At 58.1% G+C, this 57671-nt stretch carries 48 protein-coding genes (2 of these 48 cut by a window edge); 8 read left to right on the top strand and 40 right to left on the bottom strand.

The genetic code is table 11. The features are described from left to right. The 9 genes from recC to rppH all read right to left on the bottom strand — a co-directional run. A protein-coding gene (gene recC, locus ACXKZG_RS04765) for an exodeoxyribonuclease V subunit gamma (RefSeq protein ID WP_488875783.1) crosses the window boundary here: on the bottom strand, positions 1 to 1094 show its 5' portion. 2275 nt of this gene lie to the left of the window's left edge; the window shows 1094 of its 3369 coding nt (coding positions 1-1094); it begins with the start codon at positions 1092 to 1094; the stop codon falls past the left edge of the window. A gap of 77 nt (positions 1095 to 1171) precedes the next feature. Continuing rightward, the gene (locus ACXKZG_RS04760; RefSeq protein ID WP_479995235.1) at positions 1172 to 1480 is read right to left on the bottom strand and encodes a prepilin-type N-terminal cleavage/methylation domain-containing protein; all 309 of its coding nucleotides are present in this window, start codon (positions 1478 to 1480) and stop codon (positions 1172 to 1174) included. Next, on the bottom strand, positions 1458 to 1901 hold the full coding sequence (locus ACXKZG_RS04755) for a DUF2509 family protein (protein WP_488875782.1): 444 nt from the start codon (positions 1899 to 1901) through the stop codon (positions 1458 to 1460). The genes ACXKZG_RS04760 and ACXKZG_RS04755 overlap by 23 nt, the downstream gene beginning before the upstream one ends. After that, on the bottom strand, positions 1898 to 2446 hold the full coding sequence (locus tag ACXKZG_RS04750; RefSeq protein ID WP_488876226.1) for a prepilin peptidase-dependent protein: 549 nt from the start codon (positions 2444 to 2446) through the stop codon (positions 1898 to 1900). Before ACXKZG_RS04750 ends, ACXKZG_RS04755 begins: the two co-directional genes overlap by 4 nt. Continuing rightward, on the bottom strand, positions 2437 to 2877 hold the full coding sequence (locus ACXKZG_RS04745) for a prepilin-type N-terminal cleavage/methylation domain-containing protein (protein ID WP_331426426.1): 441 nt from the start codon (positions 2875 to 2877) through the stop codon (positions 2437 to 2439). The genes ACXKZG_RS04750 and ACXKZG_RS04745 overlap by 10 nt, the downstream gene beginning before the upstream one ends. 288 nt (positions 2878 to 3165) lie before the next feature. Continuing rightward, positions 3166 to 3960 carry a thymidylate synthase gene (gene thyA, locus ACXKZG_RS04740; RefSeq protein ID WP_013203598.1) on the bottom strand — a complete coding sequence of 265 codons (795 nt, stop codon included), beginning with the start codon at positions 3958 to 3960 and terminating at the stop codon, positions 3166 to 3168. Further along, entirely contained in the window at positions 3957 to 4838 is an 882-nt protein-coding gene (gene lgt / locus ACXKZG_RS04735; protein ID WP_013203599.1) for a prolipoprotein diacylglyceryl transferase, read from the bottom strand. The genes thyA and lgt overlap by 4 nt, the downstream gene beginning before the upstream one ends. Before the next feature lie 143 nt (positions 4839 to 4981). Beyond that, entirely contained in the window at positions 4982 to 7228 is a 2247-nt protein-coding gene (gene ptsP, locus ACXKZG_RS04730; RefSeq protein WP_488875781.1) for a phosphoenolpyruvate--protein phosphotransferase, read from the bottom strand. A 12-nt stretch (positions 7229 to 7240) separates the two neighbouring features. Continuing rightward, positions 7241 to 7768, bottom strand: a complete 528-nt coding sequence (rppH, locus tag ACXKZG_RS04725) for an RNA pyrophosphohydrolase (RefSeq protein WP_013203601.1) — start codon at positions 7766 to 7768, stop codon at positions 7241 to 7243. A 687-nt stretch (positions 7769 to 8455) separates the two neighbouring features. On the opposite strand from rppH, the gene mutH reads away from it, so the two are divergent. The 4 genes from mutH (at position 8456) to ACXKZG_RS04705 (ending at position 11586) form a co-directional block, all read left to right on the top strand. Continuing rightward, on the top strand, positions 8456 to 9142 hold the full coding sequence (mutH, locus tag ACXKZG_RS04720) for a DNA mismatch repair endonuclease MutH (RefSeq protein WP_013203602.1): 687 nt from the start codon (positions 8456 to 8458) through the stop codon (positions 9140 to 9142). Between the two features lie 103 nt (positions 9143 to 9245). Then, positions 9246 to 9956, top strand: a complete 711-nt coding sequence (locus tag ACXKZG_RS04715; protein ID WP_013203603.1) for a TerC family protein — start codon at positions 9246 to 9248, stop codon at positions 9954 to 9956. 178 nt (positions 9957 to 10134) lie between these two features. Then, entirely contained in the window at positions 10135 to 10350 is a 216-nt protein-coding gene (locus tag ACXKZG_RS04710; protein ID WP_013203604.1) for a YgdI/YgdR family lipoprotein, read from the top strand. Positions 10351 to 10545: 195 nt separating this feature from the next. Beyond that, positions 10546 to 11586 (top strand): NADP(H)-dependent aldo-keto reductase, encoded by a 1041-nt coding sequence (locus ACXKZG_RS04705; RefSeq protein WP_013203605.1) that lies wholly within the window; start codon positions 10546 to 10548, stop codon positions 11584 to 11586. Positions 11587 to 11660: 74 nt separating this feature from the next. On the opposite strand, the gene lplT is transcribed toward ACXKZG_RS04705, so the two are convergent. The 11 genes from lplT to ACXKZG_RS04650 form a co-directional block, all read right to left on the bottom strand. After that, the gene (lplT, locus tag ACXKZG_RS04700) at positions 11661 to 12872 is read right to left on the bottom strand and encodes a lysophospholipid transporter LplT (RefSeq protein WP_041692111.1); all 1212 of its coding nucleotides are present in this window, start codon (positions 12870 to 12872) and stop codon (positions 11661 to 11663) included. Beyond that, positions 12865 to 15033 (bottom strand): bifunctional acyl-ACP--phospholipid O-acyltransferase/long-chain-fatty-acid--ACP ligase, encoded by a 2169-nt coding sequence (gene aas, locus ACXKZG_RS04695; RefSeq protein ID WP_346595718.1) that lies wholly within the window; start codon positions 15031 to 15033, stop codon positions 12865 to 12867. The genes lplT and aas overlap by 8 nt, the downstream gene beginning before the upstream one ends. A 146-nt stretch (positions 15034 to 15179) precedes the next feature. After that, positions 15180 to 16580, bottom strand: coding sequence for an efflux transporter outer membrane subunit (locus tag ACXKZG_RS04690; RefSeq protein WP_488875780.1), 1401 nt, complete (start codon positions 16578 to 16580; stop codon positions 15180 to 15182). A gap of 5 nt (positions 16581 to 16585) precedes the next feature. Beyond that, entirely contained in the window at positions 16586 to 19684 is a 3099-nt protein-coding gene (locus tag ACXKZG_RS04685) for a multidrug efflux RND transporter permease subunit (RefSeq protein WP_134822654.1), read from the bottom strand. Next, entirely contained in the window at positions 19681 to 22863 is a 3183-nt protein-coding gene (locus ACXKZG_RS04680) for an efflux RND transporter permease subunit (RefSeq protein WP_013203610.1), read from the bottom strand. The genes ACXKZG_RS04685 and ACXKZG_RS04680 overlap by 4 nt, the downstream gene beginning before the upstream one ends. Further along, on the bottom strand, positions 22860 to 24101 hold the full coding sequence (locus ACXKZG_RS04675; protein WP_488875779.1) for an MdtA/MuxA family multidrug efflux RND transporter periplasmic adaptor subunit: 1242 nt from the start codon (positions 24099 to 24101) through the stop codon (positions 22860 to 22862). Before ACXKZG_RS04675 ends, ACXKZG_RS04680 begins: the two co-directional genes overlap by 4 nt. 161 nt (positions 24102 to 24262) lie before the next feature. Then, positions 24263 to 25675, bottom strand: a complete 1413-nt coding sequence (locus ACXKZG_RS04670) for an efflux transporter outer membrane subunit (RefSeq protein ID WP_134822656.1) — start codon at positions 25673 to 25675, stop codon at positions 24263 to 24265. Continuing rightward, positions 25675 to 28794 (bottom strand): efflux RND transporter permease subunit, encoded by a 3120-nt coding sequence (locus ACXKZG_RS04665; RefSeq protein ID WP_206403628.1) that lies wholly within the window; start codon positions 28792 to 28794, stop codon positions 25675 to 25677. The genes ACXKZG_RS04670 and ACXKZG_RS04665 overlap by 1 nt, the downstream gene beginning before the upstream one ends. Before the next feature lie 9 nt (positions 28795 to 28803). Continuing rightward, the gene (locus ACXKZG_RS04660) at positions 28804 to 29934 is read right to left on the bottom strand and encodes an efflux RND transporter periplasmic adaptor subunit (protein ID WP_346567074.1); all 1131 of its coding nucleotides are present in this window, start codon (positions 29932 to 29934) and stop codon (positions 28804 to 28806) included. Between the two features lie 540 nt (positions 29935 to 30474). Then, positions 30475 to 32196, bottom strand: a complete 1722-nt coding sequence (locus tag ACXKZG_RS04655; protein ID WP_013203616.1) for a penicillin-binding transpeptidase domain-containing protein — start codon at positions 32194 to 32196, stop codon at positions 30475 to 30477. Between the two features lie 328 nt (positions 32197 to 32524). Beyond that, the gene (locus ACXKZG_RS04650) at positions 32525 to 34804 is read right to left on the bottom strand and encodes a molybdopterin guanine dinucleotide-containing S/N-oxide reductase (RefSeq protein ID WP_488875778.1); all 2280 of its coding nucleotides are present in this window, start codon (positions 34802 to 34804) and stop codon (positions 32525 to 32527) included. 209 nt (positions 34805 to 35013) lie between these two features. On the opposite strand from ACXKZG_RS04650, the gene galR reads away from it, so the two are divergent. Continuing rightward, positions 35014 to 36015, top strand: coding sequence for an HTH-type transcriptional regulator GalR (gene galR, locus ACXKZG_RS04645; protein WP_013203619.1), 1002 nt, complete (start codon positions 35014 to 35016; stop codon positions 36013 to 36015). On the opposite strand, the gene ACXKZG_RS04640 is transcribed toward galR, so the two are convergent. From ACXKZG_RS04640 to ACXKZG_RS04620, 5 genes are all read right to left on the bottom strand, one after another. After that, entirely contained in the window at positions 36016 to 36480 is a 465-nt protein-coding gene (locus ACXKZG_RS04640; RefSeq protein WP_488875777.1) for a GNAT family N-acetyltransferase, read from the bottom strand. Next, positions 36477 to 37250, bottom strand: a complete 774-nt coding sequence (locus tag ACXKZG_RS04635; RefSeq protein ID WP_013203621.1) for an FCD domain-containing protein — start codon at positions 37248 to 37250, stop codon at positions 36477 to 36479. Before ACXKZG_RS04635 ends, ACXKZG_RS04640 begins: the two co-directional genes overlap by 4 nt. Positions 37251 to 37337: 87 nt before the next feature. Continuing rightward, positions 37338 to 37655 (bottom strand): PTS sugar transporter subunit IIB, encoded by a 318-nt coding sequence (locus ACXKZG_RS04630; RefSeq protein WP_013203622.1) that lies wholly within the window; start codon positions 37653 to 37655, stop codon positions 37338 to 37340. A 9-nt stretch (positions 37656 to 37664) separates the two neighbouring features. Continuing rightward, positions 37665 to 39092: a glycoside hydrolase family 1 protein gene (locus ACXKZG_RS04625; protein ID WP_488875776.1), complete on the bottom strand. Its 1428-nt coding sequence runs from the start codon at positions 39090 to 39092 to the stop codon at positions 37665 to 37667. A gap of 9 nt (positions 39093 to 39101) precedes the next feature. Further along, positions 39102 to 40436 (bottom strand): PTS sugar transporter subunit IIC, encoded by a 1335-nt coding sequence (locus ACXKZG_RS04620; RefSeq protein WP_346595732.1) that lies wholly within the window; start codon positions 40434 to 40436, stop codon positions 39102 to 39104. A 188-nt stretch (positions 40437 to 40624) separates the two neighbouring features. Here ACXKZG_RS04620 and ACXKZG_RS04615 point away from each other — a divergent pair, with 188 nt between their 5' ends. Then, positions 40625 to 40954 (top strand): PTS lactose/cellobiose transporter subunit IIA, encoded by a 330-nt coding sequence (locus ACXKZG_RS04615; RefSeq protein WP_013203625.1) that lies wholly within the window; start codon positions 40625 to 40627, stop codon positions 40952 to 40954. Between the two features lie 62 nt (positions 40955 to 41016). Here the strand turns inward: ACXKZG_RS04615 and lysA are convergent, their stop codons facing one another. After that, positions 41017 to 42270: a diaminopimelate decarboxylase gene (gene lysA, locus ACXKZG_RS04610; RefSeq protein WP_053143741.1), complete on the bottom strand. Its 1254-nt coding sequence runs from the start codon at positions 42268 to 42270 to the stop codon at positions 41017 to 41019. Between the two features lie 119 nt (positions 42271 to 42389). On the opposite strand from lysA, the gene ACXKZG_RS04605 reads away from it, so the two are divergent. Continuing rightward, the gene (locus tag ACXKZG_RS04605; RefSeq protein ID WP_346599159.1) at positions 42390 to 43310 is read left to right on the top strand and encodes a LysR family transcriptional regulator; all 921 of its coding nucleotides are present in this window, start codon (positions 42390 to 42392) and stop codon (positions 43308 to 43310) included. Here ACXKZG_RS04605 and ACXKZG_RS04600 read toward each other — a convergent pair. After that, on the bottom strand, positions 43307 to 44470 hold the full coding sequence (locus tag ACXKZG_RS04600; protein WP_265908575.1) for an MFS transporter: 1164 nt from the start codon (positions 44468 to 44470) through the stop codon (positions 43307 to 43309). The genes ACXKZG_RS04605 and ACXKZG_RS04600 overlap by 4 nt on opposite strands. Positions 44471 to 44953: 483 nt before the next feature. Here ACXKZG_RS04600 and ACXKZG_RS04595 point away from each other — a divergent pair, with 483 nt between their 5' ends. Further along, on the top strand, positions 44954 to 45577 hold the full coding sequence (locus tag ACXKZG_RS04595) for a hypothetical protein (RefSeq protein ID WP_013203629.1): 624 nt from the start codon (positions 44954 to 44956) through the stop codon (positions 45575 to 45577). Positions 45578 to 45588: 11 nt separating this feature from the next. Here the strand turns inward: ACXKZG_RS04595 and ACXKZG_RS04590 are convergent, their stop codons facing one another. The 13 genes from ACXKZG_RS04590 to xerD all read right to left on the bottom strand — a co-directional run. After that, a complete protein-coding gene (locus ACXKZG_RS04590; protein ID WP_488876225.1) occupies positions 45589 to 46287 on the bottom strand; it encodes an amino acid racemase in 699 nt (232 codons plus the stop codon). A gap of 70 nt (positions 46288 to 46357) precedes the next feature. Beyond that, positions 46358 to 47029, bottom strand: a complete 672-nt coding sequence (locus ACXKZG_RS04585) for a DUF1989 domain-containing protein (RefSeq protein WP_013203631.1) — start codon at positions 47027 to 47029, stop codon at positions 46358 to 46360. A 13-nt stretch (positions 47030 to 47042) separates the two neighbouring features. Further along, a complete protein-coding gene (locus tag ACXKZG_RS04580; protein ID WP_013203632.1) occupies positions 47043 to 47708 on the bottom strand; it encodes an amino acid ABC transporter permease in 666 nt (221 codons plus the stop codon). Next, positions 47708 to 48358, bottom strand: a complete 651-nt coding sequence (locus tag ACXKZG_RS04575; RefSeq protein WP_013203633.1) for an amino acid ABC transporter permease — start codon at positions 48356 to 48358, stop codon at positions 47708 to 47710. The genes ACXKZG_RS04580 and ACXKZG_RS04575 overlap by 1 nt, the downstream gene beginning before the upstream one ends. A 4-nt stretch (positions 48359 to 48362) precedes the next feature. Next, positions 48363 to 49013, bottom strand: coding sequence for an urea carboxylase-associated family protein (locus tag ACXKZG_RS04570; RefSeq protein WP_013203634.1), 651 nt, complete (start codon positions 49011 to 49013; stop codon positions 48363 to 48365). A 1-nt stretch (position 49014) separates the two neighbouring features. Next, entirely contained in the window at positions 49015 to 49629 is a 615-nt protein-coding gene (locus ACXKZG_RS04565; RefSeq protein WP_134822665.1) for a DUF1989 domain-containing protein, read from the bottom strand. A 4-nt stretch (positions 49630 to 49633) separates the two neighbouring features. Next, on the bottom strand, positions 49634 to 50470 hold the full coding sequence (locus tag ACXKZG_RS04560) for a transporter substrate-binding domain-containing protein (RefSeq protein ID WP_488875775.1): 837 nt from the start codon (positions 50468 to 50470) through the stop codon (positions 49634 to 49636). 252 nt (positions 50471 to 50722) lie between these two features. Then, positions 50723 to 51574, bottom strand: a complete 852-nt coding sequence (locus tag ACXKZG_RS04555) for a MurR/RpiR family transcriptional regulator (RefSeq protein WP_013203638.1) — start codon at positions 51572 to 51574, stop codon at positions 50723 to 50725. 109 nt (positions 51575 to 51683) lie between these two features. Then, positions 51684 to 53204, bottom strand: coding sequence for a lysine--tRNA ligase (lysS, locus tag ACXKZG_RS04550; protein WP_105760107.1), 1521 nt, complete (start codon positions 53202 to 53204; stop codon positions 51684 to 51686). A 9-nt stretch (positions 53205 to 53213) separates the two neighbouring features. After that, positions 53214 to 54312, bottom strand: a protein-coding gene (gene prfB / locus ACXKZG_RS04545) for a peptide chain release factor 2 (protein WP_105760302.1) whose coding sequence is annotated in 2 segments (ribosomal slippage) — positions 53214 to 54236 and positions 54238 to 54312 — 1098 coding nt in all. Because the reading frame shifts where the segments join, the coding sequence is not laid out codon by codon here. Between the two features lie 129 nt (positions 54313 to 54441). Then, the gene (gene recJ, locus ACXKZG_RS04540; protein WP_013203641.1) at positions 54442 to 56160 is read right to left on the bottom strand and encodes a single-stranded-DNA-specific exonuclease RecJ; all 1719 of its coding nucleotides are present in this window, start codon (positions 56158 to 56160) and stop codon (positions 54442 to 54444) included. A 5-nt stretch (positions 56161 to 56165) separates the two neighbouring features. Then, positions 56166 to 56870 carry a bifunctional protein-disulfide isomerase/oxidoreductase DsbC gene (gene dsbC, locus ACXKZG_RS04535; protein ID WP_488875774.1) on the bottom strand — a complete coding sequence of 235 codons (705 nt, stop codon included), beginning with the start codon at positions 56868 to 56870 and terminating at the stop codon, positions 56166 to 56168. A gap of 51 nt (positions 56871 to 56921) precedes the next feature. After that, positions 56922 to 57671: the 3' portion of a site-specific tyrosine recombinase XerD gene (xerD, locus tag ACXKZG_RS04530; protein ID WP_151036640.1), read on the bottom strand. The gene runs 144 nt beyond the window's last position; the window shows 750 of its 894 coding nt (coding positions 145-894); its start codon lies beyond the right edge, outside the window; it ends in the stop codon at positions 56922 to 56924.

Genomic DNA, 57671 nt, shown 5'->3' with positions numbered 1-57671 from the left:
AGCAGCCGTTTCGCCGTGCTGGTTTCCCACTCATTTTGTTGCAGGCCAATCACCGCGTTGTCTTCCAGCTCTAACAGGTCGCGCTGTACCGTTTGCAGCAAGGTAGTGGGCTCAATATCGACAAAGGCGTCTATTTCCTGGCACTCCATCTGGGCCAGCAGAAAGAGGTTATCCCTGCCCAACTTGCCCCAGGAGGCCAGCAATGGATTGCTGAGCTGCTGTTCTCCCGCGTCATTAAACAGCGCGGAGGCATCGGCCTGGCGGAACAGCGGGCTTTCACTCTGCCGCTGAAAATGCTGACGGCGGCGGCTCTGGAGTTTGGCGAGGAAAGCATAATCCTGAATGTCGCCCCAATAATGGCGGCAGGGATTGGTAAACAGCAGATGGATATCAATGTGCCTGCCCAGCGCTTGCAGCGCCTGCAGATAGACCGGTGGCAGGGCAGAAATACCGCAGATAAACACCCTGTCAGGCAGATTGGGCGGCCGCTCATTGCTGCTCTCAAGCTTACTGATAAAGCGTGCATAGAGATTGGCGCGGTGCCATTCGGGTTGGCCCAGTTCGGCGGTGTATTCCACCAGCGCGGCCCATAACGGTGCCTGCCACTGCTGCGCCTCACCCAGCCCGTCAATGATCTGACCTTTCTCCCAGCTGTTGAGCCATTCCGGGCGATAGACCAGATACTGGTCAAATAAATCCGCCACGCGGGAAGCCAGCTGGAAGAGTTTGCGCTTGTCCTGGTCTTCGGTCAGATAGTGCTGTAACAGCGTGAATTCAGGGCGTGTCAGCATCGCTGGCAGAATCGCCATCAGCTTCCAGCTCATGCTGGCTTTATTAAAGGCACTCTCTTTAGGAATGCCCGGTAAAACGCCAACAAACATGTCCCAGATAAAGGTCGCCGGTAACGGGAAGGCGATGTTGGCCGCAATACCAAACTGCTCAGCCAGCGACATTTGTAGCCACTGCGCCATGCCAGGGCTTTGTACCAGCACCACTTCAGACTGAAAGGGATCGCGCAGGGGCTGGTTTTCAATCTGAAAAGCCGCCAGCGATTTCAGCAAGTCCAGCTGATTTGAGTGGTAAACGGTAAACATGTCTGCTCCTTTTCCGGGATGTTGCTTTGCGCCAACACTGTAACCTGTCAGGGGCAGGTTGCAAATCGCCAGTCCCGTCACTCGGTGATATCGGGGCAACGCAGCAAGGTTAACTGCGCCTGACGTCCGAGCGGGCTGACCACCGTCGCAGTCAATAGCGGACAGTTTGCTGGCCCCACCTGCTGTACCACCGCGCTCTGCCAGTTGGCTGGCTGATAGCCCTCGAAACGCTGTAAGGCATAGCGCCAGGCCTCACGTTGTTGTGCCTGCTGCTGGAACCCTTTGGCCAGCGCCAGCTGATACTGCAGTAAGGCCGTTAAGCTGCAGGCAAACAGCAGCAGTGCAACCAGGGTTTCCGGCAGGCTAAAGCCCAGCTGATTTTTCATCGGGATAGCATCCTTCTTCCTCTGCCAGCGGGCAGTAATCAAGCCAGCCGTGGGGCAGCGTTTTGAGGCTCATCGCCTCCGGTCGTGCCACCCACTGATACTGGGCAATAGTGCCTGGCCCGCTGTCGCCCATTAACAGCTCGCGCGGGTCATTAATAGTCAGCAGGCAACTTCGCCAGCCGCTGGCGTTTTCCCGCTGACATTGCCATTCCGGCGCGACCGGCCACCGTTGTCGGGTTCCCCAACTCAACGCCGAGCTGGCCTGCACCCTTTGTTGCAGGAACTGCCGCTCATCATTGACCCGGCTTAGCCCGTCATCCAACTGCTTGCGCGTGGCATTGAGCAAGGCCGCCGATAACGCCAGTAGGATAATCACCATAATCAACGCGCCACCGCCCTGCTGCTTTGGTAAATCAGTCATAGATTGGCCGCGGTTAACCAGCGCTCCACCGTCAACCGAACGGAGGGAAAGGCTTTGGCGAAGGCGGTGATCGCCAGACGGATCTGGCGATCGACCTGGGTTGCCCGGAACGACTCGATGGTCACGGTGCGGGGATCGTTTAGCCTTTCCCAACCGCCACCGTCACACCGCTCGACGCCCCGCTGCGTTTCCAGACTGCCGTCACGCCAACGGTAGCCATAGAAATCGCTGTCGCTGCTTTCCACGCCTTCCCATTTGCCGTTACTGTTTTCATCCCAACGCACCAACAGGCAGTGGCCATCAGCGCCGAGAGTCAGCCCCTGTCCGCGACATTCTCCCCGGCAATATCCAGCCCGGAGCACCGATTTTTCCAGGGTGAACATCATCAACTGCAATTCTTCCTGCAATTGAAAGCGCATCAGGGTTTGCAGATTGTTGCGTTGCAGCACCGGAAGCAGCCTGGCGGCGCTAAGCAACAGCACGCTACTGATGGCCAGCGCAACCAGCATTTCTGCCAGGCTGAATCCCGTCTGCTTCACAGGCAGTTATCCTCACATATCCGCACCCGTCCTCGTGACGACACCACCACATGCCGTTCACCGGCTTCCCCGGCGAGGACAATGCGGCCGGGACGGGCAACATTATTGCGGCCATAAAAGCCCATTTCCTCGGTCAGTGAACGCAAGCCGACCTCCGGCCAGGGTGCGGGAAACAGGCTGCGTGAGGCTTTGCCGCAGGGTTGCAGCGGGCCGCTGCCCACGCACCAGGCTGCCCCAGTGCGTCGCCAAAGTATCCGTGCGGCGTTGTGCTCATTCGCCTCGCTGCGCAACCGCAACAGGAAATGCTGGAGCTGGCGCGCGCTGTCATTCAGCCGTTGCAATTGCTGCCAGCTTTGCCAGCTGCTCATGGCACCGAGCGTCAGGATACTGGCAATCACCATGACGATTAACAGCTCGGCTAAGGTAAATCCGCTCATCGTTTTCATCGCTGTATTGTGCTTTTTACCCCACATCAATCCAGCGGCAATCCGGCAAAGCGTGCGGCGTTTTCCAACAAGAATTTAGCGTTGCAGCATAAGGACAAAGTATTTGCGGGGGCTCCCGTAAAATGATTTGCTGGACGGCGAAGCGAATACAACAGGGATTGCCTGGCTCCAACGGCTATCCTCTGCTCGAAGACCGTTTTGCCTGTTTTCCTGTGGCTTAAACCTGAGGAGAGAGAATAAAAGGAAGGACAGGAGCGGAGGGTTCCGCTCCTGCTTAACTCAGATAGCGACCGGCGCCTTGATAGGCGGATGCGGATCGTAGCCTTCAATCTCGAAATCTTCAAAACGGTAATCAAACAGCGAAGCAGGCTTGCGCTTAATCACCAGTTTTGGCAACGGACGAGGTTCACGCGTCAGCTGCAGATGGGTCTGCTCGAGGTGGTTGCTGTAAAGGTGCGTGTCGCCGCCGGTCCAGACAAAATCACCGACCTCTAAGTCACACTGCTGCGCAACCATATGCACCAGCAACGCATAGCTGGCGATATTGAACGGCAGGCCAAGGAAGATATCGCAGGAGCGTTGATACAGCTGGCAGGAGAGCTTGCCATTCGCCACATAGAACTGGAAGAACGCATGGCAAGGTGCCAGCGCCATCTTATCCAGCTCGCCGACGTTCCAGGCTGACACGATGATGCGGCGGGAATCCGGGTCGCTTTTTAACTGTTGCAACACGTTGGTCAGCTGATCGATCTCACGACCGTCGGCTGCGCCCCAGCTACGCCACTGTTTGCCATACACCGGGCCCAGGTCGCCGTTTTCATCGGCCCATTCGTCCCAGATGGTGACTTTGTTCTCTTGCAGATAAGCGGTGTTGGTATCCCCATTGAGGAACCACAGCAGCTCATGCACGATTGAACGCAAATGACATTTCTTGGTGGTGACCAGCGGGAAACCATCCTGCAGATTGAAGCGCATCTGATGGCCAAAAATCGACAGCGTGCCGGTTCCGGTACGGTCATCCTTCGGCGTGCCCTCTTCCAGCACTTTTCGCATTAAATCCAGATACTGTTTCATTTTGCCCCACGTACTTGCTGCGCGCCCTGACGGCGGTAGGCCCAGACCATCATGATCACGCCGGCCAGAATCATCGGAATAGACAGGATCTGCCCCATGCTGATGGCGTTATCGAACAGGCCCAGCTGCGCATCCGGCTGGCGGAAGAACTCAACGATGATCCGGAACGCGCCGTAACCGATCAGGAACAGGCCTGACACCGCGCCCATCGGACGGTTTTTACGGATAAAGACGTTAAGAATGATAAACAGCACCACACCTTCCAGCAGCAGTTCGTAAACCTGCGATGGGTGACGCGGCAGCACGCCGTACGTCGCCAGCAGTGACTGCCATTCCGGGTGGGTGGCCGCCAGCGCAACGTCTTCGCTGCGCGAGCCTGGGAACAGCATTGCCCACGGCAAGTCCGGTGCCACACGGCCCCACAGCTCACCGTTGATAAAGTTGCCTAAGCGTCCGGCACCCAGACCAAACGGGATCAGAGGTGCAATAAAATCAGCCACCTGGAAGAAGTTACGTTTGGTGCGACGCGCGAACCACAGCATCACGCAGATCACGCCGATCAGGCCGCCGTGGAATGACATGCCGCCATCCCAGACTTTGAACAGGTACAGCGGATTGTCGAGGAACAACGGCATGTTGTAGAACAACACGTAGCCGATACGCCCACCGAGGAACACGCCGAGGAAGCCTGCATACAGCAGGTTTTCAACTTCTTCTTTTTTCCAGCCACTGCCAGGCTTGTTGGCGCGACGCACGGCCAGCCACATGGCAAATACAAAGCCAACAAGGTACATCAAACCGTACCAGTGCAGGGAAATTGGCCCGATGGAGAATATTATCGGGTCAAATTGAGGGAAAGCCAGATAGCCGTTATTCATCTTTCACCATTGTTAAAGTCTGTCCTGACCTGCAGGCGACGGAATAAGTAAACCAGTGCGCGCGGGGCGCTGCATTAAGGCGCGCATAATAGCACAGCCCGAATTGTTGCGATCTCGCGGAACTGTAAACTTTGTTAAGAGATTCAGCGCCCGCCGCGGATCAGCCCGCCAAGGCCACGTCGCTCCATAAAGACGGCAACCAGGTGGCGGACGTCGCTGGCCAGCATCGCGTCAAGCGCGCGGTTGGCCAGCGCGTGGGCTTCTTCGTAATCAATGTGTTGCAGCAGGTATTTTACCCTCGCCACGTTACGGCCGTTCATGCTCAGGTGGTGATAACCCAGGCCAATCAGCACCGCCACGCAGATCGGATCACCCGCCATCTCGCCGCACAGGCAGAGCTCAACGCCCGCCTTTTCGGCTTCCAGCGCAATGGTCTTCAGACCGCGCAGCACCGCCGGATGCAGGCTGTCGTAAAGATTGGCGACCCGCGTATTGTTGCGGTCGACCGCCAGCAAGTACTGGGTAAGATCGTTGGTGCCGACCGAGACAAAATCGACGCGGCCGGTCAGATGCCCGATCATAAAGATCATCGATGGCACTTCGATCATCACCCCGATGCGCGGTTTCGGGATGGTGTAACCCAGCATCTCTTCGACTTCGCGCCCGGCACGATCGATCAGCCGTTTGGCTTCATCAATTTCATCGATGCTGGTGATCATCGGCAGCAGAATGCTGAGGTTATCGCTGGCGACGTTGGCGCGCAGCATGGCGCGAACCTGCACGAGGAAAATTTCCGGCTGATCCAGCGTCAGGCGAATGCCGCGCCAGCCAAGGCACGGGTTTTCCTCACTGATCGGCATATACGGCAGCTGTTTATCTGCGCCGATATCCAGGGTGCGCAGCGTCACCGGCTTGTCGAGGAACAGCTGCAGCATGCCCTGATACTGCGCGACCTGCTCCTCTTCTGAAGGGAAGCCGTTTTGCAGCATAAAGGGAATTTCAGTGCGGTACAGACCGACGCCATCCACCCAGCTTCCCAGCGCTTTTTCATGTTCAGCGCTCAGACCGGCATTCAGCATCACCTTCACCGGCTGACCGCTTTTCAGCGTGGCGGGCTGTTCAACGACATTTTCGGCCAGCTTGCTGAGTTCATTTTCTTCGCTGATCAGCTTCTGGTATTCCTGTACCAGTACCGGTTCAGGATCCACCAGCAGCTCACCGCGATAGCCGTCAACGATCAGCAGCCTGCCATTCATCAACTCGGGCTGAATATCCGCGCCCATCACCGTTGGAATGCCCATCGCGCGCACCATAATGGCGGCGTGTGAGTTGGCGGCACCGTCCCTGACCACCACACCCGCTAAACGGTCGTGCGGCAGCTCGGCCAGCGTGGTGGCGGTGAGTTCATCGGCCACCAGCACAAACTTTTCTGGCCAGGTACTGGTGCTCTGCACGCTGTCATCGAGGTGGAACAGCAAGCGCTGTCCCAGCACCCGCAGATCGCCCGAACGCTCACGCAGATAGCTGTCCTGCAGGCTGGCAAACTGTGCGGCAAACTTCTCAATGACTTTTTTAACGGCCCACTCAGCCACTGAACCGGCGTCAATCTCCGCATAGAGATCTTTCTTCAGCCGGTTGTCGCTGAGTAAGTGGGAATAGAGATCGAAGATTGCCGCGCTTTCTTTGTGCACGCTGGCGGTAAAGCGTTTGCTGTAGCGACGGAATTCGCTGGAGGCTTCATCCATCGCCAGAGAGAGGCGCTCACGCTCGCGGTGCGTATCCAGCGTGGACGCGGCAAACACCAGGTCCAGCGAAGGCTGCGTGGTGTCCACCCACCCTTCCGCCACCGCCACGCCTGGGGATGCGGCCAGCGCACGAATGCGGGTCTGGCGGTACTGACCAAACAGGGCGTTGAGCTGAGACTGCGACAGAATGGTCGCCATCTGCGTGGCCAGCGTGACGAGGAAAGACTCTTCGCTCTCGTCAAACTGACGGTGTTCGCGCTGCTGAACCACCAAAACGCCTAACAGCTGGCGTCGGCTGATGATCGGCACGCCGAGGAACGAGCGGAAACGCTCTTCTTTTACGGAAGGAACATATTTGAAGCTGGGATGACTTTGCGCGTCAGCCAGGTTGATTGGCTCAGCCAGCCGGCCCACCAGCCCGACGATCCCTTCGTCAAAGGCCAGTGCGACGGTACGACCACGCGGCTTTTTTAAGCCACGGGTCGCCATCAGGTAATAGCAGCGGCGGTCGTGATCGGCCAGATACACCGAACAGACTTCGGTATCCATTGCCAGGCAGATCTCATTGACCAGGATATCTAGCGCCTCGGTTAACCGGGGCGCACCTGCCACTTTTTCAACTATTTCGCGCAGCTGTGTGAGCATAATCTACGTGGCTTAACCTCTCTTCCGTCGATAAGCGGGCATATTTCGCTGTACGGTCGTCTCCTGCAGTGGCATGACCACGCTGGCGAACTCTTTCATCACGCGGCGATAGACGTCGCGTTTAAACGAGACCACCTGACGAACCGGATACCAGAAACTGACCCAACGCCAGCCGTCAAATTCCGGCGTGCTGCTGGTCTGCATATTGATATCTGCGTCATTGCACATTAACTGCAAAAGAAACCATTTTTGTTTCTGGCCGATACAAACCGGCTTTGTGTCCCAACGCACCAAACGTTTTGGCAACTTGTAGCGTAACCAGTTTCGGGTAGAGGCAAGGATGCGCACATCTTTGCGGTGCAAACCGACTTCCTCGAACAGTTCCCGGTACATCGCCTGCTCAGCAGTTTCACCCGCATTGATCCCACCCTGGGGAAACTGCCAGGAGTGCTGGCCAAAACGTCTGGCCCACAACACTTGTCCCTGCCTGTTACAAATTACGATACCAACATTCGGGCGGTAGCCATCATCATCGATCACTGGACTACCTCAAACTAAAACTCGGATGTTCTGATTGTTTCATACTCCTTACAGGTGGTAAACCACTGCTTTACGCCCTCAGCACGTGGCTGACGCGGGATAACTCACAGTTTTGCACCAAGTTATAAACAGAGACGGGGCAGAAAGCGCGATCTTATTCACGTTTTCTGTGGATAGCTTTGTGCAGAACTCCCTTAACGGTTGGGGAAAACTTTTTGACGCCTAATTTGCCCCCGATTTTCTCGGTTGATTAACTGACTCTAAAACCTCGGAATTATCCTGATTTTCACCCAAAAATGCCTCCCGTCATCCTGCTGTCACAGAGGGATATTCAGTGACTGGTGAAAGATCGAACACCCGCGTTTTTATCCACAGGATATGCCGCTCACTTAAGCATAAATCGTGCAAAAAGTGGCAAAACAGCCACAGTCAAGGCTGTAAATCGAAACAGTGTTCGCGTAAAAGACGAGTTATCCCATTTTTCTGTGGATAACAGGGGGGGTGATCCTGTTCATTGTCGGTGACAAGTCGGGCATAACCTTTTGCCCTTCCCTTTTTTACCGGGGATGGCGGGGTAAAAAATCATGATTTATCATGCTATTATTCCTGTTTTGCACAATCCGCTTTGCCTTAATTTTCCCTGTGCAAAAGAGTGGTGATTTTTTGAACGGCAACAGAGAGTTATCCATGAGTTCTGAATTTATTCCGCTAACGCCGCCAGAAAACGAAACCGTGCTGCTGGATCGTGCCCAACAGCTGGCAGGCTTTACGCTGGGTGAACTGGCGGCAAGAGCCGGTCTGAAGATCCCGCAGGATCTGCGTCGGGATAAAGGCTGGGTCGGCATGTTACTGGAACGCTACCTGGGAGCCAGTGCCGGCAGCAAGCCCGAGCAGGATTTTGCCGAGATTGGTGTGGAGTTGAAAACCATCCCGATAGACGCGCTGGGTCGCCCACTGGAAACCACCTTCGTCTGCGTCGCGCCACTGACCGGCAACAGCGGCGTCACCTGGCAGACCAGCCATGTGCGGCACAAACTGGCCAGGGTGTTATGGGTTCCCGTTGAGGGTGACCGGGCGATCCCGCTGGCTGAGCGTCGGGTGGGTGCGCCGCTGTTGTGGAGTGCCAGTGAGGAAGAGGAAGCGCTGTTGCAGCGCGACTGGGAAGAGCTGATGGATATGATTGTGTTAGGGCAGGTCGAAAAGATCACCGCCCGCCACGGTGAAGTGCTGCAAATCCGGCCAAAAGCTGCCAACAGCAAAGCGCTGACCGAAGGGATTGGCACTAACGGCCAGCCGATTATGACCTTACCGCGCGGTTTCTATCTGAAGAAAAGCTTTACCGGTCCCCTGCTGGCCCGCCATTTTTTATTGTAATCCGACGGGCTGACCGCCCCAGATAAAAGGAAAGCAGGATAGCGGCGCGACCACGGGTTGCGTATACTCCTCGTTTACTTTTCGTTTAGGAAGCAAAGTTAGCATGTTTGATTGGATTGCAGATCCCAATGCCTGGCTGGCCCTGGGCACGCTGACGATTCTGGAGATCGTCCTCGGCATCGATAATATTATTTTCCTCTCCCTGGTAGTCGCCAAACTCCCTAAACATCAACAGAATACCGCTCGCCGTGTTGGTTTAGCCGGTGCGATGTTAATGCGTCTGGGTCTGTTAGCGTCAATTGCCTGGGTGATCCGCCTGACCACGCCGCTGTTTACCCTGATGGATCACAGCTTCTCCGCCCGCGATTTGATCCTGCTGTTCGGTGGTCTGTTCCTGCTGTGGAAATCCAGCGCGGAGATCCACGAAACCATTGAAGGCGGCGATGCCGAGCATAAAACCAACGTGCACTCGTTTGTCGGTGCCATCGTGCAGATTATGCTGCTGGATATTATTTTCAGCCTCGACTCGGTGATCACCGCCGTCGGCCTGTCGGATCATCTGATTATTATGATGGCCGCCGTGGTGATTGCGGTGGGTGTAATGATGTTCGCCGCTAAAACCATTGGCGACTTCGTTGACCGTCATCCTTCGGTGAAAATGTTGGCGCTGGCTTTCCTGATTTTAGTCGGCTTTACGCTGATACTGGAAAGCTTCAATGTGCATGTTCCTAAAGGCTATATCTATTTCGCCATGTTCTTCTCAATGGCCGTGGAATGCCTGAACCTGATGCGCTCTAAAAAGAACCTCGCCTGATCCTTTACTGGCCGGTCACGCCGGCCAGTACCTCGCTCTGTAGTATCATCTTACGATTAATGTCAATGGCCCGACGTGCTCGCAGCACATTTTCGGACATCTACTACTGCGTCTGTCGCCAAAATGCGTTATTAATGGACGTACCAGTATTCAGTAGCGGGCCTTAAGGGAGCGAAGTATGAAGTATATGTTTGGCGCAGCAGCGCTTATGTTGGCCGTGCTGGTCAGCGGGTGTAGCAGCGATTACGTGATGGCGACTAAGGAAGGCAACATGATCATGACCCAGGGCAAACCTGAGATTGATAAAGAGACCGGCCTGGTGAAATATACCGACCGCTCTGGCCATGAGTTACAAATCAACGGTGATGATGTTTCCTCCATCGTTGAGCGCTAAGTCAAATTAAGCCACCTTTGGCAATCCGTTGGTGGCTCTGTCCGCATTTCCCGATAAATCCCCTCTTCCCCCTGCAGCGAACGGCGGTTATAGTCAAATGCCGGACCTGAGCACGTACCGCGGGGCTATGCACCTCATTGCAGGCCGTTCTTCAGGTTCCAGAACCTTTTAATAATGTAAAAAGGAAGCCGGCACATGCACTATCACCGTATCCCCCACAGCACCCTGGAAGTCAGTAGCCTGGGGTTGGGAACCATGACGTTTGGTGAGCAGAACAGCGAAGCCGACGCCCATGCGCAGTTAGATTTAGCTCTCCGTTCCGGTATTAACCTTATTGATACCGCAGAAATGTATCCGGTGCCTCCGCGTCCGGAAACCCAGGGTTTAACCGAAAAATACATTGGCAGCTGGCTTCAGGCCCGCGGCAATCGTGACAAAATCATCCTTGCGTCCAAAGTGGCCGGCCCGGTGCGTGGCGCCGATGCGTCAATTCGCCCGAATCAGGCGCTGGATCGCAAAAACATTCGTGAAGCGCTGGATGCCAGCCTGAAGCGTCTGAAGACCGATTATCTGGATTTGTATCAGCTGCACTGGCCACAGCGTCAGACCAACTATTTCGGCAAGCTGAGCTACGAGTACAACGACACCACGGCCACCGTCACCCTGCTGGAAACGCTGGAAGCGCTGAACGAACAGGTGCGTGCCGGTAAGATCCGCTATATCGGCGTTTCCAACGAAACCCCTTATGGCGTGATGCGTTACCTGCAGCTGGCGGAAAAGCACGAGCTGCCGCGCATTGTCAGCATCCAAAACCCGTACAGCCTGCTGAACCGCAGCTTTGAAGTCGGTTTGTCGGAAATCAGCCACCTTGAAGGCGTTGAGCTGCTGGCCTATTCGAGCCTGGCGTTTGGGACCTTAAGTGGTAAATACCTGAACGGTGCCAAACCGGAAGGTGCGCGTAATACGCTGTTCAGCCGCTTCACCCGTTACAGCGGTGAGCAGGCTCAGCTGGCTATCGCCGAGTACGTGGCGCTGGCGAAAAAACACGGTCTGGATCCGTCGCAGATGGCGCTGGCCTTTGTCCGTCAGCAGCCGTTTGTTGCCAGTACCCTGTTGGGTGCCACCACGCTTGAGCAGCTGCAGATTAATATCGACAGCTACAATCTGACGCTGACCGAAGACGTGTTGCAGGAACTGGAAGCGATTCATCGTCGTTATACTTTCCCTTCACCATAAAAAAACCGAGGCGGGATCGCTCCCGCCTCGGTTATTCACGCCTTAAAAGCCGCGACGACACTGCCTTCCTTAAACTATACGCTGCGCTTATGACGTTTCTGCGCCAGCTGCCATCCCCACAGCACGGCAATCGCCAGCGCAAACAGCGCCCCAAATCCCACCCCTGTCGCCACTGGCGGCGCGCCAAGTTTGATCGCCAGCGAGTAAAGCCCCAGCATCAGCAGCATCGCGCTGTTCTCACCGAGGTTCTGCACGGCGATCGCATTGCCTGCGCCAACGCTCTCTCTACCGCGCATTTGCAGCAGCGCGTTCAGCGGCACCACAAAGAATCCGCCCAACATACCCAGCACGATCAGCAGGCCGTAAGCGCCGGTGGTGGTGTGTTGCAGCGAGAAAAAGACCACCGCCACACCAATCAGCACGCCAGCCGGCATACAGCGGCCGACGTTTTTCAGCGTCACCAGTTTCGCTGCGGCACCCGCGCCAAAGACGATACCGATGGCGACCATGGCATTCAGCAAGGTCGGGGTTTTGTTATCGGTAATCCCCAGCGCCACCGGCACCCACAGCACCAGCAGGAAGCGCAGCGTGACGCCTGCGCCCCAGAACAGGCTGGTGCCGACCAGCGAGAAGCGGGTTTCGCCATCGCGCCACAAAATGCGGCAGGCGCTGAAGAAGCTGGCCGACATTTTTGCCGGATGCCACGACTGGCCCGGTCTGGCCGCCGTCAGCGTTGGGATCAGGGTATTGGCGGCAACCGCCAGACCATAGGCCGCGACGCAGGCCACCAGTGCGCCGGTCAGGTTCCAGTCAGCCAGCACGCCACCGGCAATCGATCCCAGCAGAATGGCGGCAATGGTCGACGACTCCATCAGGCCGTTGGCTTTCACCAGCGTATCGCCCCCGGAAATCTCACCGAGAATGCCATATTTTGCCGGTGAATACGCCGCCGCGCCGACGCCGACCAGGCTGTAGCCGAGAAACGGATTAAAGCCGAAGCAGATGGTCAGCGCGCCCAGCAGCTTGAGGCCGTTAGAGAACATCATCACCCGACCTTTGGCGAAGCTGTCCGCCATCTGGCCGACAAACGGCGCCAGAATGATGTAGGTGGCAACAAACACCATCTGCAACACCGGCTGGCTCCAGTCGGGATAGACCTGCTGCTTCAGCACCGCGAGGGTAGCAAACAGCAGCGCATTATCACCAAACGCGGAGAGGAACTGGGCGGCAATCACCGCCATCATCCCTTTCGACATCAGCCCCTGAGGGTTGGCGGGGTTAGTCATTGGCGTTCTCCGCGTTCTCTGGATTTTCGGCCATGCTGCGCAGGGTGACGAAATCAGGTTTACCGCTGCCCAGTAACGGCAGCTGCTTGAGGAAGCGGATGTCTCGCGGCACCGCCAGCTCCGGGCTGCCCAACTCACGCGCGGCTTTCTGCAGCCCATCGCGGCTCAGTTCGCTGTCGGTGGTGAACAGCACCAGGGCTTCGCCACGGTTGCCGTCCGGCTTCATTGAGGCGGCATGCTGCTTCTCTGGCGAGGCTTTCAGCGCCAGTTGCTCAACCGTTTCCAGCGAGACCATTTCACCGGCGATTTTGGCAAAGCGCTTCACGCGGCCCTGGATCTGGCAGAAGCCGTGATCGTCAAAGCTGACGATATCACCGGTGTCGTACCAGCCGGCTTCCATCTGCCCTTCACCGTTATCGGCCTGTGGGGCTTCCAGCACGCCAGGATTTTCCACCCGCAGATAGCCTTTCATAATGTTCGGGCCGCGCAGCTGCAGCAAACCACCCTGCTCAATGCCCGGCACCGAAATCAGACGTGAATCCATGCCCGGCAGAATGCGGCCAACGGTATGGTTTTTCGCCGCCATCGGCACGTTAATTGCCACCACCGGCGCGCACTCGGTCACGCCATAGCCTTCCAGAATACGGATACCAAATTTGTCCATCCAGGTCTGGCGCGTGCCTTCCTGTAATTTTTCCGCACCCGCGACGACGTAGCGCAGCCGGCCAAAATCGTACGGGTTGGCGAAGCGCGCATAGTTGCCGAGGAAGGTGGAGGTGCCGAACAGCACGGTGCAGTTACGGTCATAGACCAGTTCCGGCACGATGCGATAATGCAGCGGGCTGGGATAGAGGAACACCTGCGCGCCGGTCATCAGCGGGGTAAAGAGTCCTACCGTCAGGCCGAAAGCATGGAACAGCGGCAGTGCGGACATAAAGCGGTCGCGCGGCGTGAAGTCCGCCACGGTTCTGATCTGCTCAACGTTGGCCAGCAGGCTTTTATGGGAGTGCACCACGCCTTTCGGGTTGCCTTCCGATCCGGAGGTAAACAGCACCATCGCGGCATCTTCCGGCTGTTGCTTCACTTCGGCCTGGCGCGGCATCAGCAGATGGCGGAGGATCCACAGCTTGTCCTGAGTGGTGACGGTGTCTTTCAGATCTTCGAGGAAGATCCATTTCACCTGGGTAATCTCTTCCGGCAGATGCCACAGCTTGCCTTTGTCGAGGAACTGGCGGGAGGTGAAGACCGTTTTCACTTCCGCAGCTTTCAGCGCGCTGCTGACGCCCTTTACGCCGGCGGTGTAGTTCAGCATCGCCGGGATGCGTCCGCGCATCGACGCACCGAGGATCGCCGCCGCGGTAACCGTCGCATTAGGCAACAGCAGACCGATATATTCACCAGGCGCGGTATAACGCTCCAGAATACGGCCGACGCCGAGGGATTTTTTCAGCAGGCCGGTGTAGCTGTCAGGCGTGAAGTTAACGTCTTCAATCGCCGGTTTGAAGTAGCCATACCGGGTACGCGCAGACAGAAAGGCCTGATACAGGGTTTCGCGTGGACGCACCGCCATGCGGGCTTCCATCATGATGTGATGCAGATGCTCGCCCGCCAGCTTGCGACGATCGCGCGCTTTTGGCGCGTCCGGCATCGGGATAATGGTGGACGGCAATACGGTCAGGCTGATGCGCGGGAAAAGACGGCGCTTGAACACGCCGGCCAGGCGACCAAAAGGGGTATATTCCGCCCCTTCAATACGCAGCGGCACCACGGTAGCCTGGGATTTAGCGGCCACGAAACCGGCACCGTCGTAGATTTTCATCAGCGAGCCGGTCACGGTGATACGGCCTTCCGGGAAGATCACTACCGGGCGGCCCTGGCCTATCATCTTCACCAGATGCTTGATCGACATCGGTTTGGTCGGATCCATCGGCACGAAATCGACCACTTTGCTGGCCAGGCGCATCGTCCAGTGCTGACTGACCGACGAGTAAACGGCAAAAACCGGTTTTACCGGCAGAAAAACGGCCAGCAACACACCGTCGAGAAACGACATGTGGTTGGGCACAATCAGTACTTTTTCTTTATATAATCCAGACAGATCGCCCTGCAGGCGGGTGCCGAAGCACAGGCGAAACAGCAGGCGGAGAGTTTTAAATAGCATGCCAACTCCTTAGCATAAAAAAGTTGGCTCTAACGATGCAGTATCCAGCGCCACAACTCAATGCTCTGCAGGCAAAATAGTCCTCAAACAGGTCAGGATGGAACCGGCTTCACATCGGGTTTAAAGGCCTTCCGCACTCACTGCCATCACCGGTCCTGCCAGCCGCCGCCCAGCGCGGCAATCAGCTGGACGCTGGCAACCCACTGCGTGCTTTGCAGCGACAACAGGCTCTGCTGTGAGCTGAGGCTGGTGTTCTCGGTAGTCGCCACATCCAGATAATCAATCATCCCGGCCTGATACTGGTTATAGGTGACGCGCGCAGACTCTTTCGCCGCGTCGGTCGCCCGCTGCTGCGCGAGCATCTCGTCCTGCAGGGTGTTCAGCTCAACCAGATAGTTTTCCACTTCCTGGAAGCCGGTCAGCACCGCCTGGCGATAGCTTGCCACGTCCGCATCATAGGCGGCGCGGGCCTGATCGACTTTCGCCGAGGTGCCACCAAAGTCCAGCAGCGTGCCGCTCAGCTCCGGCCCTAATGACCAGACGCGGTTGGGCAGCGAGAGCAAATTGCTGAAGGTGGAGCTGGAGAAGCCGCCGGTGGCGCCAAGCGTCAGGTCTGGATAGTACCCGGCAATCGCCACGCCCACCGCAGCATTGGCCGAAGCCACGGTACGTTCGGCATAGGCGATATCCGGGCGGCGCTGCAACAGCTCGGACGGCAGCGCGTCAGGGATAACCGGCAGCGTGGCGGTAAGCGGTGCGGCAGGCAGGCTGAATTCAGCGGGGGTTTTGCCGATCAGCATGGCGATGGCATGTTCGGTCTGCGCCCGTTGCCAGGTCAGATCCAGCGCGGACGCCCGGGCGCTTTCCAGCTGGGCCTGCGCCTGCGCCAGCGTGGCGCGGGATTCGCTGCCGGACTGGTATTTGTTGTCGATTACCTTCAGATAGCGCTGATAGGCGTCGACACTTTGCTGATACAGGGCGATCTGCTGATCCATAATCCGCAGCTGGAAATAATCCTGCGCCAGTTCGGACTGCGCACTCAGCGTGATGTTGGCTAACTCGGCGGCGCTGGCCTGCGCGCTGGCCTTGTTCTCTTCCAGCGTGCGACGCAGTTTGCCCCAGATATCCAGCTCCCAGCTGGCGCTGGCTTCCAGCGAGTGGCTGTCGCTGACCGTGCGGCCCGAGCCGGTGGTGGTGTTACTGGCGCTGCCGCTGCGGGTGGAAGCGCCGGTTCCGGTCACGCTGGGAAACAGATCCGAGCGGGATCCCGACACCAGTGCCTGCGCCTGACGATATTGCGCTTCGTATTGCGCGACGTTTTGGTTGGAAATCGACACCTGCTGCAACAGCCCGGCCAGCGTTTCATCGTGGTAAACCGCCCACCACGCGCCTTTACTATCCGCATCCTGCGGTTTGGCCTGTTGCCAGCCCTTGGCTTCTTTGTACTGGCTGGGCACGCTGGCGGTTGGACGATGGTAATCAGGGCCAACGGCACAGCCGCTCAGGATCAGCGCCAGCAAAACAGGGGTCAGTTTAGTCATTTTCATTATCATTATTCAGCATGACGCAGGCGGGCCCACTGGCGTTTCGTGGCCCGGCTGGCGCGATCAAGATAGAGGTACACCACCGGAGTGGTGAATAAAGTGAGCAGCTGGCTCAAGGCCAGGCCGCCGGCAATCGCCAGCCCCAGCGGACTGCGTAAATCGGCATCGCCGCCGCTGCCCAACGCCAGCGGCAGCGCGCCAAAGAAGGCGGCCAGCGTGGTCATCATAATCGGACGGAAACGCATCAGGCAGGCCTGGGTGATCGCCTGCTGCGGTGACAGTCCCTGCTTACGCTCGGCCGCCAGCGCAAAGTCGATCATCATAATGGCGTTCTTTTTCACAATGCCGATCAACAGCAGAATGCCGATCAGCGCGATCACCGTCAGCTGGGTGCCGGTCAGCAGCATCAGCAGCAGCGCGCCAACGCCCGCCGACGGCAAGGTCGACAGGATGGTCAGCGGATGGATATAGCTTTCATACAGCATCCCCAGCACGATATAGACCGCCGCCAGCGCGGCGAGGATCAGCCACGGCATCGAGGCGGACAGGTCGGCAAAGGCTTTCGCCGTGCCCTGGAAGCCCGCCTGAATGCTGTCCGGTAGCGCGATCTGCGCCATCGCCGTTTTGATCAGCGCCGAGGCCTGTTCCAGCGAGACGCCATCGGCGAGGTTAAAGGCAATGGTGCTGGTCGCTGACTGGCCCTGATGCGCCACCGACAGTGGCGCATTCGCCCCGCTGAAGCTGGCAAAGGCCGAGATCGGCACCTGCGCGCCCTCGTCGTTGACCACAAACATGTTCTCCAGCATCTGCGGATCGCGGGTGTAGGCATCCTGCACCGACATCACCACATGATACTGGTTAAGCGTTTTATACAGCGTGGCCACCTGCCGCTGCGAAAAGGCGTTGTTCAGCAGCGTATCCAGCATATTCACATCCACGCCAAGCCGTTTTGCCCGGTCGCGATCGATATTGATCATCACCTCCTGGCCGCCGGTCTGGGCATCAGAGTCGACGCTGGTCAGCTGCGGGATGGCTTCCAGCGCGGCTTTGACCCTGGGCGTCCAGATGCGCAAGGTATCGAGATCGTCAGCCTGCAGGCTGTACTGATAAGAGGCGTTGGCGCTGCGTCCACCGATATGAATATCCTGCGCCGCCATCAGGAACAGCTGCACGCCGGGGATATTGGCCGATTTGCCGCTCAGCCGGTTGGCGACTTCGGTGGCGGTGGCATCGCGCTTGTCGAAGTCCTTCAGATGCACAAAGAAGTTGGCGGTGTTGCGCGAGCCAAATGCGCCGCTGCCCATCGACGCCATCACGCCATCCACCGCCGGATCCTGCTCAATCATTTTGGCGAACTGCTGCAGCTTGGGCTTCATCGCCTGATAAGAGACGTTCTGGTCGGCCCGCAACATGCCCATCAACAGGCCGGTATCCTGATTGGGGAAGAAGCCTTTCTGCACCACCGAATAGAGGAACAGATTCAGCAGCACCGTCAGGATCAGGCTGAAGAGCGTCAACCGCTGGTGACGCATCACCCAGTCCAGCGCCGAGGAATACGCCGCCAGCAGCCGGTTCAGGCCGTTCTCAATCCACTGATAAACCGGGTGCGGACGCCTGGTGACCGCCGGTCGGCGTTTTAGCAGCCGTGAACAGAGCATCGGCGTCAGGCTCAGCGAAACCAGCATCGAGATAATCAGCGACACCGTCAGCGTCACCGCAAATTCGCGGAACAGCCGCCCGACAATGCTGCCCATCAACAGGATGGGGATAAACACCGCCACCAGCGACAGCGTCATCGACAGCACGGTGAAGCTCACCTCGTGCGCGCCTTTTAGCGAGGCGCGCACCGGGCTCATCCCTTCTTCGATATAACGGGTGATGTTTTCCAGCACCACGATCGCATCGTCGACCACAAAGCCGGTGGCGATAATCAGCGCCATCAACGACAGGTTATCAAGGCTGTAGCCGAGCATATACATCACGGCACAGGTGCCAATCAGCGACACCGGCAACGCCAGCGCCGGGATCAACACCGCCTGCACGTTGCGCAGGAAAACGAACACCACGCCGATCACCAGCAGCACGGCAATCAGCAGCGTCTCTTCGGTGTCATACAGCGAGGCGCGAACGTTGGGCGAGCGGTCGACGACAATTTTCAGCGCCACGTCCGCCGGCAGATCCTTCTCCAGCGCCGGCAGCTGCGCTTTGATCGCATCAATGGTTTCCAGCATATTGGCGCCCGCCTGACGGGTCACGCCGATCATCACCGATGGCGTCTGGTTGTAGTAACCGACGTTGTATTTGTCTTCGACCGAGTCATACACCGTGGCGACATCGCTGAGGTGGATCGCCCTGCCGTCCTGATAACTGACCACCAGCTTGCGGTATTCGCTGGCCTTATCGAGCTGGCCGTTGCTGTCAACCACCCACGACTGATGTTCGCCCTGCAACATTCCCTTCGGCAGATTGCTGGTGCTGTTGGCTATCGCCTCGCGCACCGTATCCATCGACACGCCGAAGTGCGTCAGCATCTGCGGTTGCAGATCGATTCTCACCGCCGGCAGCGCACTGCCCATCAGCGACACATCGCCGACACCCTGCACCTGGGCAATCTTCTGGTCGATTTTACTGTCGGCAATATCGTACAGCTCGCCGTTGGTGCGGGTGGTGGAGGTCAGCGCCAGCATCACAATTGGCGCGTCGGACGGGTTGGCTTTACGGTAGGTCGGCAGCGACGCCATGCTGCTCGGCAGCAGGCTGCGGGCGGCATTGATCGCCGCCTGCACGTCACGCGCGGCACCGTTGATGTCCCGGCTCAAATCGAATTGCAAAATGATATTGCTCGATCCCGCCGAACTGCTGGAGGTCATCTCGGTGATGCCGGCAATCTGCCCGAGCGATCGCTCCAGCGGCGTGGCCACCGTGGCAGCCATGGTTTCCGGGCTGGCACCCGCCAGCTTCGCCGTCACCATAATGGTCGGGAAATCCACCTGCGGCAGCGGGGCCACCGGCAGCAGGCGGTAACCGAGCGCGCCCAACAGCAGCAGCGCCATGGTCAGCAGCAGCGTGGCGACCGGCCGGAAGATAAACAGCCGTGTGATATTCATCCGCGAACCTTACGCATTCTGCGGCGGGTACGCTCTGCCATGCGGTCGAACCACAGGTAGATCACCGGCGTGGAGAACAGCGTCAGCACCTGGCTGAAGATCAATCCGCCGACGATCACCAGTCCCAGCGGCTGGCGAAGCTCCGCGCCAGAGCCGGATGCCAGCATCAGCGGCAGCGCACCCAGCAGCGCCGCCATGGTGGTCATCAGGATCGGGCGGAAACGCAGCAGGCAGGCCTGATGGATCGCCTCACGCGGGCTGAGATGCTGATGCTTCTCCGCGTCCAGCGCGAAGTCGATCATCATAATGGCGTTCTTTTTCACAATGCCGATCAGCAGGATCACCCCGATTAGCGCAATCAGGCTGAATTCGGTTCCCGACAGCAGCAGCGTCAGCAGTGCGCCGACCGCCGCGGACGGCAGCGTCGAGAGAATGGTCACCGGATGGATAAAGCTTTCATACAGAATGCCCAGCACCACATACATGGTCAGCAGCGCGGCGAGGATCAGCCACAGCGTATTGCTGGTGGCGCTCTGGAATGCCGCCGTTTCCCCCTGATAACGCAGGGTGATGCTCGACGGCTGCGCCAGACTTTGCTGGGTTTCCGCTATCGCTTGCTGCGCATCTTCCAGCGAATAACCGTCCGTCAGGTTAAAGGAGACGGTCACCGCCGGGAACTGATTGAGGCGCATATGGGTCAGCGAGCCGATACGCTGATGGATGGTGGCAATCGACGTCAGCTTAACCATGCCGGTGGTGCTGGCGGTAGTGCTTGTGCTGCTGTCGCTGGTTGACGTGGTGCTGGTGGTGCTGGTCGAATCCGTATCCGAACTGCTGGTCGTTGTGCTGCTGGCCGGCGCCAGATAGATATCATCAAACGAGGCCGGAGACTGCTGATATTTCGGCGCCACTTCCAGCACCACGCGGTACTGATTCGACTGGGTAAAGATGGTCGACACCAGGCGTTGGCCGAAGGCGTTATACAACGCGGTATCGACGTCCGCCGCGGTGATGCCATAGCGGGCAGCCGCATCGCGGTTAAGCTCGACGTAGGCCACCTGCCCCTGATCCTGCAGATTGCTGACCACCGAACTGAACTCCGGCCGCTTTTTCAGCGCGGCCACCAGTTTTGGCGACCAGCTCACCAGATTTTCACTGTCAGCATCATCCAGCGAGAACTGATACTGATCCGGCGTGACCTGATCGTTTACCGTCAGATCCTGCGACGCCTGCATATACAGCTGGATGCCCGGCACGCTCTCCGTGGCCTGCTTCAGTTCGGCAATCACCTGGTCGGCGCGCTCATCGCGCTGGTCAAACGACTTAAGGTTAATTTGCAGCCGTCCGCTGTTCAGGCTGGTGTTGGTGCCGTCGATGCCGATGGTGGATGAGAGGCTCTCCACCGCCGGGTTTTTCAGCACGATAGCCGCCAGCGCCTGCTGACGTTTGGCCATTTCACTGAACGAGATATCCTGCGAGGCCACGGTGACGCCCTGGATCAGCCCGGTATCCTGCGACGGGAAGAAGCCTTTGGGGATCACCAGATACAGCAGGCCGGTAAACACCAGCGTCGCCAGCGCCACCAGCAGCGTCAGCCGCTGATGATTAAGCACGATGGTCAGCAGACGATCGTAACCGGCAATCAGCTTGTCAAAGAACTGGCCGCCTTTACGGTAGAAACGGCTCTGCCGCTCTTCGGGAATATGGCGCAGCAGATAGGCGCACAGCATCGGCGTTAACGTTAATGACACCACCATCGACACCAGAATCGACACCGCAAGCGTGATGGCGAACTCACGGAACAAGCGCCCGACCACATCGCCCATAAACAGCAGCGGGATCAGTACCGCAATCAGCGAGAAGGTCAGCGAGATAATGGTGAAGCCGATCTGCGCCGAGCCTTTCAGCGCGGCCTGCATCGGGGTTTCGCCCTGCTCCAGACGGCGCGAGATGTTCTCCACCACCACGATGGCATCATCAATCACGAAGCCGGTGGCAATGGTCAGCGCCATCAGCGACAGGTTATTCAGGCTGAAGTCGGCGAGGTACATCACGCCAAAGGTGCCGACCAGCGAAAGCGGCACGGCAATGCTGGGGATCAGCGTGGCAGCCACGTTGCGCAGGAACAGGAAGGTGACCATCACCACCAGTGCAATCGACAGCATCAGCTCAAACTGGACGTCGCTGATCGAGGCACGAATGGTCTGGGTGCGGTCGGAAAGGATCTGCACCTTGACGCCATCCGGCAAGGCGGCCTGAAGGGTTGGCAGCTGTGCTTTAATCGCATCCACCACCGAGATCACGTTCGCGCCGGGCTGGCGCTGCACGCTGATCACAATCGCCGGGGAATTATTGGCCCACGCCGACTGATAGGTGTTCTCCGCCGCTTCCTGAATGGTGGCGATATCGTGCAATCGCAGCGCCGCGCCGTTCTGATACGTCAGGATCAGGTTGCCGTACTCTTCCGCCGTGCGCAGCTGGTCGTTGGCGTCGATGGTCACCGAGTGATACTGACCGTCGAATCCGCCTTTCGAGCCGTTAACGTTGCTGTTGCCGATCAGCGTATTGACGTCTTCCAGCGTCAGCCCGTGTGCCGCCAGCGCTTTCGGGTCCATCTGTACGCGGATTGCCGGCTGATGTCCGCCCGCCAGCGTCACCATACCGACGCCGGAAATCTGTGACAGCTTCAGCGCCACGCGGGTGTTGACCAGATCCTGCACTTTGATCAGCGGCAGCGTGTCCGAACTCGCCGCCAGAGTGATGACGGCGGTATCCGCCGGGTTAACCTTTTTGTAGGTCGGCGGGTTCGGCAGATCGGACGGCAACAGGCTGTCGGCGGCGTTGATCGCCGCCTGCACTTCCTGCTCGGCCACGTCCAGCGACAGATCCAGCGAGAACTTCAGGGTGATCACCGAGGATCCGCTGGAGCTGCTGGACGCCATCTGGCTCAGGCCTGCCATCTGCCCAAGCTGGCGTTCCAGCGGCGCGGTCACCGACGAGGCCATCACGTCCGGGCTGGCGCCAGGATAGAGCGTGGTCACCTGAATGGTCGGGTAATCCACCTGCGGCAGCGCCGAGGTGGAGAGGAAGCGGTAGGCGAAGATGCCGGAGAGCAGCACCGCCACCATCAGCAGAATGGTGGCAACCGGACGTTCGATAAAGATGCGAGAGGGATTCATTGCGCTTTCGCGCTCCCGCTGGCGGTTTTGGTTTCTGCGGCGGTCACCACTTTCACCTTGCTGCCGTTGCTCAGGCGATCGATCCCTTCGGTAACCACCTGCTCACCCGCGCTGACGCCGGAGAGGATCGCCTGCTGCGTGTCCCCCAGCGTTGGCCCGGTTTTAACCGCCTTGCGGGTCACGGTTTGGTCTTTATTGATCACGTAGACAAAGCTGCCATCGCTGCTCAGCTGCAGGGCCTGGGCCGGGATCACCGTCGCCTGTTTCAGCGTGCCGGTTTGCAGCCGCAGGTTCACAAACTGGTTGGGATACAGCGTTTCGTCCTGGTTGGCAAACAGTGCTTTCAGCTTCACCGAGCCGGTGCTGGTATCAATCTGGTTGCTGATAAACTGCACGCTGCCGCTGGCCAGCTCGGCGTTGCCATCCTGATCGAAGGCGGTGGCGGGCAGGCTCTGGCCGTTGTGCAGCGACTTCAGCAGAACAGGAATGTTGTTCTGCGGCACGCTAAAGGTCACGGCGGCAGGCTGGGTCTGGGTGATGGTGACGATGCCGGTGGTATCGGTGGTGTGCACCATATTGCCCGCGTCGACCAGGCGTAAACCGGCGCGACCGGCAATCGGTGAGGTGATTTTGGTGAACTCAAGGTTCAGCTTAGCGGCGGCAATCTGTGCCTCATCGGCCTTGATGGTGCCGGCATACTGGCCGACGGTGGCAATCTGCGTATCCAGATCCTGGCGAGCCAGCGAGTCCTGGGCAAACAGCTTGCGGTAACGCGCCAGCGTCAGTTCGGCACTTTTCAGCAGCGCCTGATTCTGGCTTAAATCACCCTGATACTGCGCCAGCGTGGCCTGATAGCTGCGCGGATCGACCTGCGCCAGCACCTGCCCTGCTTCCACTTTTTGCCCTTCGGTAAACAGCACCTTGATCAACTGTCCGTCGACCCGGCTGGTGACCGTCACCGTCGAGTTAGCCACCACGGTGCCTAACGCTGTCAGATAGACCGGAACATCCGCCGTCGTAACCTCGCCCGCGTGCACCGGCGTCACCGCACCGGCCATCATCCCCGGACCGCCAGGCCCACGCATACCGCCATGGCCCCCCGGTCCACCAGGACCACCCGCTTCTCCACTACCGTGCGGCCAGAAACGCCAGGCCAGCAGGGCAACGAGGATGACCAGGATCAGTAAAATGATTTTTTTACGTCGGGAGGATGAGGTTTTCGAAGTCGTTGGGGTCATGAGGCTCTGTGGAGTCAAGTGAGGCAAAGGGTTCAACGGGGGCCGTTGCCCACGCCTGAAAAAGGTCAGGCCAGCAAAACTGGCCTGACGCTATTATGAGCGAGGGGGGTGATTAAATTCCATCCTCAGAGCGTAAGGATTTCGTAAGGAAATCAAGGAAATCATGATTTCCAACCACCGCCGAGCGCCTTATACAGTGTTATTTGCTGGTTCAACCGTCCTAACTGAGTGGTTATCAGCGATTGCTGCGCCGCATACAGTGAACGCTGCGCCACCAGCACGTTGAGGTAGTTATCCACCCCCTGCTGATAGCGGATATGGGCGAAATCATAGTTACGTTGATTCGCCTGCTCATCCTGCTCTCTGGCCGTCAGTTCATCTTTGTAGGTGTCCTGTCCGGCCAGCGCATCGCCCACCTCCTTGAATGCCGTCTGGATCGATTTTTCGTAGTCGGCAATTTCAATTCGCTTCTGTAAATGCGCGATATCGAGGTTAGCCGAATTCACGCCGCCGTCGAAGATCGGCAGGTTGATGCTCGGCCCAAAGGACCAGGCCGCCGTGCCGCCTTCCAGCAGATGTCCCAGACTGCTGGAGGTCGATCCGCCGGAAGCCGTCAGGCTGATGCTCGGGAAGAACGCCGCACGCGCCGCGCCGATATTGGCATTCGCCGCTTTCAGCTCATGCTCCGCCGCGATGATATCCGGACGACGGGTCAACAGATCCGAAGGCAGACCGGATGGCGTCGCCGGGAAGTGCCAGTTTTTGTTCAGGCGGGCATTGGCCAGCATGTCGGACGGCAGATTGGTGCCGACCAGCAGCGCCAGCGCGTTGACGTCCTGACGTACCTGACGGGTATAAGACGCAACGTCCGCCTGAGCGGTGCGCACCGAGGTTTCCGCCTGCACCAGATCCTGCTCGCTGCTGACGCCGCCATCGACGCTGCGTTTGGTCAGGTTGTACGAATCCTGCTGGCTTTTCACCGTGTCCATCGCCAGCTTCAGCAGCTCGTTATCCGCACACAGCGACAGATAGCCAGACGCCACTTCGGAGATCAGGCTGATCTGCGTAGCGCGCTGGGTGGCAGCGGTGGCCAGGTAGCTTTCCAGCGCCTGGTCACGCAGGCTGCGCAGGCGGCCAAAGAAATCCAGCTCCCAGGCGGTAACGCCCAGGCTGGTATTCAACTCATGGTAGGTCACCGGGCCGGTTGAGGCGGTGTTATACAGATTACCCGGAAGATGCGCGGCGGTCTGCGACGCGCTCAGATCCACCGAGGGCAGCAATGCGGCCCGGTCAATCTGCACCTGCGAACGGGCCACGTCGACATTCAGCGCGGCAACGCGCAGGTCGCGGTTATTTTCCAGCGACAGCGCAATCAGCTTGTTCATCACCGGATCGGTGAAGAAGTTCTGCCAGCTGATATCCGCGCCGTTTCCGGCCCGATCCTTGCCCTGCTGGCCATAATCTGCCGCCACCGGCAGCGCCGGGCGCTGGTACGTCGGCTCCATAGTACAGCCGCTGAGCACCAGCATCATCGCCATCGGCAGCGCGGCCAGGGTTAACGTCTTGCGTAGCATTATTTCTTCACCTCAATATGCGTTTTTTTCTTACCTGAGAAGCGTTGCGCCACGACGACGTAAAACATCGGCACGAAGAAGATGGCGAGGAAGGTGGCGGTGATCATCCCGCCGACCACGGCGGTGCCGATGGAGTGCTGGCTCCCTGCGCCCGCGCCGCTGGAGATAGTCAGGGGCAGTACGCCAAGCACAAAGGCCATCGAGGTCATGATGATCGGGCGGATACGCAGTTTGGCCGCTTCCATCGCCGCTTCCACCAGCCCTTTGCCCTCTTTCTCATGCAGCTCTTTGGCAAACTCGACAATCAGAATGGCGTTTTTCGCCGCCAGCCCGACGGTGGTCAGCAGCCCCACCTGGAAGAACACGTCGTTCTCCAGCCCGCGCATCAGCACCGCCAGAATGGTGCCGAGCACGCCCAGTGGCACCACCAGGATCACCGAGAACGGGATCGACCAGCTCTCGTACAGCGCCGCCAGGCAGAGGAATACCACCAGGATTGAGAGGGTATACAGCGCCGGGGTCTGCGAGCCGGAACTCTGCTCTTCATACGACAGGCCATGCCACTGCACCTTGAAGCCCGCCGGCAGTTTGGCGGCAATCTCTTCCACGGCTTTGGTGGCATCGCCCGAGCTGTAGCCCGCAGCCGGTGAGCCCATGATTTCTACCGCCGAGATGCCGTTAAAGCGCTCGTAACGCGGCGAACCGTATTCCCACTTGCCGCTGCCAAAGGCCGAGAACGGCACCATTTCGCCGCTGGTATTGCGGAAGTACCACTTGTTCAAATCTTCAGGCGTCACGCGCGAACCGGCGTTGCCCTGCAGATAGACCTTCTTCACGCGGCCGTGATAGATAAACTGGTTCACGTAGGTTGACCCCCACGCGGTGGAGAGCGTGTCGTTGATGTCTTCCAGACTCAGGCCCAGCGCCCTCGCCCGCTCGTCATCAATGATCAGATGGTATTGCGGCTCATCTTCCATGCCGTTAGGACGGGTCGCCATCAGGCGCTTGTCCTGCGCGGCCATGCCGAGGAACTGATTACGGGCGGCCATCAGCGCTTCGTGGCCTTTGTTGTCGGTATCCTGCAGGAAGAAGTCAAAGCCGGTGGCATTGCCCAGTTCCATGACCGCAGGCGGCACCAGAGCAAAGACTTTGGCGTCCTGCAGCGAGCCGAAGTGCGCCATGGTGCGCTGCGCCAGCTTCTGCACGGTCTGGTCGCTGTTACGCTGCGCCCAGGGCTTCAGCAGCACAAAGGACATCGCGGTGTTTTCCCCACGCCCGGAGAAGCTGAAGCCGTTCGGCGAGAACACCGAGCTGACTTCCGGCTCGTTCTTCAGCAGCCAGGACTGAATATCATCCAGCACCTGCTGCGTCCGTTCGCTGGAGGCGTTGGCGGGCAGCGTGGTCTGCATCATCATCACGCCCTGATCTTCATCCGGCAGGAATGAGGTCGGCACGCGGGTGAACAGATAGCCGGTGGCCACCACCAGCAGCAGATAGATCACCAGGAACAGGTTACGCTTGGCGATCACATGGCCGACGCTGTTGCTGTAGTGCAGCGTGCCGCTGTCAAACTTGCGGTTAAACCAGCCCGCCAGCCCTGTGGTTTTGTGATCGGCCGATCCTGGTTTCAGGATGGTGGCGCACAAGGCCGGGGTGAAGATCAGCGCCATCAGCACCGACAGGGCCATCGCCGAGACGATGGTGATCGAGAACTGGCGGTAAATAACCCCGGTCGATCCGCTAAAGAAGGCCATCGGCAGCAGCACGGCCGACAGCACCAGCGCGATACCAAACAGCGCGCCCTGGATCTGCTCCATCGATTTCAGCGTGGCGGCTTTGGGATCCAGCCCTTCGTCGTGCATCACGCGCTCGACGTTTTCCACCACCACGATCGCATCGTCCACCAGCAGCCCGATGGCCAGCACCATGCCGAACATCGTCAGGGTGTTGATGGTGTAGCCACAGGCCGACAGGATGCCGAAGGTCCCGAGCAGCACCACCGGCACCACCATGGTAGTGATCAGCGTGGCGCGCAGGTTTTGCAGGAACACCAGCATCACCACAAACACCAGCGCGATGGCTTCGAACAGCGTTTTTACCACTTCTTCAATCGACGAGCTGACCACCGGCGAGGTGTCGTACGGGAAGGTCACCTGCACGCCGTCCGGCAGCGAACCTTTGATGCCGTCAACGGTGGCGCGCACCGCGTTAATCGCATCCAGCACGTTGGCACCACTGGCCAGACGCAGCGCCATACCCGCAGACGGTTTGCCGTTATAGGTCGCGGAAATGCTGTAATCCTGTGGCCCCAAATCGACTTTCGCCACGTCACGCAGGCGCACCTGAGAGCCGTCCGGATTGACCTTCAGCAGGATGTTTTCGAACTCTTTCACCGACTGCAGACGGGTTTTACCGATGATGGTGGCGCTGAATTTCGCCCCCGGAATGGTCGGCAGGCCCGCCAGCTTACCGCTGGAAATCTGCACGTTCTGCTGGGTGATGGCGGTAGAAACATCGCTGGGGATCAGCTGATACTTATACAGTTTGGCCGGGTCGACCCAGATACGCATGCCGTATTCCGAGCCCATCACCATAAAGTCACCCACGCCTTTGGTACGGGAGATCGGATCTTCCAGCTTTGACACCAACAGGTCGGCCAGGTCGCCGTTGCTCATCTTGCCGTTAGTCGAGATCAGGCTGACCACCAACATAAAGTTGGCCTGGTACTTACGTACGTTGATCCCTTGCTGGGTCACTTCGGTCGGCAGCTGAGATTCCGCCAGCGATACCTTGTTCTGCACCTGTACCTGGGCGATATCCGGATCGGTGCCCTGATCGAAGGTGACGATGATGGTGGCGCTGCCGTCGCTGTTACTCTGCGACTCGATATAGCGCATGTTATCGATGCCGCTCAGCTGCTGTTCGATAACCTGCACCACGGTGTTCTGCGCGGTTTCGGCGCTGGCGCCAGGATAGGTGACCTGCACCGAGATCGCCGGTGGCGCAATATTGGGATACTGGTTAATTGGCAGCTTGAGGATGGATAATCCACCGACCAGCATCACAATGATCGCCACCACCCAGGCAAAGATGGGGCGTTCAATGAAGAATTTAGACATCAGATTTCCTTACTGCGCTGAAGGATCGGTGATGGACAGATTGGCCTGAGGCGCGGCTTTGTCCTGACTTTCGCTGGCATTGACCTTCGCGCCGGAGCGGACGTTCTGTAAGCCATCGACGATCACCCGGTCGCCCGCTTTCAGCCCGGACGTCACCAGCCATTTGCCGTTGATCATCTCGCCGGTGGTAATGGTTTGCTGCGCCACGGTGTTATCCGCGTTGACCACAAAGACGTAAGGATTGCCCTTGGTGTCATGCATGATCGCCGGCTGCGGTGCCAGGATGCCGCTATCGGCCACGCCCTGCGGGAAGCTGGCGTGGACATACATGCCCGGCAGCAGCACCCTTTTCGGGTTCGGGAATGACGCGCGCATGGTCACGCTGCCGGTTCCCTCATCCACCGTCACTTCCGAGAACTCCAGCTTGCCCTGCCCGGCATAGGTCGAGCCGTCTTCCAGAGTCAGCTTCACCGCTGCCGCATTCTCGCCAACCTGCTTTAGCTTGCCGTCGGCCAGCGCCCGGCGCTGACGCAGCAGATCCTGCGAGGATTCACTGACATCGACATAGATCGGGTCCAGTTGCTGAATGGTGGTCAGGTAACTGGTTTGGCCGTTGGTCACCAGTGCGCCTTCCGTCGACAGCGAGCGGCCGATATGCCCGCTAATCGGCGCGCGTACCTCGGTGTAATTGAGATTCACCCGCGCCGTTTCCAGATCTGCCTGCGCTTCACGCGCGGCAGCGACCGCATCGTCATAGCTCTGGCCGCTGATGGCATGCGCCGCCGCCAGCGGTTTATAGCGCTGCGCCAGCTTGCTGGCATTGGTTAAGGTCGCCTGCGCTTTGTCATACGCCGCCTGATAAGTGGCCGGATCTATCTGATACAGCGGCTGCCCGGCTTTCACTTCCGCGCCTTCGGTATACAGACGTTTAAGGATGATACCGCTGACTTGCGGACGAACTTCGGCCGTCCGCACGGCAGTGGTCCGTCCCGGCAGCTGGGTGAACAGCGTCACCGGCTCGCTTTTCAGCGTGGTGACGCCAACCGGCGTCGGCGTATTGCTGGCCGCACCGGGCGAGGCATTCTGGTCGCAGGCCGCCAGCACGAAAATCAGGCTGGCTGAGAGGATCTTTAAGCGCATGGTGAATTCTCAAGGTGAAAGGAAATGGAAATAATAATGAGAGTGATTATTCTCACAAAAGAGGGCAATTATAGGGAGGTCACCCGGTGAGAAGTGTTAAGTTTCCGCTAAGTTATTTATCAAAACGCTTCCGATAAGCTTTCCGTGCTTAATCCCGTGCTGACGGGCGCGCAAACGATTCCTTATGTGCTTTTTTTTGGGACTGAATGCGCCCCTTTCAGCGCTACCAACAGTGAGGGGGCTGGCACGCGCCGACGGAATGCGGTGTCGGATCGTGATGGCTTACCTTACCGTGCGGGCACGGCAATGGCTGTTTAGGGAGTGCAAAGAGTCGGTTAAGAGATGTGAGCAAGTTCGGCAAATCGCCCGGTTTTTGTGCGCTATCCGGCTGAACATCGGGGCATGAGAGAAGGTATCAGCGTGTTGAGGCAGTTAGGCTGTTGTGAGGGTTGAGAGGGTTGTGAGGGTTGTGAGGGTTAACACTGTTGAGGGAGCGTGCGGGATGCAAGGCAGAGTGCTGCCCTGCATCCCCTGAAAGGATTAATCGCTGTGGGTGGAGTACAACGCGTCCGGCGCCACGTTCATATGCTTCAGGACCGGGCCAATGATGTTACCGAACACCGGCGCGGCAACCGAGCCACCGAAGTGATCGCCTGCGGTTGGGTGGTTAATCATAATCACCAGCGCCACCTGCGGATTACTGGCGGGCGCGACGCCGGCGGTGTAGTTGATATAGCCGCCGTCATATTTTCCGCTGTCGCCCATCTTCTCTGCCGTACCGGTTTTAATCGCCAGACGATAGCCCGGCACCGCCGCACGCACCCCGCTTCCGCCCGGCAGCGCATCGCTCTCCATCATATGCACCACCGAACGCACGGTCTCTTCATCCGCCACGCGGTTGCCGATCACCGGCGGCGTCACCTTGGTGATCGACAGCGGGCGATAAATGCCGAAGGAACCGAGCGTGGCGTATTCACGGGCAATCTGCAGCGGCGTGACGCGCAGGCCATAGCCAAACGAGAAGGTGGCACGTTCGATATCCGCCCAGCGCTCACGGTGCAGCGGGAAGTAGCCGACGCTCTCACCGGTCAGCCCGAGGCCGGTCGGTTTCCCCAGCCCGAACGAGCTGAAGGTGTTGACCAGCACTTCGGCAGGCATCGCCAGCGCAATATGCGACACGCCGATATCGCTCGATTTCTGCAGGATGCCGGTCATGGTCAGGCGCGGCCAGTGGCCAACGTCGCGGATCAGGTGGCCGTTAACCCGGTATGGCGTGGTATCCAGCACCGAATCCGGGCGAACCAGTTTGCGGATCAGCCCTTCCATCACCACCAGCGGCTTCACCGTGGAACCCGGCTCGTAGCTGTCGTTTATCGCGGTGTTGCGCATCTGGTTGGCGGAAACATTGACGAAGTTATTCGGGTTAAACGACGGGTAAGACGCCATGCCGAGAATTTCGCCGGTATCGATTTTGATCAGCACCGCGGCACCGGAATCGGCCTTGTTCAGCAACACGCCGTCACGCAGTTTGGTGTACATGGTGTACTGATCGAATTTATCGATGCTGAGCTGCACGGTCGGTGGCTGACGCGGCGGTTCATAATTGATCATCGCCACGATATTGCCGTGCGCATCCTGGCGGTATTTTTCCACCCCGGCGGTGCCCTGCAACACCTTATCAAAGCCCTTTTCTAACCCGGTCAGCCCGGTGTTATCCGCGCCGACAATGCCGAGCAGCGGCCCGGTGGCATCGCTCATCGGATAGAAGCGGCTGTCGTCATAAACGGTACTGATCCCGGCGAGGTGCAGCGTGGCAATATCTTTGGCGATGCCCAGCTCGATTTTGCGTCCCAGATAGAGGAAGCGGCGTTTCGGGTTGGCGTTGATTTGCGCGGCAATCTGCTCAGGACGTTGATCCAGCGCGTGGGCCAGATACTCCCACTTGTCGCTGGTGAAATCCGGATGGGCTTCCAGCACGCGTTGCGGATCGGCAATGATATCGCGCGACGGCACGCTCAGCGCCAGCGCCTCGCCATTGCGGTCCAGCAGCGTTCCCCGGTTGGTGGGCAGCGTGACGGTACGCAGCGAACGCTCATCCGCCTGCTTTTCCAGCATCGGATGGTTTAACAGCTGTAAATTTCCGACCCATATCAGCAGCAAAACCAGACAGCCGAACACCCCGAGGCAGATCAGACGGAAACGGACAGGATGAAACGGTGATTTTGCCTGGTCTTTTGCCAGTATCTTCTTTAAGCGCGACATGGATCTTCTACTGATGAGGACAGGATAACTGACTGGGAGTTATACAAAAAATGCCGGGGAGATGACAGGGAAACTGTGTTTCAGTTCGTGAGTGAACTGTTGCGGGCTTCAGGGCTTTTTGCGCATTTTCAACAGGTTATCCAGCCAACCCTGTTTTACAGGCAAAAAAAACCTGCGCATCTGCGCAGGTCGGTGAAACAAAGCATAAAAACTTTTTGATGTTCACCCATCAATACCTCTGGGACCTAGACTGTAGCAATCTGGCCGCGTCACTCGCCAGCCAGCATTCGCAACAGTTCTCCGCAAACTGTAACCAGCTATGTGATTCTTAGGCAGTTTTGCAATCTTTCGCCTTTTTGATCTCCACCAGGCAGCTCATGGCGTTCGGCCCCTGCGTTAATGACGAGGTGCCGATATCCAGCGTCAGCACGTTCGGGTTGCCGGCGCGATCGTACGGTTGCCAGGCTTTACCGAACCCGGGGTCGAACCAGGCACCGGTAGCAATCAGTACCACGCTTGGGCTGATGCCATCCGACAGCCTGACGCCCGCCAGCATCCGCCCGCGATCGTTACTGACGTCAATCACATCGCCATCGGCAATGCCGCGCGCGGCAGCATCGTCCGGGTGCATCCACAGCGTTTCATGCCCGGCGGTTTTATTGGCCTGCACCGACGGCGTGGCGTCCATCTGGCTGTGCAGACGGTCGCTCGGCTGAATCGAGATCATATGCAGCGGGAAGCGCTGGCTGACCTCGGCCCCCAACCACTCTCGTGGCGGTTGCCATTCCGGATGCGGCGCAAAGTCCGGCAGCTGATAGCCGGCGATGGTTTCGCTGAACAGCTCAATTTTGCCACTGGCGGTTTTGATCGGATGGGCAAGCGGATCCTGGCGAAAATCCTCCATAAACACGAACGGCTTGCCGCCCTGCGGCACTTCCACATGCCCTTCTTTCCAGAAGGTGTCGAAATCCGGCCAGTCAATGCCCTTACGCTGGTGAGCCACCGCGCACTGCTGATACAGATGTTCGATCCACTGCGCCTCATTGCGGTTTTCAGTGAAGGTTTCACGGTAGCCGAGGCGATCCGCCAGGTCAGCGAAAATATCGAAGTCGTTACGCGCCTGATGCTGCGGCTTAATCGCCTGATGCATTGCCAGCACGAAGCGGTCACGGGACGAGCCGCCAATATCGTTACGTTCCAGGGTGGTGGTCACCGGCAAGACGATATCGGCCATCTTCGCTGCAGGCGTCCAGACAATGTCCTGCACGATCACCGTATCCGGCCGCTGCCAGCCTTCCACCAGCCGGTTAATCTGCTGATGATGGTGGAACGGATTGCCGCCTGCCCAATGGATCAGACGGATCTCCGGATAGGTGTGCATCTGTCCCTGGAAGTGGTACGGCTCACCGGGATTCAGCAGCATATCGCTGATGCGCGCCACCGGGATCGCCAGATCGGCAATCGGATTGACGCCGGTCGACATCATCGGTGCCGGCCCTTCCACACGCGGGTTACCCACGCTGTTCATCGATCCATGGCCGAAGGAGAAGCCCGCGCCCGGCAGGCCCGGTTGGCCGAGCATCGACGACAGCGCAATCATCATCCAGTAAGGCTGTTCGCCACGGTGCGCGCGCTGAACGGAATAGGAACAGGTAATAAAGCTGCGTTTGCCAATCAGCTGCTTCGCCAGTTGCTCAATGCGCTGCGCCGGAATGCCGGTGATGTCGCTGGCCCACTGCGGCGTTTTTGGCATGCCGTCGGTTTCGCCCAGCAGATAGCTGCGCAGCTGCGGATAGCCCACGCAATGGGAGCTGAGGAAGGCGGTATCCACCGCGTTCAGCCGTTCCACTTCAAAGCCTAACGCCAGCATCAGCGCGACGTCGGTGTTCGGCCGGATCGGGATCCACTCGGCGTTAACAAACTCCGGGCAGTCATCACGCATCGGGCTGATATTGATTACGGTGGTGCCTTTGGCCGCCAGCTCCAGCAGCGCAGGCTTCAGGCTGTGCTGGCCGGCCCCGCCCGAGGCAACCTGGCTGTTTTTCAGCGCCAGCCCGCCAAAGGCAACGAAAATTTCGCAGTGTTCCACCACGTTTGGCCAGTCGGTGACCCGGCCGGTCAGCGGCATATAGGTGCCAATCACATACGGCAGGAAGAACTGTGCCGCGCCCCAGCTGTAGTTACCCAACTGATCGATGCCGCCGCCGCCGGTAAAGTAGAAGCGGCGGATCAGCGTGCGGGCATGGTTTACACGGCCCGCCGACGACCAGCCGTAGGAGCCGTTGAAAATCGCCGAGGGACCGTAGCGGTCGCGCACCCGGCGGTTCTCTTCAGCCACCAGATCCAGCGCGGTCTCCCAGTCCACCTCAACAAAGTCCTCACGACCGCGCAGCGTGCGGTCACTTTTTTCGCGCAGGGCTAACCACGAGCGGCGCACCATCGGCTTCCTGATCCGCTTATCCGAATAGACCAGTTCCGGGATGCTGTTGAGCATCGGCGACGGATCTTGATCGGCGAAAAACGGCTCACAACGCAGCAGTTTCCCGTCTTCGACAACGGCGGTGAAGGCGCCCCAGTGGGCGAGGTGCGGCACTCTCTTAATGGTCATATGGCGATCCGGCAGGCAAACAATTCTTTTTGGAAGGCCAGAATAGCCTTTTTTTGGAAAGCTGAATATAAACACGCCAATCTCATCGCCAGAATGGACTGAAATATCCAGCTTTGCGACACCGCTGGCATTCTGTGTGCTTGAAGTAACAGGGATTTTCCGCAACACTGAACAGCTATGTAAACGCTTACCCTGGAAGGCTCTTACCGATGGCTACGATAAAGGATGTTGCCAGGCTCGCGGGCGTTTCCGTTGCAACGGTTTCCCGCGTTATTAACAACTCACCGAAGGCGAGTGAGGCGTCACGCCTGGCCGTTACCAGCGCAATGGATGAGCTGCAATACCACCCGAACGCCAACGCACGCGCCCTGGCGCAGCAGTCTACCGAAACCATGGGGCTGGTGGTGGGCGATGTTTCCGACCCGTTCTTTGGTGCGCTGGTAAAAGCCGTGGAGCAGGTGGCTTACGAGACCGGCAACTTTTTACTGATTGGTAACGGTTACCATAATGAGCAAAAAGAGCGTCAGGCCATCGAGCAATTGATCCGCCACCGCTGCGGCGCGCTGGTGGTCCACGCGAAAAAAATTCCCGACGCCGACCTGATCCCGCTGATGAAACAGATCCCCGGCATGGTGCTGATCAATCGCGCCCTGCCTGGCTACGAGCAGCGCTGTATTGCGCTGGACGATCGCTACGGATCCTGGCTGGCCACCCGCCATCTGATCCAGCAAGGCCATCAGAACATTGCCTACATCTGTTCGACGCACCCGATTTCCGATACCGAAGATCGCCTGCAGGGGTATTACGATGCGCTGAAGGAACATAACCTGCCGTGCAACGACCGTCTGGTGGCGCTGGGCGAGCCGGATGAAGTGGGCGGTGAACAGGCGATGACCGAGCTGCTGGGCCGCGGCAAGCAGTTTACCGCCGTCGCCTGCTATAACGATTCGATGGCCGCCGGCGCGCTGGCGGTGTTAAGTGATAATGGCGTGCGGGTGCCGGAAGAGATGTCGTTGATTGGTTTTGATGACGTGCTGGTGTCGCGCTATGTTCGCCCGCGCCTGACCACGGTGCGTTACCCGATTGTCACCATGGCGCAACAGGCCGCCGCGCTGGCGCTGGCGTTAGCCAATAATCAGCCGCTGCCAGAGGTGACCAATTTGTTCAGCCCTACGCTGGTTCGCCGTCATTCGGTGGGCACGCCGGACTGATTAACCGGCAAGCGATCGCTGGTAAAGCCGGACAGACCGGTCCGGATAATCCAGCGCATCGCCAATATACTGCCAGCCAAAGCGCTCGTAATAATCCGCGCAGTCAGCATACAGATACAGCTTGTCGTCGCCGCGCAGGCGGCTTTCCGCCATCACACGTTGCTGTAACTGCTCGCTCAGTCCGCGCCCGCGATAGCTTTCGTCCACGTATAACGCGGCCAGCCACGGAGACAGATCCTGACGGCTGATCAGGTCACAGCGCCACAATCCTACGGTTCCCACTACCCGGTCGCCGTCTGTCGCTACCCAGGTGATCGGCAGGTCCGCGCCGCTCAGGCTGCTGGCCAGAATGCTGGCAAAGAAGGGCCGGCTGTTTTCGCTGCCAAAGGCCTGCCATAACCAGTCGGTGACCGTGTCAATATGCTGTTTCGCCTCCGCCAGCGGCACAATTTTTAGCGTGCTCATACCAGCTTGCCCTGGAAAATCGGCACCGACTCAAACAGATAGCCATCAAAATCAGGGGCATCCGCGTCGGACAGTTCCAGCAGGGATTTTTTCACGTTTTCCAGGTGCTGCCACATCGCCTGCCACGAGCCCATCACATCGCGACGGCGCAGCGCGGCAAGGATGGTCTGGTGATCGCCCAGCCATTTCAGGCGGTAGCTGCGGGTTTCGATATGGCTGCGCAACTGCTGCCAAAGCGGGTTGTTCTCATGATGTCGCCAGATGCTGGTAACGGTATCCAGCAGCATTTGATTTTGCGTCGCGCCCGCCAACAGCAGGTGAAACATCTTGTCGTTGTCCTGACTGGCATCGTTGACCGCAATCGCCTTCTGCTCCTGCTCGAGGATGCGCTTCAGGTTCTCTATGTCCGCTTTGGTGGCCATTTTGGCGGCAAAGGCGGCGATATTGCTTTCCAGAAGTTGCCGCGCCTGCAGCATTTCAAACGGGCCGACGTCGCTGCGGAAGAACGCTTCCTCTTCGTTGCTGATCTCAGAAGGAATGCGCATCACGTACACGCCGGAGCTTTGACGGATATCCACCGTCCCTTCCAGCTCAAGCATCAACAACGCTTCGCGCACGATGGTGCGGCTGACTCCCCAGGTTTCGGCAATGTTTCGTTCCGGCGGAAGTCGTGAACCAACGGGATAATGACCGTCGAGAATTTGCTGGCGCAGATGCTGTCCGATTTCCTGATACTGCTTCTTCTCTTGACCCGCCGCGCCCTTTTCCACGTATTCACCCTTAGCTCGTTAAACATCCTGCCGACCGTGCTTTCCATTATTGAGCACTCTCCTGCTGCGGTCGGCAAGGTAATCTGCCTAGTTTACCAAAGCCAGCGCCTGATCGAGTACTTTTGCTCCATTAAGCGTGCCATAAGCCAGGGTATCAATCACCGCGATAGGAATGTGATAGCTGTCGGTCAGCTTGCGGTTCTCTTCCAGCTTGAAGCGAACCTGCGGCCCCAGCAGCACGGCCACCACGTCCGGGCCATAATTTTGCAGCTCGTCGCGCAGATTTTGCTCAGGAATGGCATAAATCTGGTATTCCAGACCGCGCGCAACCGCTTCTTTTTCCATCCGCGTCACCACCATCGAGGTGGACATGCCTGCGGCGCAGGCTAATACGATACGTTTCATGGTCATTCCTTATTTCATTTCATCATCAAGGGAAAGGGTGAGCTGTCGGCTGTCACGGCGCTGGCGATACCAGTGCGCTGATTTTTTCAGGCGGCGCTGGCGGTCGTTCTCCAGCTCGATTTCCACCAGCCCGTAGCGGTTCTTAAAGGCGTTCATGGGCGAGACGTTGTCAGTAAAGGCCCACAGCATATAGCCCTGGCAGTTAGCGCCATCTTCACGCGCCCGCAGCGTCTGGTAGAGATGCTCGGCGATAAAGGCGATGCGATAGTCATCCTGGATCTGCCCTTCCGCGTTTTTGAATTGCGCTTCATCTTCGATGCCCATCCCGCTTTCGGCGACAAACCACGGAATGTTGCCGTAGTCGTTTTTGATGCGCATCGCCATGTCGTAGATGATGGTCGGCTGAATTTCCCAGCCGCGGGATTTGTTCATCCGCCGGCCCGGCAGTTCAAAATGCTCGTAATAGTAAGCGGGATGGAACGGCGTCTCGGGATGCCAGGCGCGCGATGGTGCTTTCACCCGATGCGGGTAATAGAGGTTGATACCCACCTCATCCACCCGATACTGGGCAATAAGCTGCAGCTCTTCCGCGCTGACATCCCAGCTGACCTGATGTTTCGCCAGCAACGCCACCAGCTCCGCCGGGTACTCGCCTTTGATCGCCGGATCGAGGAAAACGCGGTTGTAGAACAGATCGTACATGGCTGCGGCCTTCACATCGTGCGGCGCAGACGAACGGGGATAGGTCACTTCCGGATTAAGGATGGTGCCCACCGTGCCGGGATAGCCCTTCTCGCGGTACAGCTTGACCACTTTGGCGGTGGCCAGGTTTTTGTGGTGATTCCACTGCATCCACTTCGAGGTGTTTTGCTCATACGGCCAGCGTAGCGCATCGAGATAGACGCGGGTTTGCACCACAATCGGCTCGTTAAAGGTAAACCAGCGGGTGACCTTGCCGGCATAGCGTTCAAAGACTTTTTCCGCATACAGCAGATAGAGCTCAACGACCCTTTTTGAGCCCCAGCCGCCGTACTGCTCCAGTAATACCGCCGGCAGTTCGTAATGTTCCAGGCACAACATCAGCTCAATGCCCTGCGCCTGCATCTCGGCAATCAGCGCGTCGTAATAGCGGGCGTACTCCTCATCCACCACGCCATTTTCGTAATCGGTAAGGAAGCGCGACCAGTTAATCGAGGTGCGGTAGTGGGTCAGTCCCGCCGCCTTCATCAGCGCCACGTCTTCCTTGTAGCGGTTGATAAAGTCGGTGGCGACCGCCGGACCATAGCCGTTGTGCCAGACGTGCCGGTCGTTCTTGTACCAGGCATCCAGCCAGGAGTCCTGCCCCTCTTTTTTCCCGCTCCAGCCTTCGGTCTGCCACGCTGATGCGGCCGCACCCAGCATAAAATCGTCAGGAATGTTGATGGTGACCTTACTCATTACGTCTCCTTAGTTTTGCGCGAATTCAGGTTGCAAGGCTTTCGCTTCCGCGGCTTCAGCACGGCGCGCGGCAATTTTCACAAACGGCACATAGATCACAATGGACACCAGAATGCAGATGATTTGTGTCACCACCGCACCCATCGATCCGGCGGTGGAAAGCCAGGCATTGATGATGGGCGGCGTGGTCCAGGGCACCATCACCACCGCTTTGCCGGCAAAGCCCATCACCGTGGCGAAGTAGCCGATCGAACCGGTGATCAGCGGCGTGATGATGAACGGGATAGCGAGGATCGGATTCAGCATGATCGGCATGCCGAAAATCACCGGTTCATTGATATTGAACAGGCCAGGACCGAAGGAGAGCTTGGCAATTTCGCGCATCTCTTTGCGTTTGGTCGCCAGCATCACCGCGCTGAGCAGGCCAATGGTCAGCCCGGAACCGCCGATGCTCATATACACATCCCAGAACGGCATGGTGATGATGTTTGGCGCCTCTTTGCCCTGCTCAAAGGCGTTCATGTTGACCAGAATCGCCCCCAGCAGCAGCGGCTCACGGATCGGTTTCACCATCTGGTTGCCGTGAATGCCGATCACCCAGAACAGCTGAGCAACAAACATCAGCAGCAGAATGCCCCACAGGCTCTGTACCACCGACTCCAGCGGTTCCTGCACCACTTTGTACACCGCATCGTAGAGATACATGCCGGTGAAGCGATGGAAGATAAAGCCGAAGGTGGCGATAACCGAGACGGTGATGATGGCCGGGATTAGCGCCGAAAACGAGGCGGCGACGTTAGGCGGCACGGTGTCCGGCATTTTGATTTTCAGCCGTTCGACGTTCTCCAGGCGGCAGTAAATTTCCACCGAGAGGATGGCGATAAACATGCCGAGGAACAGGCTTTTGGTGTCGGAGAACTGTTTCGCCAGCACATCGGTGACCAGATGCATCTGTCCGTCGACCAGCATGGTGAGCGTGGTTGGCGTCACGGCGATAAAACAGATGATCGCCAGCAGGCCGGGAAACAGCGTTTTTATGCCGTTGATTTTTCCCAGCTCAATACCGATCAGGAACACCGCGCCGATATTGAGAAAGCTCAGGGTGGCGTAGTTGATGCTGGTGGTGATCGGTTTCAGCTCGGCGAGAAAGCCCAGTGCCTGAATGCTGGCGAGGCCGTTTTTCCCGTCCAGCACCATATTGGAGATCAGCACCGAGAACGCGCCGACGATGATGACCGGCATCAGGGTAATGAACGACGACTTGATCGCCATGATGTAGCGATAGCTGTTGAATTTGGTGGCGAAGCTGCCTAAAGAGTCGATGAGTCGATCCTGTAGAGACATGCGTAATACCCTCAGAAGTAAGTGGTGAAGCGTCCCGATATTTTTTCGCCCTGCGGAAGTCCGTTCTTGTGGCATACCAAAAATAGCGAAACCGAACTTATTTTCTGTGACAAAACCCGCAGAAGTGCATATTGGCATTCCGATAGGATGTATTTTCACTATTTGGCATACCAATACCGGAGGCAGGAATGGATTTTGAGCAAACCATGATGGAGCTGTTGATCAGTGCAGGCGAGGCGCGGTCTCACGCGATGAGCGCGATTCAGTTCGCCCGCAAGAAGCAGTGGCAGCAGGCGGATGAGGCGCTGGCCGCGTCGCTGGAAGCATCGAAAGGCGCGCACCATATCCAGACCCAGCTGATTGGCGCTGATGAAGGCTGCGGCAAAGTGCCGGTGACGCTGATTCTGGTCCATGCGCAGGACCATCTGATGAATGCGATGCTGTGCCGCGATCTGGCGGAGGAAATTGTGTTGCTGCGGAAGGAGTTACTGGGTGGAGAGCGTCTGACCGAGGCCTGAACCCGGCCTGCGGTTAGCCGCCTGAAACCCAGGCGGCCGGTTCACAACGTCAGGGATGCCGCTTACAGCTCCAGCGCCAGCAGTTCCTGTATGGTTTGCGGGCGGCGGATCTCACGCGGCTGGCCCGCTTCAAACAGCACTTCCGGCAGCAGCGGGCGGCTGTTGTAGTTAGAGGACATCGACGCGCCGTAAGCGCCGGTGTCGTGGAAGACCAGGTAATCACCCGGTTTAACCTGCGGCAGCGCGCGGGTTTCCACCTTACCGCCTTCCAACTGAGTAAACACATCGCCTGATTCGCACAACGGCCCCGCGACCACGCTGTCGACGGTGTTCTGCTCATCCAGCGGGCGGTCATCGCCAGCGATGGCCGAAATATGGTGGTAGCTGCCGTACATCGCAGGACGCATCAGATCGTTAAAGCCGGCATCCACCAGCACAAAGTGACGGCTGCCCATCGCCTTCACCGCACGCACTTTGGACACCAGCACGCCAGATTCCGCCACCAGGAAGCGACCCGGTTCAATTTCCAGCTTCACCGGGTGGCCGAGATGTTTTGCCACGCGCTGACGGGCCGCATCCCACAGACCGAAATAGTGTTCGGTATTGATCGCCTCTTCACCGAAGCGATAGGGGATCGACAAGCCGCCGCCCGCCGAGATGGCTTCCAGATCGTGACCTAAGCCAATCACCTGATTAACCATCGCATCACACACCTGCTCCAGGTGGGCATAATCCACGCCGGAGCCGATATGCATATGGATGCCGACCAGCTTCAGCTTGTGTTGCTGAATGGCTTCCAGCGCCAGCACCAAATCGGTATACCAGATGCCGTGCTTGCTGTTTTCGCCGCCGGTATTGGTTTTCTGGCTGTGGCCGTGACCAAAACCGGGATTGACGCGCAGCCACACCGGATGGCCTTCAGACACCTCGCCCAGCTGGTGCAGCATATCGACGGAACCGGCGTTGACCGGGATTTTCAGCTCGGCCAGTCGTGCCAGCGTCGGCTCATCCAGCACGTCGGCGGTGAAGACAATCTCGTCGCCGCCCGGTGTGAAGCCGGCCACCAGCGCACGCTCAATTTCGCCCAGCGACACCGAATCCACCTTCACGCCTGCGGCGCGCATCAGGCGCAGAATATGGATGTTGGAACAGGCTTTTTGCGCAAAGCGCACCACATCAAACTGCTGCAGCTGCGAGATACGTTCGGCAATGACGCTGGCGTCATAGGCCCAGACTGGTCCACCGTACTGGCGCACCAGCGGCAGCAGGTTATCGCGGGTTAAAGCGGTTTCGGTGTTGGTAAGTAAGCGTGGCATCGGGACTCTCCTGAAGATAATGAGGCTATTACGCCACAGCCTGAACAGGATGAAAAATATCTGTTTTAACGGAGTCTATTCATCCATGATATGGCTTCAATCGTCTCCAGGATAAAAGTATGGCTGGCATTACGCTGCGACATATCGAAATTTTTCACGCCGTGGTCACCGCGGGCAACCTGACGGAAGCCGCTGCGTTGCTGCATACCTCGCAGCCCACCGTCAGCCGCGAACTGGCGCGTTTCGAAAAGCTGGTCGGCCTGAAGCTGTTCGACCGCGTGCGCGGCCGTTTGCAGCCCACGGTGCAGGGCCTGCGGCTGTTTGAAGAGGTTCAGCGTTCCTGGTATGGCCTGGACCGGATCGTCAGCGCCGCCGAAGGCCTGCGCCAGTTTCGTCAGGGTGAACTGTCAATTGCCTGCCTGCCGGTGTTTTCGCAGTCGCTGCTGCCGCTGTTTTGTCGGCCCTTTTTGCAACGCTACCCGGACGTCAGCCTGAACATTATTCCGCAGGAATCCCCGCTGCTTGAGGAGTGGCTCTCCGCGCAGCGCTACGATTTGGGGCTGACGGAAACCCGTCTGACGCCGGCCGGAACCGAGCGCACCGAGCTGTTTACCGGGAATGAAGTGTGCGTGCTGCCGGACGGTCATCCGCTGGCGGCGAAAGCCTGCTTAACGCCGGAGGATTTTGCCGGTGAGGATTACATCAGCCTGTCGCGAACCGACAGCTATCGCCAGTTGCTGGACAATCTGTTTCATGAGCAGGGCGTGCAAAGGAGGATGGTGCTGGAGACACACAGCGCGGCGTCGGTGTGTTCGATGGTCAGAGCCGGCGTCGGCGTGTCGATCGTCAACCCGCTGACCGCACTGGACTATGCCGGAAGCGGCGTGGTGATCAGGCGCTTCAGTATTGATGTGCCCTTTACCGTCAGCCTGGTCAGGCCACGCCACCGCCCTTCTTCGGCGCTGGTTGAGGCTTTCTGCGCCCATTTACTGCAGCACATCAGCCTGGTTAACCAGCGCCTTGCGGCGTTATTGCATTAAGCGTTGACGGTCTGCGCCTGTCCACGCGACGGACGGAAGGTAATCAGACAGAGGATCAGGCCGCCGACCGCCAGCACGGCGGCCGCAACCGGCACCGCCGTCAGGCCATAACCGCTGCCAATCACCGCGCCACCGGCCCAGGCACCAAAGGCGTTCCCGACGTTAAAGGCGGAGATATTCAGCGTCGACACCAGGTTCGGCGCCTCTTTACCGTGACGCACCACGTTGATCTGCAAACCCGGTACGGTGGCAAAGGTGGCCATCGCCCACAGGAACAGCGTCAGTTCGGCCAGCCACAGCGCATGGCTGGTCCAGCTGAAGATCAGTGAAAACACCGCGATCAGCGAGAAGCTCAGGATCAGGCTTAAGGACAGCTTGCGGTCCGCCAGCTTGCCGCCCAGAATATTGCCCACCGTTAACCCACCACCAATCAGGAACAGCGTCCAGCTGACGCCTTTGTCGCTGATGCCGGTCACCTGCAACAGCAGCGGCGCAATATAGCTGAATAGCGCAAACATCGCGGCGGCAAAGAACACCGTCATCAGCAGTGACAGCCACAGCTTGCCGTTCGCCAGCGCGCCAATTTCGCTGGCAAGGTGCACCGGCTTTTCATCGCGATTGGTGGGCAGGCTGACAATCAGGCCAATAAACGCCAGCACGCCAATCACCGACACGCCCCAGAAGGTGGCGCGCCAGCCGTACAGCTGACCAAACCAGGTGCCCAGCGGCACGCCAAGCACGTTCGCCAGCGTCAGGCCGGTAAACATCAGCGCCACCGCCGACGCCTGCTTGCCTGGCGCAACCAGACTGGCCGCAACCACCGCACCGATGCCGAAGAACGCACCGTGACAGAGGGCAGTAACGACGCGCGCCATCATCAGCAGGTTGTAGCTATAGGCCAGCGCACAGAGCCCGTTGCCAATAATGAAAATCACCATCAGCAGCATCAGCGTGCGTTTGCGCGGCAGCTTCGCCGTCAACAGCGCCATAATCGGTGCGCCAATGGCCACACCCAGCGCATAACCGCTGATCAGCCAGCCGGCGGAAGGAATGGAGACGCCGAGGTCTCCCGCCACTTCCGGCAGCAAGCCCATAATGACAAATTCCGTGGTGCCGATAGCAAACGCACTCAGCGCCAGCGCCAGTAAGGAAACAGGCATGTCACACTCTCCAAATAAATAACGGTCAGGCCAGAAGCCCGAGGGGGCATTCCCGGTTGCGGGGATTAAAAGTTTGATTCAGATCACATTAGCAATTAAAGCACAGCTTACCGGCGGCTTATAGATCGGGTCTGTCAAAGGTCTGTTGCTGATATCGCAATAATCGGCAAACTTTTCAGCAGTAAGTGTTATCCCGCTGAATTACGGGTTAAAAAAAACAGCGAAATTGCCATTTTTACGAAATCTTTATGGTCTATAATTTGCTTCATTCGGCTGTTACATAATACTTTCTGAACAATAGCTTCTAAGATTGATCTGACTTTTCCCGCTTCGGACGACGACAGATTGCCATCTGAGCCAGAAGCCGTAGGCTTTGAGCCTTGTTCAAATGATTAAAGTTTTGCGATGAAGAGCCGATACCTCGAATGGATTCACGGGCGTTTCCTGAGCTGTGCTTGATCGATTCATTACCGAGGAAGAAAGATGCGACGCGCTGTTTGCCTGCTTGCCCTGTTAGCCAGTGGCTGTTCGGTAGGAAAATATGAGTACAGCAAAGAAGCCGAAAAGCGGGTGGATATGACCGTCACCGGCATTCCGACCGTGCTCGGCGTCGGCACGCTGGGCACCACCATTCCGCTGACCGCAGACTACAGCCTAACCGCTGCACACGTCGCCAAATTCTCCCTGTATCGCGTCAAATCCTACCATCCTGAATGCGACCTTGCGGTGGTTTACCATAAGAATGGCAACGTCCCGCCGCCGCATTTCCGCAATGGCCACATTGGCGACAAAATCAATCTGTATGGCTACAGCTTTATCTCGGCGATGCCGGTGGCCTCAACCGGCACCAACCTGGTCAATACCGGGCTGAAGAACGACTGGAACAAGGTCAGCTGCGTGGTGGTGGCATCCGATGCGGGCGTGGTGAAAGGCATGTCCGGCGGCGCGGTGTATAACGCCTCGGACGATTCCATTGGCGGAGTGATTGTCGGCTATTCCAGCCGCATCAACGACCTGAAGTCGGGCAAAGAGCTGTATAAAAACGTTTCCCTGTACGTGCCTTATGCCCGCTTTAAAGACTGGCTGAACGACGCGATCAAATCATAGCCTCGCCCACATCACCGATCGGACAGCATAAAATCAACTGCCGCAGCCGCATGGATCGCGGTGGTATCGAACACCGGGATCGGGCAATCTTCCGCCTGCAGCAGTAAGCCAATTTCGGTACAGCCAAAGATAATACCTTCCGCGCCCTCGGCCACTAACCCGGCAATCACCTGTTGATAATATGCTTTCGACGCCGGGCTAAACTCGCCCAGACAGAGCTGTTCAAAGATGATGTGGTTTACTTCCTGCCGCGCGGCGGCATCGGGCACCAGGGTTTCAATGCCAAACTCGCTGGCCAGCGGCCCGCGATAGAAATCCTGCTCCATGGTGTAGCGCGTGCCCAGCAGCGCCACGCGGGACATCTTTTGCTGCTGAATGGCTTTGGCCGTGGCTTCCGCGATGTGCAGAAAAGGCAAACCGCTTTGCTCGACGATCGGCGCGGCGACTTTGTGCATGGTGTTAGTACAGAGCACGATGCCTTCCGCGCCGGCTTTTTTCAGCGCCAGCGCCGCATCGGCCAGCATCTGCCCGGCCCGATCCCAGTCGCCGCTGGCCTGACAGGCTTCAATCTCATGAAAGTCCACGCTGTACAGCACCAGCTTCGCCGAGTGCAGGCCACCCAGCCGCTGTTTGATCCCTTCATTGATCAGGCGGTAATACGGCACGGTGGATTCCCAACTCATGCCGCCAATCAGTCCCAAGGTTTTCATCATCGCGTCCTGGTGAAGGGCTAAAAATCAGTCCCTCACTATTCCGCATTCTTCGCTGCGGATCAATTTATCAGGCAGGAACCCACGGACCTTTTACTTCGCTATCAGAAAAACCTTCCGCCAGAATGCGTACCGTTGCGTCGCGCGGGGTGTTATCGCCCTGCCCCTGAATGCTGACGATATCTTGCGGGCAGGCGGAGAAGGCCACAAAGCAATCCATCTCGGCACGCAGCACGATGTAATCGCCCGGCCGGGTGACCACCGGTAGCGTTTTCAGGGTGAGGCCATCCGGCTGCACCTGAATATTCATAAAGATATTAAAGGAGGCCAGGTTGCCATGCGGCAGCGTCACACCCAGCTCGGCCATCCCTTCGTGCAGATTGTCATGGCAGTTACGGTGCGGCTCGGTACAGCCCAACAGCTCATAGCGACGGGCATCGCAGGCGGCCATAAAGGTATCGTGGACGCCAGGCGAGGTGTCGGCAACCACGGTCAAAATGGGATGGCGCTGGTTGGTGATAAAGCTGTCGCCGGTCTTCGGGTTCAGGCGCTGGTTCCAGACACGGGTCGCCTCCATACACATGTATTCGCTGACGTCATCGGCGTTATAGGCCCAGCAGTCGACAACCTGGGTGCCGTGGGTATTGATAACCTGCACCGCTTCGCCTTTTTTCAGGCGGAACGCTTTGCCATGACGCGCCGGGACAAGGTGTTCTTCGCGGCAGAGTGAGTCTTGTTGCATCGGATGCTCCTGGTTAGCCCGGCGAACGGGCGAGATAACGGGTCATCCGCCTCTCGGCCCGGCGGGCAAGATGATCGATAACGCTGCAAAGCAGCCAGTAAATCAGCGCCACCGCCAGATAGATCTCCAGCGGCGCGTAGGTTTCGGAAATCGCCTGTTTGGCGGCATACATAAATTCAGGCACCGACACCACCGACAGCAGCGCGGAGTCTTTAATCAGCCCGATCAGCAGCCCAACCAGCGGCGACAGCATCTGCGGCAGGGTTTGCGGCAGGATCACATCGCTGAAGGTGCGGAACCGTCCCAGCCCGAGAACGCGGGATGCCTCCCACTGACCGCGCGGCAATGCCTCAAGCCCGGCACGCAGGACCTGCGCGATATAGGGCGCGTAATACAATGTCAGTGCCACTACGCCCACCACCGGTGAGGAAAGGGTGATGTCGTATTCGGGCAGCACAAAATAGAGCAGATAAATCACCACCAGCAGCGGCAACCCCAGCGTAACCGAGCTGTAGAAACGCAGCAGCGGTTGCCAGAACGGCGCAGCCCGCATCAGTAACAGTGCCAGGGTTGAGCCGGCAATCAGTGAGGCGATCGCCGCCACCACGCACAGTTGCAGCGTCACCAGCATGCCCTGCCCCAGCGAAGGTGCAGCGGTAATAATTGCCTGCCAGTCCATTACGCTCTCCCCCGCTGTTCCAGCCAGCGCGCCGCCCGGATAAGCGGCAGCGCAATCAGTAAGTAACCCAGCGAAACCAGCAGCATCACCTGCGTGGCCTCATAGCTGCGGGCAATGACAATCTGCCCGGCATAGGTTAGCTCGGTCAGGGCGACCACCGATGCCAGCGGCGTGGTTTTCAGCAGGATGGTAAATTCATTGACTAACATCGGCAGGCTGGCGCGCATCACCTGTGGATTGATGATGTACCACCAGGTCAGCCAGCGGCTCAAACCCAGCGTTCTTGCCGCCTCCAGCTGGCCGCGAGAAACCAGACGCCGGTTTACCCGCAGGATTTCGGCGACATAGGCGCCGCTGTTCATGCCAATCGCCACAACGGCGGCCAGCAGAGGCTGGCCGCCCAGGCCTAACAACGGCAAGGTAAAGAACACCACAAAGAGCTGGACGATGGCGGGCGTGCCGCGCATCAGGCTGACATACAGTCGCCCAATCAGACGCGGCGGCCAGCTGCGGCAGAGTTGCAGGTAGCAGCCGATTTGGCCGAGTACCAGACTCACTAACGCCGCCAACGCAGTCAGTTCAAGCGTGACCAGTAAACCCCGGCCCAGCTCAGGCAGTCCTGCGGTGACTTCTGCATCCAGCCCCAACATCGCGTTATCCGCCCGTAAAGTCGTGAAGATTTTCCGCTACCGACAGCAGCAGCGGCGCCGGCTTATCGTTACCTTCAATGCCGGTACAGCAGGCCGAGGCGATAAACAGCGTATCCTGCACCACGCGGCAGGTAATGCTGTCGCCGGCTTGGGTCAGGTTCGGCTGTGGCCGAATGTCACCGTTGCGGGCCAGCTCAACATGCATAAACAGGTTGATCGGATCCGGCAGCTTCGGCACCGCCATCTGCAAACGAACCAGTTCCGCTTGTACCGCGTCATAGCAGCCCTGCTGCCCCTGATAGCCCTGCGCGCTCAGCCATGCCGTGGTCGAGGCGGGCAGCAGCAAATCGTGGCGGCGAACGCTGTCTTTCCCCAGCACCATCACCGGACGGCGGCGGTTGTTGACCATGCGCATCCCCGAGCCCAGCAGATAGCTGTTGCTGAACACGCGGGTGTGGTGGACCGACAGCCAGACATTCGGTTCAGCCAGGCTGAAACCATACAGGGACGCGACGGCACCGGCGTCTGCCGCAGCGATCCGCAGCAGCTGGCCGCGCAGCACTTTGATGCTGCCGACGGTTCCCGCTGCAACCCGGACGGGTTCAGCCAGGGTACGGGGAGTATCAGAGGCAAAGCCTTCTTTCATTAACAGCATTTCAGGCCTCGCTTAGGGTGTAACGGTCAGAAACGGTGATATCAATCGGGGTGACCTGCAGGCCGTTACCCGGAATAATGTCCTGCGGGCAGGAAGAGACGGCGCAAATGAGGTCGCACAGGGCTTCGAACACAATGCTGTCGCCGGCGCGGCTGTTAGGGTCGGTCACTTCCATCCGGCCATCGGCGGTCACCGGGCCATTCTGGAACAGGTTAAACGGCTCCGGCAGGCTGTAGTAAGTGACGCCAAATGGCTTCATGCCTTCCAGCAGGTTATCAACACAATTGCGGTGCCCTTCGACGCCGAAATCGATACTGAAACGCGTACGATCGCAGGCGGGCACGTTGGCATCGTGGATGCCAATGCTGTCCGAGACAATCTTCAGCATCGGCCGGTTTTCACTGGACCACAGCGCATCGCCCGGCTTAAAGAACAACGAGCGCAAGTGCTGACGGGTGTGAACCGGTGAAAGCTTCTCCTGGATATTCTCAGCGCTGACGGCGACAAAGTCGGCCGCCTGCTGGCCGAGGGTGTCGATAACGGTAATAAACTGGCCTTTACGCACGGTGAACGTCTGGCCGTGTCCGGCGGTAACATGGACATGTTGCTGGCACATAGTCTTATTCCTGCGGGATAAAGTTATCGGCAGGCACGACGATCGTGGTACCAAGGTATTGCTGCTGCAGTTTGGCCAGCTCGCCCGATTTCTGCATCGCCAGAATATGGTCACTGATGGCTTTGTTCAGCGCGACATCGTCTTTACGGGTAGCCCATGCCATCCACTGCGACGGACCCACTTCGCCCACCTGGCTCAGCTTAGCCGGGTATTTTTTGGCGACCGGGGCCAGCACCGCAATATCATCGATAACGAAATCGGCACGTTTGGTCATCAGGGCGCTGACCGTCTGATCCAGCGTATCCACGCTGATAATCTCAATCGGCTTCAGGCCTTTGCTTTTCAGCGTTTCGTTGAAGGTTTTCAGCAGCTGCTCGGGCACGCTGGTGCTTTTCGCCGCGCCGCGCAGGCCGGCCAGCGATTCAATGCTCAGCGGCTTAGCGCTGAATTTTCCGGCTTCATCTTTGCGGATCAGAATGCCGTTAACGGTTTTGCTGTAGGGAACGGTGAACAGCACTTTTTTTGCCCGCTCGGCATTGACGTTCAGCGAGGAGCCTTCGGCATTGAACGAGCCGGAAATCAGACCTGGGATGATGCCGTTGAACGCGGTCTTCTGAAAATCGAGTTTCACGCCGAGATCTTTCGACACCGACTGCATGATCGAGACGCTGTAGCCGATGATTTCGCCTTTATCGTTGGTGTACTCATACGGCGGAAAAGTGGGGTCAATACCGACGGTCATTTTGCCGCTGGCTTTGATGTCCGCCAGAGTATCTGCCTGAGCGAGGCCGCTGGCGCCTAAGGTCAGCATTGCAGCGAGGAGAAGCGTTATTTTTTTCATTGGTGTTTCCCATGGTGTTGGTGAAGTGCCTGTCAGAGCTAATTCACCTTTCGTGCCAGTTTTGCGCTGGCCCGTTTTCACGGGAGAGGAGGAAATTCCTTTTTCCTTTAAAATCACTGAGAAACAATTGTTTCTTTAGTGGGTAATATTTTTTCTCGGGTTTCTTTGGCCCTGTTTTCGCCATTTTTGACGGTGATTGAGGTGAACGTTGACGGTGCAATAACGCGCGGCGATTGCACTAAAAGCGTGCAGCTATTCCAGTTCGTCGAGCCACTGGTGGATGTTTTCGATCAACGCCAGCCGATCGCTACTGGCTTTGCCTTTCTCACGGGCCACCAGCGAGCAGAGAAGATTGCAAATGCCTGACAGAGAGGCGGTGCTGTCAAAGATCAGGCTGCCTTCCGTGTGGCAACGGATGATCCAGCTGGCCTGCTTCGCCGGTTTACCGGAGAGCACATCCGACAGATAAAGCATCGGCACCTTCAGCTCATTTAAGGCGTTCATCGCGCTATTCAGAGCCGGCATACGACGCCGCAGTCCGACGCAAATCGCCACATCTTCCGGGCCTAATGCGGCCAGAGATTCCGCCAGTGAATCCCCTGCTTTTGGCAGCAGCTGTACGTCGCGATGAACATGAACCAGATCGCGGTAGATCAGCGAGGCGATGGTCTGGCTGTGCCGCCAGCCAAGCACCACTACGCGGCGCGCTTGAGCAATCGCGCTGACCACATCGGCCAGCTGTTGGGCATCCAGCGAACGGTAGGTATTAACCAGGTTGGCAATTTCGCGCTCCAGATGGCTCTGGATCAGCGAATCCAGGCCCGAGGTTGCCTGAAACTGTTGCAGATAAAGGGGCGATCCGCCGCTTTGCAGCTCGCGCACCTGACGACGGGCGGCGTCAAAGCTTTCGTAGCCCAGATGTCGGAAAAAACGGGTGGTGGTGGCTTTAGAGACGCCAGCGCTTTGCGCCAGTTCCGTTGCCGTGTTCATGGCCAGCTGACCGGGTGCCGCAAGGATCACATCCGCTAAACGCTGCTCATGGGCTGAGAGTTGATCCCAGCACTGTCTGATGCGGCTCTCAAGCGAGGCCTGTTTCGCGCTCATCTGTCTTCCTGATGAAAAAAACAATCCTGCAAAGCGCGTGCCCGCTTTTCGCAGGGATCTAAAAAAGGGGCGAATTGCTTCGCCCCTTTTGCTGTTTTTTACGACGACATTACTTGCCCGATGGACGCATTGCCGGGAACAGGATCACGTCACGGATGGTGTGGCTGTTGGTAAACAGCATCACCATACGATCGATCCCGATGCCCAGACCGGCCGTGGGTGGCAGGCCGTGCTCCAGTGCGGTCACGTAGTCTTCGTCATAGAACATGGCTTCGTCATCGCCCGCATCCTTGGCATTCACCTGCTGCAGGAAACGCTCGGCCTGATCCTGAGCATCGTTCAGCTCGGAGAAGCCGTTACCGATTTCACGCCCGCCGATAAAGAACTCGAAGCGGTCGGTGATTTCCGGGTTCTCGTCGTTACGACGCGCCAGCGGGGACACTTCAGCCGGGTATTCGGTAATGAAGGTTGGCTGGATCAGATGGCTTTCTGCGGTCTCTTCGAAGATCTCAGTGACCAGACGGCCCAGGCCCCAGCTCTTCTCGATTTTGATGCCCAGTGACTGCGCGATGGCGGCCGCTTTATCAAAATCATCCAGATCGGCGAGGTTGGTTTCCGGACGGTATTTCAGGATCGCTTCTTTCATCGTCAGCTTGTCGAACGGCTTACCGAAGTCGAATTCCTGCTCGCCGTAAGGCACCACGGTGTTGCCGAGAATGTCCTGCGCCAGCGTACGGAACAGGCTTTCGGTCAGTTCGATCAGATCTTTGTAATCCGCATACGCCATATAGAGTTCCATCATGGTGAACTCTGGGTTATGACGTGGCGAAATACCTTCGTTACGGAAGTTACGGTTGATCTCAAACACGCGATCGAAACCGCCAACCACCAGACGCTTCAGATACAGTTCCGGCGCAATACGCAGGTACATATCAATATCCAGCGCATTATGATGGGTGGTAAACGGACGGGCAGACGCACCGCCAGGGATCACCTGCATCATTGGGGTTTCAACTTCCATAAACTCGCGGCCAACCATAAAGCTGCGGATACCCGCCATGATTTGCGAACGAATTTTGAAGGTTTTACGCGACTCTTCGTTGGCGATCAGATCCAGATAACGCTGACGATAGCGGGTTTCCTGATCGGCCAGGCCGTGGAACTTGTCCGGCAGCGGGCGCAGAGCTTTGGTCAGCAGACGCAGTTCGCTACAGTGGATCGACAGCTCGCCGGTTTTGGTTTTGAACAGCTTACCGCGCGCGCCGACGATGTCGCCAAGGTCCCACTTCTTAAACTGCTCGTTGTAGATGCCTTCCGCCAGATCGTCACGGGAAACGTACAGCTGGATGCGGCCGCCGACGTCCTGCAAGGTGACGAAAGAGGCTTTACCCATGATGCGACGGGTCATCATACGACCGGCCACGCTCACTTCGACGCCCAGTGCTTCCAGCTCTTCGTTCTCGCGTCCGTCGTACTCAGCATGCAGCTGTTCGGAGATGTGGTCACGGCGGAAATCGTTCGGGAATGCCACGCCGTTTTCACGCAGCGCGCTGAGTTTTTCGCGACGTGCTTTCAGTTCGTTATTCAGCTCAAGTGCGACGTCAGCGCCCTGCGGTTGTTGTTCAGACATGTCAGTTCCTTATAGCCCTGCTTTCAAGCTTGCTTCAATAAAACGGTCCAGATCGCCATCCAGCACCGCCTGAGTATTACGGGTCTCTACGCCGGTGCGCAGATCCTTGATACGTGAATCATCGAGCACGTATGAACGGATCTGGCTTCCCCAGCCGATGTCAGACTTGTTGTCTTCTAGCGACTGTTTCTCAGCATTTTTCTTCTGCATTTCCAGCTCGTACAGCTTCGCCTTCATCTGCTTCATCGCCTGGTCTTTGTTCTTGTGCTGAGAACGGTCATTCTGACACTGGGTTACGGTGTTGGTCGGCAGGTGAGTAATACGTACCGCCGACTCGGTCCGGTTAACGTGCTGACCACCCGCGCCTGAGGCACGGTAGACGTCAATACGCAGGTCGGCCGGATTGATTTCGATATCGATATCGTCATCCACTTCCGGATAAACGAAAGCCGAGCTGAAAGAGGTGTGACGGCGGCCGCCGGAGTCAAATGGACTCTTACGCACCAGGCGGTGAACGCCGGTTTCGGTACGCAGCCAGCCGAAAGCATAATCGCCGATAATCCGCAGCGTCGCGGATTTGGTTCCGGCAACCTCGCCTTCGGACTCTTCAATGATTTCGGTCTTGAAGCCTTTGGCTTCTGCCCAGCGCAGGTACATACGGACCAGCATGCCGGCCCAGTCCTGGGCTTCGGTGCCGCCAGAACCTGCCTGAATATCAATGTAGCAGTCCGCACTGTCGTACTCGCCGGAGAACATGCGGCGGAATTCTAACTCGCCGAGCTTTTTCTCAAGCACGTCGAGTTCAGCAATGGTTTCGTTGAAGGTTTCTTCATCGTCGGCTTCGACCGCCAGTTCCAGCAGGCCCCTGACATCTTCGAGTCCCTGCTCCATCTGATCCAGCGTGTCGACGATGGCTTCGAGCGAGGAACGCTCTTTACCCAGCGCCTGGGCGCGATCGGGTTCGTTCCAGACGTCGGGCTGTTCCAGCTCGGCGTTAACTTCTTCTAAACGTTCTTTCTTGGCATCGTAGTCAAAGATACCCCCTGAGAACGCCACTGCGCTCAGAGAGATCCTGAATTCGGTTCTTTACCGGATTAATTTCAAACATGATTTTAGAATCTTTTAAGGACATGAATGTAACTAAGCAGTTTAACCGAATTTGCCTGCGGATTGTAGCGCTGAAGAGGCGGCAATTTCGGCCAGCGGGAGGAAATTTGCCGCTGGCCGGTGTCGGTGTTTACAGCGGCCAGAGATGATCGATGATCAGCTGCACGCTGCGGTTGCCGCGAAACTCGTTGATGTCCAGTTTGTAAGCCAGCTCAACCTGCCTGACGCTCGGGTCCGGCCACTGGGTGGTGTCGATGTTAAAGGCGATACCATCCAGCAACGGGCCGCCGCCCAGCGGTTCAATCATCACCTTAAGGTGACGCTCGCCAACCAGACGCTGCTGGATCAGCTTAAATTTACCGTCGAACTGCGGTTCCGGGAACGCCTGTCCCCACGGACCCGCTTCACGCAGCAGTTCTGCGGTGGTAAGCGTCAGCTCCTGCGCCATCAGTTCGCCATCGGACCAGACCACGCCCTGCAGCGCTTCCGCATCCAGCCATTCACCCACCAGATCGCCAAAGTGCTGACGGAACCGATCAAAATTCGCCTCTTCCAGCGACAGTCCGGCCGCCATTGCATGGCCACCAAACTTAATGATCAATCCAGGGTGCAGCGTATCCAGCCGCTCCAGCGCATCGCGCATATGCAGCCCGGCGATGGAACGACCGGAGCCTTTTAGCGTGCCGTCGCCGGAAGGAGCAAAGGCAATCACCGGACGGTGGAAACGCTCTTTCAGCCGCGAGGCCAGAATGCCGACCACGCCCTGATGCCATTCCGGGTGATACATGGCGATGCCCAGTGGCAGCGCTTCGTCTTTGCTTTCCAGCGCATCGCACAGGGCCAGCGCTTCGGTCTGCATTCCCTGCTCAATCTCTTTGCGCGTTTGGTTTAACGCATCCAGCTCGCTGGCCAGCATGCGCGCCTGCGCAATGTCTTCACTCAGCAGCAGCGCCACGCCGACCGACATATCGTCCAGCCTGCCCGCCGCATTCAGCCGTGGCCCCAGCGCAAAACCTAAATCACTGGCGGCGAGCTGGCGGGGATCGCGGTTAGCAATCTCCAGCAGCGCCTTAATGCCGGCACGGCATTTGCCGGCGCGGATACGACTTAAGCCCTGCCAGACCAGAATGCGGTTGTTGGCATCCAGCGGCACCACGTCGGCAACCGTGCCCAGCGCGACCAAATCCAGCAGCTCGGCCAGGTTCGGCAGCACTTCAACGCCGCTGTCGCGCAAACGCGCGCGCAACGCCAGCATCAGGTAAAAGGCCACGCCCACGCCCGCCAGCGAGCGGGACGGAAACGCGCAGTCTTCCAGATTCGGGTTAACGATCGCTTCCGCCGCCGGCAGCGTTTCGCCAGGCAGGTGGTGATCGGTGATTACCACCGAAATCCCCTTCTCATGCGCCAGATCCACGCCAGCATGGGAAGAGATGCCGTTATCCACGGTGACGATTAACTGCGCGCCCCGCGCTGCCGCTTGCTCAACCACTTCCGGACTCAGGCCGTAACCATCGTCAAAACGGTTAGGCACCAGGTATTTGATGTTGCGGCCGCCCATGCTGCGCAGCGCCAGCACCGTCAACGCGGTGCTGGTGGCGCCATCGGCATCAAAATCTCCGACAATCATTATGCACAGGTTATCGGCGAGGGCTTTTTGCAGGATTTCAGCAGCGCGCTCAATGCCGGACAGGGAATGGAACGGGTGCAGATTTTTTGCCCCGCGCTCCAGTTCAGCCGCTTGCAGAACACCCCGGTGCAGATACAGACGGCGAAGCAGAGGATGGAGTTCGTCAGGGAGCTCGGCTCCTTCCACCGCCTGGCGGCGGCGGAGTTCGGTTGGGCTAGTCAAAACGATTAGCCACCCGCTTTCTGGCTATCAAGAAGCTGTTTCATTTCCTGCGGCCCCTGATAACCTGGGATCATCATGCCGTTCTGCAACAGAATGGCTGGCGTGCCCTGGATGCCGTACAGGATCCCCAGCTTGTAGTGCTGAGACAGGTCGATTTTGCAATCAATCGGTGACACTTCGCCGCCGTTCATCGCGGTGGTGAAGGCCTTTTTACGATTGGCAGCACACCAGACGGATTCCATGTTTTTCGCCACCTGGCCATTCATCCCTTCACGTGGGAAGGCGAGGTAACGCACGGTGATCCCCAGCGCGTTATAGTCAGCCATCTGTGAGTGCAGCTTGCGGCAGTAGCCACAGGTGATATCGGTGAACACCGTAATCACATGCTGCTCTTTTGGCGCTTTGTAAACGATCATTTGATCGCTCAGCGCCTCGACTTTCTTCTCCAGCAGCTTATTGGTGACGTTGACCGGCTGGCCACCGCTAACATCATACAGCGGCCCCTGAATAAACTGCTTGCCGTCTTCGGTCACGTAGAGCACGCCGCTCTCGGTCAGCACGGTTTTCATGCCTGGCAAAGGGGAAGGCTGGATTTCAGTCTGCTGCAGACCCAATTTCTTCAGCGATTGCTGAATGGCGGCATCGTCTGCGTGTGCCACACCGCTAATGGCGGCGATCAGCAGAGAAAGTACCAGGTAAGGCTTTTTCATCGTTTGTCCTTTAAGGGCCTCATTCGCGGGCCGTTTATTCACTCCGCCAGGTCAGGCCCGCGGATGATGCTGTTGATGTAACTGACGCAGCCGCTCGGTGGCAACATGCGTATAAATTTGGGTAGTGGAGAGATCGCTGTGCCCCAAAAGCATCTGCACGACGCGCAGATCCGCCCCGTGATTCAGCAGATGCGTGGCAAAAGCATGGCGCAATACGTGAGGCGAAAGCTTCGCGCTGTCGATCCCTGCCAGTGTGGCGTAATGTTTAATGCGATGCCAGAAAGTTTGCCGCGTCATCTGCTGCGCGCGGCTGCTCGGGAACAGCACATCCAGCGTCTGGCCGTTCAGCAGCCAGGGCCTGCCGTACTCCAGATATTGCTCAATCCAGTGCACCGCTTCTTCGCCCAGCGGCACCAGCCGTTCCTTGTCACCTTTACCGATTACCCGCACCACGCCCTGCCGCAGGCTGACGTTATTCAGCGTCAGGCTCACCAGTTCTGTGACGCGTAGACCGGTGGCATACAGCAGTTCCAGCATGGCTTTATCGCGCAGCTCAATCGGCTGTTCAACGCTTGGCGCCTGCAACAGCCGGTCAATTTGTGCTTCGCTCAGGTCTTTCGGCAAACGCTGAGGGAGTTTAGGGGAAGCCAGCAGCGCGCTGGGATCGTCTTCGCGCAGTTTCTCACGATAGAGATACTGAAACAGCCGGCGCATGGCGCTCAGCAGGCGTGCCGAACTGGTGGCTTTATAACCGCCCTCAACTCTTTCCGCGAGGAAGCCCTGCAAATCGACGGCATCGAC

The organism is Erwinia sp. 2186, assembly GCF_057812255.1.
This window is presented reverse-complemented; position numbering and strand designations above follow the sequence as displayed.

Excerpts from the sequence above, each read along its gene's own strand:
- ACXKZG_RS04760 (WP_479995235.1), bottom strand. The coding sequence starts at position 1,480 with ATGAAAAATCAGCTGGGCTTTAGCCTGCCGGAAACCCTGGTTGCACTG.
- ACXKZG_RS04755 (WP_488875782.1), bottom strand. The coding sequence starts at position 1,901 with ATGACTGATTTACCAAAGCAGCAGGGCGGTGGCGCGTTGATTATGGTG.
- ACXKZG_RS04745 (WP_331426426.1), bottom strand. The coding sequence starts at position 2,877 with ATGAGCGGATTTACCTTAGCCGAGCTGTTAATCGTCATGGTGATTGCC.
- thyA (WP_013203598.1), bottom strand. The coding sequence starts at position 3,960 with ATGAAACAGTATCTGGATTTAATGCGAAAAGTGCTGGAAGAGGGCACG.
- lgt (WP_013203599.1), bottom strand. The coding sequence starts at position 4,838 with ATGAATAACGGCTATCTGGCTTTCCCTCAATTTGACCCGATAATATTC.
- ptsP (WP_488875781.1), bottom strand. The coding sequence starts at position 7,228 with ATGCTCACACAGCTGCGCGAAATAGTTGAAAAAGTGGCAGGTGCGCCC.
- mutH (WP_013203602.1), top strand. The coding sequence starts at position 8,456 with ATGAGTTCTGAATTTATTCCGCTAACGCCGCCAGAAAACGAAACCGTG.
- ACXKZG_RS04715 (WP_013203603.1), top strand. The coding sequence starts at position 9,246 with ATGTTTGATTGGATTGCAGATCCCAATGCCTGGCTGGCCCTGGGCACG.
- ACXKZG_RS04710 (WP_013203604.1), top strand. The coding sequence starts at position 10,135 with ATGAAGTATATGTTTGGCGCAGCAGCGCTTATGTTGGCCGTGCTGGTC.
- ACXKZG_RS04705 (WP_013203605.1), top strand. The coding sequence starts at position 10,546 with ATGCACTATCACCGTATCCCCCACAGCACCCTGGAAGTCAGTAGCCTG.
- lplT (WP_041692111.1), bottom strand. The coding sequence starts at position 12,872 with ATGACTAACCCCGCCAACCCTCAGGGGCTGATGTCGAAAGGGATGATG.
- aas (WP_346595718.1), bottom strand. The coding sequence starts at position 15,033 with ATGCTATTTAAAACTCTCCGCCTGCTGTTTCGCCTGTGCTTCGGCACC.
- ACXKZG_RS04690 (WP_488875780.1), bottom strand. The coding sequence starts at position 16,580 with ATGAAAATGACTAAACTGACCCCTGTTTTGCTGGCGCTGATCCTGAGC.
- ACXKZG_RS04685 (WP_134822654.1), bottom strand. The coding sequence starts at position 19,684 with ATGAATATCACACGGCTGTTTATCTTCCGGCCGGTCGCCACGCTGCTG.
- ACXKZG_RS04680 (WP_013203610.1), bottom strand. The coding sequence starts at position 22,863 with ATGAATCCCTCTCGCATCTTTATCGAACGTCCGGTTGCCACCATTCTG.
- ACXKZG_RS04675 (WP_488875779.1), bottom strand. The coding sequence starts at position 24,101 with ATGACCCCAACGACTTCGAAAACCTCATCCTCCCGACGTAAAAAAATC.
- ACXKZG_RS04670 (WP_134822656.1), bottom strand. The coding sequence starts at position 25,675 with ATGCTACGCAAGACGTTAACCCTGGCCGCGCTGCCGATGGCGATGATG.
- ACXKZG_RS04665 (WP_206403628.1), bottom strand. The coding sequence starts at position 28,794 with ATGTCTAAATTCTTCATTGAACGCCCCATCTTTGCCTGGGTGGTGGCG.
- ACXKZG_RS04660 (WP_346567074.1), bottom strand. The coding sequence starts at position 29,934 with ATGCGCTTAAAGATCCTCTCAGCCAGCCTGATTTTCGTGCTGGCGGCC.
- ACXKZG_RS04655 (WP_013203616.1), bottom strand. The coding sequence starts at position 32,196 with ATGTCGCGCTTAAAGAAGATACTGGCAAAAGACCAGGCAAAATCACCG.
- ACXKZG_RS04650 (WP_488875778.1), bottom strand. The coding sequence starts at position 34,804 with ATGACCATTAAGAGAGTGCCGCACCTCGCCCACTGGGGCGCCTTCACC.
- galR (WP_013203619.1), top strand. The coding sequence starts at position 35,014 with ATGGCTACGATAAAGGATGTTGCCAGGCTCGCGGGCGTTTCCGTTGCA.
- ACXKZG_RS04640 (WP_488875777.1), bottom strand. The coding sequence starts at position 36,480 with ATGAGCACGCTAAAAATTGTGCCGCTGGCGGAGGCGAAACAGCATATT.
- ACXKZG_RS04630 (WP_013203622.1), bottom strand. The coding sequence starts at position 37,655 with ATGAAACGTATCGTATTAGCCTGCGCCGCAGGCATGTCCACCTCGATG.
- ACXKZG_RS04625 (WP_488875776.1), bottom strand. The coding sequence starts at position 39,092 with ATGAGTAAGGTCACCATCAACATTCCTGACGATTTTATGCTGGGTGCG.
- ACXKZG_RS04620 (WP_346595732.1), bottom strand. The coding sequence starts at position 40,436 with ATGTCTCTACAGGATCGACTCATCGACTCTTTAGGCAGCTTCGCCACC.
- ACXKZG_RS04615 (WP_013203625.1), top strand. The coding sequence starts at position 40,625 with ATGGATTTTGAGCAAACCATGATGGAGCTGTTGATCAGTGCAGGCGAG.
- lysA (WP_053143741.1), bottom strand. The coding sequence starts at position 42,270 with ATGCCACGCTTACTTACCAACACCGAAACCGCTTTAACCCGCGATAAC.
- ACXKZG_RS04605 (WP_346599159.1), top strand. The coding sequence starts at position 42,390 with ATGGCTGGCATTACGCTGCGACATATCGAAATTTTTCACGCCGTGGTC.
- ACXKZG_RS04600 (WP_265908575.1), bottom strand. The coding sequence starts at position 44,470 with ATGCCTGTTTCCTTACTGGCGCTGGCGCTGAGTGCGTTTGCTATCGGC.
- ACXKZG_RS04595 (WP_013203629.1), top strand. The coding sequence starts at position 44,954 with ATGCGACGCGCTGTTTGCCTGCTTGCCCTGTTAGCCAGTGGCTGTTCG.
- ACXKZG_RS04590 (WP_488876225.1), bottom strand. The coding sequence starts at position 46,287 with ATGAAAACCTTGGGACTGATTGGCGGCATGAGTTGGGAATCCACCGTG.
- ACXKZG_RS04585 (WP_013203631.1), bottom strand. The coding sequence starts at position 47,029 with ATGCAACAAGACTCACTCTGCCGCGAAGAACACCTTGTCCCGGCGCGT.
- ACXKZG_RS04580 (WP_013203632.1), bottom strand. The coding sequence starts at position 47,708 with ATGGACTGGCAGGCAATTATTACCGCTGCACCTTCGCTGGGGCAGGGC.
- ACXKZG_RS04575 (WP_013203633.1), bottom strand. The coding sequence starts at position 48,358 with ATGTTGGGGCTGGATGCAGAAGTCACCGCAGGACTGCCTGAGCTGGGC.
- ACXKZG_RS04570 (WP_013203634.1), bottom strand. The coding sequence starts at position 49,013 with ATGCTGTTAATGAAAGAAGGCTTTGCCTCTGATACTCCCCGTACCCTG.
- ACXKZG_RS04565 (WP_134822665.1), bottom strand. The coding sequence starts at position 49,629 with ATGTGCCAGCAACATGTCCATGTTACCGCCGGACACGGCCAGACGTTC.
- ACXKZG_RS04560 (WP_488875775.1), bottom strand. The coding sequence starts at position 50,470 with ATGAAAAAAATAACGCTTCTCCTCGCTGCAATGCTGACCTTAGGCGCC.
- ACXKZG_RS04555 (WP_013203638.1), bottom strand. The coding sequence starts at position 51,574 with ATGAGCGCGAAACAGGCCTCGCTTGAGAGCCGCATCAGACAGTGCTGG.
- lysS (WP_105760107.1), bottom strand. The coding sequence starts at position 53,204 with ATGTCTGAACAACAACCGCAGGGCGCTGACGTCGCACTTGAGCTGAAT.
- dsbC (WP_488875774.1), bottom strand. The coding sequence starts at position 56,870 with ATGAAAAAGCCTTACCTGGTACTTTCTCTGCTGATCGCCGCCATTAGC.